At 69.9% G+C, this 57,115-nt stretch carries 55 protein-coding genes (2 of these 55 cut by a window edge); 29 read left to right on the forward strand and 26 right to left on the reverse strand.

The genetic code is table 11. The features are described 5' to 3' along the window. The 7 genes from ABD743_RS02965 to ABD743_RS02995 form a co-directional block, all read left to right on the forward strand. Positions 1-170, forward strand: partial view of an alpha/beta fold hydrolase gene (locus ABD743_RS02965; RefSeq protein WP_344718514.1) — the end only. It extends 664 nt beyond the left edge of the window; 170 of the gene's 834 nt are visible here — the last part of the coding sequence; its start codon lies off the left edge, out of view; its stop codon occupies positions 168-170. A 74-nt stretch (positions 171-244) separates the two neighbouring features. Continuing rightward, entirely contained in the window at positions 245-1,429 is a 1,185-nt protein-coding gene (locus tag ABD743_RS02970) for a saccharopine dehydrogenase family protein (protein WP_344718516.1), read from the forward strand. 67 nt (positions 1,430-1,496) lie between these two features. Beyond that, positions 1,497-2,447 (forward strand): ketopantoate reductase family protein, encoded by a 951-nt coding sequence (locus ABD743_RS02975; RefSeq protein ID WP_344718518.1) that lies wholly within the window; start codon positions 1,497-1,499, stop codon positions 2,445-2,447. A gap of 60 nt (positions 2,448-2,507) precedes the next feature. Continuing rightward, on the forward strand, positions 2,508-3,005 hold the full coding sequence (locus ABD743_RS02980) for a winged helix-turn-helix transcriptional regulator (protein WP_344718520.1): 498 nt from the start codon (positions 2,508-2,510) through the stop codon (positions 3,003-3,005). A 371-nt stretch (positions 3,006-3,376) separates the two neighbouring features. Then, positions 3,377-3,514 carry a hypothetical protein gene (locus tag ABD743_RS02985; RefSeq protein WP_344718522.1) on the forward strand — a complete coding sequence of 46 codons (138 nt, stop codon included), beginning with the start codon at positions 3,377-3,379 and terminating at the stop codon, positions 3,512-3,514. Beyond that, entirely contained in the window at positions 3,514-5,220 is a 1,707-nt protein-coding gene (locus ABD743_RS02990; protein WP_344718524.1) for an MFS transporter, read from the forward strand. Before ABD743_RS02985 ends, ABD743_RS02990 begins: the two co-directional genes overlap by 1 nt. Positions 5,221-5,431: 211 nt before the next feature. After that, positions 5,432-5,935 (forward strand): Dps family protein, encoded by a 504-nt coding sequence (locus tag ABD743_RS02995; RefSeq protein ID WP_344718526.1) that lies wholly within the window; start codon positions 5,432-5,434, stop codon positions 5,933-5,935. 21 nt (positions 5,936-5,956) lie between these two features. Here ABD743_RS02995 and ABD743_RS03000 read toward each other — a convergent pair whose 3' ends face one another. Beyond that, complete coding sequence (locus ABD743_RS03000) at positions 5,957-6,868, reverse strand: LysR family transcriptional regulator (RefSeq protein WP_344718528.1); 912 nt, start codon at positions 6,866-6,868, stop codon at positions 5,957-5,959. Between the two features lie 213 nt (positions 6,869-7,081). On the opposite strand from ABD743_RS03000, the gene ABD743_RS03005 reads away from it, so the two are divergent. The 4 genes from ABD743_RS03005 to ABD743_RS03020 all read left to right on the forward strand — a co-directional run bounded on the left by ABD743_RS03005 (position 7,082) and on the right by ABD743_RS03020 (position 10,410). Further along, entirely contained in the window at positions 7,082-7,930 is an 849-nt protein-coding gene (locus tag ABD743_RS03005; protein ID WP_344718530.1) for an SDR family NAD(P)-dependent oxidoreductase, read from the forward strand. A 373-nt stretch (positions 7,931-8,303) separates the two neighbouring features. Beyond that, positions 8,304-8,876 (forward strand): CHRD domain-containing protein, encoded by a 573-nt coding sequence (locus ABD743_RS03010; protein WP_344718532.1) that lies wholly within the window; start codon positions 8,304-8,306, stop codon positions 8,874-8,876. 204 nt (positions 8,877-9,080) lie between these two features. Beyond that, on the forward strand, positions 9,081-10,010 hold the full coding sequence (locus ABD743_RS03015) for an MBL fold metallo-hydrolase (protein WP_344718534.1): 930 nt from the start codon (positions 9,081-9,083) through the stop codon (positions 10,008-10,010). A 160-nt stretch (positions 10,011-10,170) separates the two neighbouring features. Continuing rightward, a complete protein-coding gene (locus ABD743_RS03020; RefSeq protein ID WP_344718536.1) occupies positions 10,171-10,410 on the forward strand; it encodes a cytochrome P450 in 240 nt (79 codons plus the stop codon). Between the two features lie 15 nt (positions 10,411-10,425). Here ABD743_RS03020 and ABD743_RS03025 read toward each other — a convergent pair whose 3' ends face one another. Together ABD743_RS03025 and ABD743_RS03030 are read right to left on the reverse strand one after the other, a co-directional pair. After that, a complete protein-coding gene (locus ABD743_RS03025; RefSeq protein WP_344718538.1) occupies positions 10,426-11,736 on the reverse strand; it encodes a D-arabinono-1,4-lactone oxidase in 1,311 nt (436 codons plus the stop codon). Continuing rightward, on the reverse strand, positions 11,733-13,214 hold the full coding sequence (locus tag ABD743_RS03030; RefSeq protein WP_344718540.1) for an APC family permease: 1,482 nt from the start codon (positions 13,212-13,214) through the stop codon (positions 11,733-11,735). The genes ABD743_RS03025 and ABD743_RS03030 overlap by 4 nt, the downstream gene beginning before the upstream one ends. 104 nt (positions 13,215-13,318) lie before the next feature. On the opposite strand from ABD743_RS03030, the gene ABD743_RS03035 reads away from it, so the two are divergent. Continuing rightward, positions 13,319-13,915 carry a TetR/AcrR family transcriptional regulator gene (locus tag ABD743_RS03035; protein WP_344718542.1) on the forward strand — a complete coding sequence of 199 codons (597 nt, stop codon included), beginning with the start codon at positions 13,319-13,321 and terminating at the stop codon, positions 13,913-13,915. A gap of 8 nt (positions 13,916-13,923) precedes the next feature. Here the strand turns inward: ABD743_RS03035 and ABD743_RS03040 are convergent, their stop codons facing one another. From ABD743_RS03040 to ABD743_RS03060, 5 genes are all read right to left on the reverse strand, one after another. After that, the gene (locus tag ABD743_RS03040) at positions 13,924-14,304 is read right to left on the reverse strand and encodes a Rieske (2Fe-2S) protein (protein WP_344718544.1); all 381 of its coding nucleotides are present in this window, start codon (positions 14,302-14,304) and stop codon (positions 13,924-13,926) included. A gap of 11 nt (positions 14,305-14,315) precedes the next feature. Further along, positions 14,316-15,545, reverse strand: a complete 1,230-nt coding sequence (locus tag ABD743_RS03045) for an NAD(P)/FAD-dependent oxidoreductase (protein ID WP_344718545.1) — start codon at positions 15,543-15,545, stop codon at positions 14,316-14,318. A 10-nt stretch (positions 15,546-15,555) separates the two neighbouring features. Continuing rightward, on the reverse strand, positions 15,556-15,885 hold the full coding sequence (locus ABD743_RS03050) for a Rieske (2Fe-2S) protein (protein WP_344718547.1): 330 nt from the start codon (positions 15,883-15,885) through the stop codon (positions 15,556-15,558). Between the two features lie 61 nt (positions 15,886-15,946). Continuing rightward, positions 15,947-16,693 carry an iron-containing redox enzyme family protein gene (locus ABD743_RS03055; RefSeq protein ID WP_344718550.1) on the reverse strand — a complete coding sequence of 249 codons (747 nt, stop codon included), beginning with the start codon at positions 16,691-16,693 and terminating at the stop codon, positions 15,947-15,949. Between the two features lie 218 nt (positions 16,694-16,911). Beyond that, on the reverse strand, positions 16,912-18,567 hold the full coding sequence (locus tag ABD743_RS03060) for a hypothetical protein (RefSeq protein WP_344718552.1): 1,656 nt from the start codon (positions 18,565-18,567) through the stop codon (positions 16,912-16,914). Positions 18,568-18,779: 212 nt separating this feature from the next. Between ABD743_RS03060 and ABD743_RS03065 the strand changes: the two genes are divergently transcribed. The 3 genes from ABD743_RS03065 to ABD743_RS03075 are packed head-to-tail and all read left to right on the forward strand — an operon-like array spanning position 18,780 to position 22,217. Continuing rightward, a complete protein-coding gene (locus ABD743_RS03065) occupies positions 18,780-20,396 on the forward strand; it encodes a gamma-glutamyltransferase family protein (protein WP_344718554.1) in 1,617 nt (538 codons plus the stop codon). Beyond that, on the forward strand, positions 20,389-20,826 hold the full coding sequence (locus tag ABD743_RS03070; RefSeq protein WP_344718556.1) for a RidA family protein: 438 nt from the start codon (positions 20,389-20,391) through the stop codon (positions 20,824-20,826). Before ABD743_RS03065 ends, ABD743_RS03070 begins: the two co-directional genes overlap by 8 nt. Next, positions 20,823-22,217 carry an MFS transporter gene (locus ABD743_RS03075; RefSeq protein WP_344718558.1) on the forward strand — a complete coding sequence of 465 codons (1,395 nt, stop codon included), beginning with the start codon at positions 20,823-20,825 and terminating at the stop codon, positions 22,215-22,217. Before ABD743_RS03070 ends, ABD743_RS03075 begins: the two co-directional genes overlap by 4 nt. 50 nt (positions 22,218-22,267) lie before the next feature. Here ABD743_RS03075 and ABD743_RS03080 read toward each other — a convergent pair whose 3' ends face one another. Both ABD743_RS03080 and ABD743_RS03085 read right to left on the reverse strand, forming a co-directional pair. After that, positions 22,268-22,720, reverse strand: a complete 453-nt coding sequence (locus ABD743_RS03080) for a GlcG/HbpS family heme-binding protein (protein WP_344718560.1) — start codon at positions 22,718-22,720, stop codon at positions 22,268-22,270. Further along, positions 22,720-24,183, reverse strand: a complete 1,464-nt coding sequence (locus ABD743_RS03085) for an aldehyde dehydrogenase family protein (protein ID WP_344718562.1) — start codon at positions 24,181-24,183, stop codon at positions 22,720-22,722. The genes ABD743_RS03080 and ABD743_RS03085 overlap by 1 nt, the downstream gene beginning before the upstream one ends. A 111-nt stretch (positions 24,184-24,294) precedes the next feature. Here ABD743_RS03085 and ABD743_RS03090 point away from each other — a divergent pair, with 111 nt between their 5' ends. The 8 genes from ABD743_RS03090 (at position 24,295) to ABD743_RS03125 (ending at position 34,630) form a co-directional block, all read left to right on the forward strand. Continuing rightward, the gene (locus ABD743_RS03090) at positions 24,295-26,046 is read left to right on the forward strand and encodes a helix-turn-helix domain-containing protein (protein ID WP_344718564.1); all 1,752 of its coding nucleotides are present in this window, start codon (positions 24,295-24,297) and stop codon (positions 26,044-26,046) included. Between the two features lie 701 nt (positions 26,047-26,747). Beyond that, positions 26,748-27,050 carry a GlsB/YeaQ/YmgE family stress response membrane protein gene (locus ABD743_RS03095; protein ID WP_344718566.1) on the forward strand — a complete coding sequence of 101 codons (303 nt, stop codon included), beginning with the start codon at positions 26,748-26,750 and terminating at the stop codon, positions 27,048-27,050. Positions 27,051-27,242: 192 nt separating this feature from the next. Next, complete coding sequence (locus tag ABD743_RS03100; RefSeq protein WP_344718568.1) at positions 27,243-28,013, forward strand: IclR family transcriptional regulator; 771 nt, start codon at positions 27,243-27,245, stop codon at positions 28,011-28,013. A 1,244-nt stretch (positions 28,014-29,257) separates the two neighbouring features. Further along, entirely contained in the window at positions 29,258-30,082 is an 825-nt protein-coding gene (locus ABD743_RS03105; RefSeq protein ID WP_344718570.1) for a hydroxypyruvate isomerase family protein, read from the forward strand. A 47-nt stretch (positions 30,083-30,129) separates the two neighbouring features. Beyond that, complete coding sequence (locus tag ABD743_RS03110) at positions 30,130-31,038, forward strand: 2-hydroxy-3-oxopropionate reductase (protein WP_344718572.1); 909 nt, start codon at positions 30,130-30,132, stop codon at positions 31,036-31,038. An 11-nt stretch (positions 31,039-31,049) separates the two neighbouring features. Then, on the forward strand, positions 31,050-32,828 hold the full coding sequence (gene gcl, locus ABD743_RS03115) for a glyoxylate carboligase (protein ID WP_344718575.1): 1,779 nt from the start codon (positions 31,050-31,052) through the stop codon (positions 32,826-32,828). 252 nt (positions 32,829-33,080) lie between these two features. Continuing rightward, positions 33,081-33,677 carry a cysteine hydrolase family protein gene (locus ABD743_RS03120; protein ID WP_344718577.1) on the forward strand — a complete coding sequence of 199 codons (597 nt, stop codon included), beginning with the start codon at positions 33,081-33,083 and terminating at the stop codon, positions 33,675-33,677. Positions 33,678-33,910: 233 nt separating this feature from the next. After that, positions 33,911-34,630, forward strand: coding sequence for a hypothetical protein (locus ABD743_RS03125; protein WP_344718579.1), 720 nt, complete (start codon positions 33,911-33,913; stop codon positions 34,628-34,630). 82 nt (positions 34,631-34,712) lie between these two features. Here the strand turns inward: ABD743_RS03125 and ABD743_RS03130 are convergent, their stop codons facing one another. Next, on the reverse strand, positions 34,713-35,924 hold the full coding sequence (locus tag ABD743_RS03130; RefSeq protein WP_344718581.1) for an FAD-dependent monooxygenase: 1,212 nt from the start codon (positions 35,922-35,924) through the stop codon (positions 34,713-34,715). 188 nt (positions 35,925-36,112) lie between these two features. Between ABD743_RS03130 and ABD743_RS03135 the strand changes: the two genes are divergently transcribed. Further along, entirely contained in the window at positions 36,113-36,250 is a 138-nt protein-coding gene (locus tag ABD743_RS03135) for a hypothetical protein (RefSeq protein WP_344718583.1), read from the forward strand. A 68-nt stretch (positions 36,251-36,318) separates the two neighbouring features. On the opposite strand, the gene ABD743_RS03140 is transcribed toward ABD743_RS03135, so the two are convergent. From ABD743_RS03140 to ABD743_RS03150, 3 genes are all read right to left on the reverse strand, one after another. Next, entirely contained in the window at positions 36,319-36,831 is a 513-nt protein-coding gene (locus ABD743_RS03140; RefSeq protein ID WP_344718585.1) for a MarR family winged helix-turn-helix transcriptional regulator, read from the reverse strand. Positions 36,832-36,880: 49 nt separating this feature from the next. After that, positions 36,881-37,690, reverse strand: a complete 810-nt coding sequence (locus ABD743_RS03145) for a methyltransferase domain-containing protein (protein WP_344718587.1) — start codon at positions 37,688-37,690, stop codon at positions 36,881-36,883. A 67-nt stretch (positions 37,691-37,757) separates the two neighbouring features. After that, positions 37,758-38,465 (reverse strand): isochorismatase family protein, encoded by a 708-nt coding sequence (locus ABD743_RS03150; RefSeq protein WP_344718589.1) that lies wholly within the window; start codon positions 38,463-38,465, stop codon positions 37,758-37,760. Between the two features lie 190 nt (positions 38,466-38,655). On the opposite strand from ABD743_RS03150, the gene ABD743_RS03155 reads away from it, so the two are divergent. After that, complete coding sequence (locus ABD743_RS03155) at positions 38,656-39,888, forward strand: PP2C family protein-serine/threonine phosphatase (RefSeq protein WP_344718591.1); 1,233 nt, start codon at positions 38,656-38,658, stop codon at positions 39,886-39,888. 34 nt (positions 39,889-39,922) lie between these two features. Here ABD743_RS03155 and ABD743_RS03160 read toward each other — a convergent pair whose 3' ends face one another. The 5 genes from ABD743_RS03160 to ABD743_RS03180 form a co-directional block, all read right to left on the reverse strand. Then, positions 39,923-42,160: a xanthine dehydrogenase family protein molybdopterin-binding subunit gene (locus ABD743_RS03160; protein WP_344718593.1), complete on the reverse strand. Its 2,238-nt coding sequence runs from the start codon at positions 42,158-42,160 to the stop codon at positions 39,923-39,925. Positions 42,161-42,265: 105 nt separating this feature from the next. Next, a complete protein-coding gene (locus tag ABD743_RS03165; protein WP_344718595.1) occupies positions 42,266-43,147 on the reverse strand; it encodes an ABC transporter permease in 882 nt (293 codons plus the stop codon). Next, positions 43,144-44,028, reverse strand: a complete 885-nt coding sequence (locus ABD743_RS03170) for an ABC transporter permease (RefSeq protein ID WP_344718597.1) — start codon at positions 44,026-44,028, stop codon at positions 43,144-43,146. The genes ABD743_RS03165 and ABD743_RS03170 overlap by 4 nt, the downstream gene beginning before the upstream one ends. Next, positions 44,015-45,160 (reverse strand): polyamine ABC transporter substrate-binding protein, encoded by a 1,146-nt coding sequence (locus ABD743_RS03175; protein ID WP_344718599.1) that lies wholly within the window; start codon positions 45,158-45,160, stop codon positions 44,015-44,017. Before ABD743_RS03175 ends, ABD743_RS03170 begins: the two co-directional genes overlap by 14 nt. A gap of 25 nt (positions 45,161-45,185) precedes the next feature. Next, positions 45,186-46,238, reverse strand: coding sequence for an ABC transporter ATP-binding protein (locus ABD743_RS03180; protein ID WP_344718601.1), 1,053 nt, complete (start codon positions 46,236-46,238; stop codon positions 45,186-45,188). Between the two features lie 425 nt (positions 46,239-46,663). Here ABD743_RS03180 and ABD743_RS03185 point away from each other — a divergent pair, with 425 nt between their 5' ends. Beyond that, positions 46,664-47,095, forward strand: coding sequence for a type 1 glutamine amidotransferase family protein (locus ABD743_RS03185; RefSeq protein WP_344718604.1), 432 nt, complete (start codon positions 46,664-46,666; stop codon positions 47,093-47,095). Between the two features lie 24 nt (positions 47,096-47,119). On the opposite strand, the gene ABD743_RS03190 is transcribed toward ABD743_RS03185, so the two are convergent. The 4 genes from ABD743_RS03190 to ABD743_RS03205 all read right to left on the reverse strand — a co-directional run bounded on the left by ABD743_RS03190 (position 47,120) and on the right by ABD743_RS03205 (position 49,353). Continuing rightward, positions 47,120-47,488 (reverse strand): DUF3574 domain-containing protein, encoded by a 369-nt coding sequence (locus tag ABD743_RS03190; protein ID WP_344718787.1) that lies wholly within the window; start codon positions 47,486-47,488, stop codon positions 47,120-47,122. 204 nt (positions 47,489-47,692) lie between these two features. Then, positions 47,693-48,238, reverse strand: a complete 546-nt coding sequence (locus tag ABD743_RS03195; RefSeq protein ID WP_344718606.1) for a DsbA family protein — start codon at positions 48,236-48,238, stop codon at positions 47,693-47,695. Positions 48,239-48,543: 305 nt separating this feature from the next. Continuing rightward, positions 48,544-49,020 carry an NUDIX hydrolase gene (locus tag ABD743_RS03200; RefSeq protein ID WP_344718608.1) on the reverse strand — a complete coding sequence of 159 codons (477 nt, stop codon included), beginning with the start codon at positions 49,018-49,020 and terminating at the stop codon, positions 48,544-48,546. A gap of 105 nt (positions 49,021-49,125) precedes the next feature. Beyond that, on the reverse strand, positions 49,126-49,353 hold the full coding sequence (locus ABD743_RS03205; RefSeq protein ID WP_344718610.1) for a hypothetical protein: 228 nt from the start codon (positions 49,351-49,353) through the stop codon (positions 49,126-49,128). A 45-nt stretch (positions 49,354-49,398) separates the two neighbouring features. On the opposite strand from ABD743_RS03205, the gene ABD743_RS03210 reads away from it, so the two are divergent. Then, positions 49,399-50,322, forward strand: a complete 924-nt coding sequence (locus tag ABD743_RS03210; RefSeq protein WP_344718612.1) for a LysR family transcriptional regulator — start codon at positions 49,399-49,401, stop codon at positions 50,320-50,322. 32 nt (positions 50,323-50,354) lie between these two features. Here the strand turns inward: ABD743_RS03210 and ABD743_RS03215 are convergent, their stop codons facing one another. Continuing rightward, on the reverse strand, positions 50,355-50,651 hold the full coding sequence (locus ABD743_RS03215) for an FAD-dependent monooxygenase (RefSeq protein WP_344718614.1): 297 nt from the start codon (positions 50,649-50,651) through the stop codon (positions 50,355-50,357). A gap of 387 nt (positions 50,652-51,038) precedes the next feature. Between ABD743_RS03215 and ABD743_RS03220 the strand changes: the two genes are divergently transcribed. Next, entirely contained in the window at positions 51,039-53,270 is a 2,232-nt protein-coding gene (locus tag ABD743_RS03220; RefSeq protein ID WP_344718616.1) for a phosphotransferase, read from the forward strand. A 13-nt stretch (positions 53,271-53,283) separates the two neighbouring features. On the opposite strand, the gene ABD743_RS03225 is transcribed toward ABD743_RS03220, so the two are convergent. Both ABD743_RS03225 and ABD743_RS03230 read right to left on the reverse strand, forming a co-directional pair. Then, positions 53,284-54,441: an AMP-binding protein gene (locus tag ABD743_RS03225; protein WP_344718789.1), complete on the reverse strand. Its 1,158-nt coding sequence runs from the start codon at positions 54,439-54,441 to the stop codon at positions 53,284-53,286. Between the two features lie 618 nt (positions 54,442-55,059). Further along, positions 55,060-55,383, reverse strand: coding sequence for a hypothetical protein (locus ABD743_RS03230; RefSeq protein WP_344718618.1), 324 nt, complete (start codon positions 55,381-55,383; stop codon positions 55,060-55,062). 24 nt (positions 55,384-55,407) lie between these two features. Here ABD743_RS03230 and ABD743_RS03235 point away from each other — a divergent pair, with 24 nt between their 5' ends. After that, positions 55,408-57,115 carry the 5' portion of an ATP-binding protein gene (locus ABD743_RS03235; RefSeq protein WP_344718791.1) on the forward strand. It continues 968 nt past the right edge of the window, so only the first 1,708 of its 2,676 coding nucleotides appear in the window; it begins with the start codon at positions 55,408-55,410; the stop codon falls past the right edge of the window.

The following is a 57,115-nucleotide window of genomic DNA, read 5'->3' on the forward strand; positions in this document are numbered from 1 at the left end:
TCGCGGGCGGGGCGAGCCTGGTGCCGTTGGCCGCGCAACAGTGGGTCGCCGCCAACGTGCCCGACGCACGTCTGGAGATCGTGGACGGCGCCGACGGCGGCAGCCACATGCTCGTCATCGAAGCCGACAAGCAAGTGGCCGAGCTGCTGGCGACGTTCCTCGCGGACTGACGCGCCGATGGGCAGCGCCCTCGCCCTTCCGACGGAAGTCCCGTCCACCGGGTGCATCTGTAGGGTCCGCTGGCGTGATTTCTGCTGACGGCCGCGCACCCGCCGAGCTCGACCTCGTGGTCTGGGGAGCCACCGGATTCACCGGCAGGTTCGTCGCCGAGCGCCTCGTGAGCCACGGCCACGGCCTGCGGTGGGGATTGGCCGCCCGCGACGAGATGGCGTTGCAGCGGCTGCGCAAGGAGATCGGCGCCCCACCGGACACGCCGTTGATCGTCGCCGATGCCCACGACGCACCGTCGCTGCACGCGCTCGTGACCCGCACCCGGATGGTGCTCAGCACGGTCGGCCCGTTCCAGCACGTCGGATCCTTGCTGGTCGAGCTGTGCGCGACGAACGGCACGGACTACGTCGACATCAACGGCGAGCCCCTCTGGATGCGGAGCATGATCGATCGCTTCGCGGCCGACGCCCGGCGCACGGGCGCCCGGATCGTCTTCTCCTGCGGTTTCGAGTCCGTGCCCTTCGAGCTCGGTGTGCACGTCCTCGAGACGAGAGCATTCGCGCGCTGGGGGGTGCCGCTGCCGCGGGTGAGCAGCCGGATCGCCCTCGCCGACGTCGGTGGCTTCACCGCCGGGAGCATCGCGAGCCTCGTGGCCTCGGCCGAAGCGGCACGAACCGACCCGGCGCTCGGTGCCCTGTCCAACGACCCGTTCCTGCTGGCCGGCGACTTCCGCGGCCCGGAACAGCCCCGGCCCACCCAACCCGAGTTCGACGACCGGCTCGGGATGTGGGCGGCACCGTGGGTGATGGGCCCGATCAACGCAGCGAACCTGCACCGCTCGAACGCCTTGCGGGGGCATGCCTGGGGTGAGGACTTCACCTACGACGAGCTGATGCTCGCCGGCCCCGGGGATCTCGGGCGGGAGATCGCCGCGGAGATGACGGCGGTGATGGCGGCGATCGTGGCACCCCGTGCGGCAGGCGCCGCGCACGGCAATCAGGCCGACCTCGTCGCCGGGGCCGCGCCCACCTACCGGATTCTGCTGGTCGGCACCGACACCGGCGGACGCCGCCTGAAGACCACTGTCGCGGGTGAGGGCAACGCCGGCGACGAGGCCGCCGCGGCAATGGTCACCGAGGTCGCCCGCTGCCTGCTCGACGACGTTCCCGACGCTGCAGGCGGTATGTGGACCCCGGGGGCGCTCGCAGGCGACCTCCTCGTCGCCCGGCTGACCGAACGCGGGGTCATGACCTTCTAGTCTTGCTTGCAGATAAATAGTCAGAGTGGCATCGTCGAACTCACACAGCCTCGACGAAGGGCTCGACATGAGTGCCAGCTCGGACCCAGGCCGCCCCGCCCGAATTCTCGTCGTCGGGGCGGGCGCGGTCGGCGGACTGTTCGGCGCCCGGCTGACCGACGCCGGTCGCGACGTCACCTTCCTGCTGCGTCCGCACCGGGCCGAGCAGATCCGCAAGGACGGGCTGCACATCGTCGAGGGCGGCGAACACCACGTCGTACACCCCCAGGTGACCACCGCGGACGCCATCGAGGACCCGGCGGACGTAATCCTTCTCGGCCTGCGCGCCACCGCCCTCGCCGCAGCCCTCGACGACGTGGCGCCGGCGGTCGGCGGGGACACCGCGATCGTGCCCGTTCTCAACGGTATGGCCCACCTGGACATGCTCGACGCCCGCTTCGACCGCAAGCGCGTTCTGGGCGGGGTCGCGCTGACCGTGACGTCACTCGACGAGGACGGCAATGTCGTCGTCCTGGCCCCGACCGCACAACTCACCATCGGCGAACGAACGGACTGCCACCCCGACCATGCGCAAGCCGTGCAGACGACCCTGGGCGGTGCCGGCATCGACGTGCGGGTCTCCGACGACATCCTCGGAGAGATGTGGGCGAAGTGGTCGTTCATCGCGACCGTCGGGGCGCTCACGTGCCTGATGCGCGCCCCGGTCGGCGAGATCGTCGCCACACCGGGCGGCACCGACCTTGCCGTCGGCCTGCTCGACGAGACCGCCACGGTCGCCGCGGCGGCCGGGCATCCCGTCCCCAACGACGCGTTGGCGAACACCTGCAGCGCGGTGACCAAGCCCGGATCGACGCTGGCCTCGTCGATGTACCGCGACGTCGTCGCGGGGCGGCGGACCGAGGTGGAACACGTGCTGGCCGACCTCGCCGACCGCGGACACGCTCTCGGTGTTGCGACCCCGCTGCTCGACCTGGCCACCCTGCACCTGCGTGTGCGCGAGCGAATGCTGGATCGGTGAGGGCCCCGACCGTCGTAAGCTGTTGAGCAGCAAGCCAGCTGGAGTACAACAGGAGGACGAATGGCAGGACCCCGACGCGGGGACGCCCGCGGTCCCTGCCCGATCGGCCGTGCGATCGACGTGCTCGGTGACCGATGGACGCTGCTTGTGCTACGCAACGCCACCATGGGCATGTCACGGTTCGACGAGTTCAAGGCCGACCTCGGCATCGCCGACAACATCCTCTCCGACCGGCTGAGGAAGCTGGTGGAGCACGGCCTGCTCACGAAGCGGCCGTACCGGGACGACAGTGGCGGCCGCACCCGCAACGAGTACCGACTGACCGACGCCGGAGCAGCGATCCTCCCGGTGCTGCACGCAATGTATGACTGGGGAGCCACACACACGGGCCCGGCGGAATCCACCGCCCCGATGCAGGTGGTGCACCGCACGTGCGGCGAGCCCATCGAACCGGGCGGGGACTGCCCTCGCTGCGGCGTTCACGTCACCCGCGAGGAAGAGGCCTGGGTCCGCCCCTGGCGCTCCCCCGAAGCGATCCCCCTCGCACCGGCGGTCTGAGTCCGCCACCCGGCCAGAAACTCCCGTACGAGCGGCGCGTTCGTCCGTTAAGTCTGGACGGCCGCGCCGCTCATCCACCCTGATGGGCGCCAGGGCGGGCGGTTCGTGGCGGGCGGGTTCCAGGTTGCGTACGAGAGGCGCGTTCGTCCATCAGGTCTGGACGGCCGCGCCGCTCGTCCAGCCTGCTGAGGGCTTTGCGGGCACGGGCTCGCGGCGATCCCGGTCCCTCCCATTGCTACGAGTGGCGCGTTGGTCCGATAGGCCTGGACGGGCAGGCCGTTCGTCCGGGCTGTTGGGGGCTTGGTTGCGTACGAGTGTCCCGCTCGTCACGCCTCGCTCGGGCGCGCGAGCCGCATAGTTAGCATTGGCAAGTGGCTCGGATCCCGGATGTACTCCGTGCGCCCCTGATGAGCATCGGCCCGATCGGGATCGGTGCGCCGGAGCGGTTCGACCGGGCGTCTCCGGTCGGGACGGCGCCGGTCCATCCGTTGCCGGCCGAGGGCTTCTGATGCCGACGGAGCTGGAGGGGCACCAGGCCGACGCGGGCCCGGACGACCGCTACAAGTGGGTGGCGCTCGCGAACACGACCGCCGCCGTGTTCATGTCCCTGCTCGACGGTTCGATCGTCCTCATCTCGCTGCCGGCCATCTTCCGCGGCATCCACCTGGACCCGCTCGCGCCGGCCAACGTCAGCTACCTGCTGTGGATGATCATGGGCTACCGCCTCGTCCAGGCCATCTTCGTCGTCACCCTCGGCCGCCTCGGCGACATGTACGGCCGGGTGCGGATCTACAACGCGGGCTTCGCCGTCTTCACGCTCGCGTCCATCCTGCTGTCCTTCGACCCGTTCGACGGCGGCCACGGCGCGATATGGCTGATCGGCTGGCGGACGCTGCAGGCCATCGGCGGCTCCATGCTCACCGCCAACTCGGCCGCGATCCTCACCGACGCCTTCCCGAGCGACCAACGCGGCTTCGCGCTGGGCATCAACCAGGTCGCCAGCCTGGCGGGTCAGTTCGTCGGCCTGATCGCCGGCGGCGTGCTGGCGATCTTCGACTGGCGGGCGGTGTTCTGGGTGAACGTCCCCGTCGGGATCTTCGGGACGATCTGGGCCTACCGCAAGCTCCGCGAGACCAGCACGCGGCCGGCCGGCACCGTCCGCATCGACTGGTGGGGCAACATCACGTTCGCCGTGGGCCTGGGAGCGATCCTTGTCGCCATCACGGAAGCCATCCGTCCGTACGGCGGTCATTCCATGGGCTGGACCGACCCCTGGGTGCTCGGAACGCTCGTCTGCGGGGTGGTGGCGCTCGCGGCGTTCGTCGTGATCGAACTCAAGGTGGCCGAGCCGATGTTCGAACTGGCTCTGTTCCGCATCCAAGCCTTCACCGCAGGCAACCTGGCGGGCTTCGCCACGAGGCTCGCGCAGGGCGGTTTGCAGTTCATGCTCATCATCTGGCTGCAGGGCATCTGGCTACCCCTGCACGGCTACGACTACAGCGACACGCCGCTGTGGGCCGGGATCTTCCTGCTCCCCCTGACCGCCGCCTTCCTCGTCGCAGGACCCATCTCGGGGTACCTCTCCGACCGGATCGGCGCCCGCGGCCTCGCGACGGGCGGAATGGTCCTGTTCGCGGGCAGCTTCGTCGGGCTGATGCTGCTGCCGATCGACTTCGGCTACTGGGTCTTCGCGGTGCTCATCGCTGCCAACGGGGTCGGCATCGGCATGTTCAGCTCCCCCAACTCCGCCTCGATCATGAGCAGCGTGCCCGCCAGAGCTCGCGGCGAGGCCTCCGGAATGCGCTCGACGTTCCAGAACACCGGCACGTCGCTGTCGATCGGCGTGTTCTTCTCGCTGTTGATCACCGGACTGGCCGCCGGCCTCCCGCACTCGCTGACGGCGAGCCTGCAGCAGCAGGGCGTGCCGCACGGCGTCGCCCAGCAGATCGGCGATCTTCCGCCCGTGTCGTCGCTGTTCGCGACGATCCTGGGTGTGAACCCCATCCAGACGCTGCTCGGACCCAGCGGCGTGCTCACGTCGTTGCCGGCGGCGAACCAGCAGACCCTCACCGGCCGCGAGTTCTTCCCTCATCTGCTCTCGGCGCCGTTCCACGACGGCCTGGTGCTGGTGTTCGCCGTGTCCACGGGGCTGGCAGTGCTGGCTGCCATCGCGTCGGCGCTGCGAGGAGGGCGTCAGGCCGGGCCGAGCGTCTGACCACGGCACGCCGCGTGAACGAGCGACTCCGTGAGCCTGCGGCGTTCCACATGAAGCGCACAGACCAGTTTGCCCACTACAAAGCGGCAAATTCACCGATAAGCAGTATGCCCATTTCCCCGCGTCGGCGATTGATTGCGATGCGCGCCACGCATGCCGTCGGGGTCACAGGCATTTTCCGCGGTCGCTTTCCGAATCTACGATCACCAGCATGACCTCCACCCAGAACTCCAGCAGGCGCCGCAGCGAGGATCTTCGACCGTTCGTTGCACCCTCGGAGCTGGCCGACGATCTACAAGCAGTCCTTGTCGATCTCGTGGAGCTGCACCTGCAGGCCAAGCAGGCGCACTGGAACGTGATCGGCCCCGGTTTCCGCTCGATGCATCTCAGCCTGGACGAGCTGGTCGACACCGCCCGAGAGGCGAGCGACACCATTGCGGAGCGGATGCGCGCCCTCCAGACCGTTCCCGACGGGCGGTCCGACACGGTCACGGCGACGACGAGCCTGCCCGCCTACCCCAGCGGAACACGACAGAAGTCGGAGACGGTCGAGCTCATGACCGCACGGATCACCGCTGCCGTCGACACCATGCGGGGCGTGCACGACAGGGTCGACGCCGCGGATCCGGCCACCTCGGACCTGCTGCACGCGATCATCGACGACCTCGAGAAGCGCGCGTGGATGATCGCGGCGGAGCAGTCCCCCACGCCGTGACCCGGGACCAGCAGGCTGCCGTCATGCGCTCTGGTAGCTACGGCCCGAGGGCATGACCGCCGGAACCGGCTGCTCGTGGGCGGCCCAGACCGCGGCATCGAGGAAGCGCCGCAGCAGCGGATCCGGCTGATGCGGCCGGTACACGAGCTGCACCGGAACAGATGGCGCGCCGACCAATGGGATCAGGGTGACACCAGGGTGCAACCCGGGCCGGGCAACCGGGGTAGGGACGGCACCCACACCGTGGTCGGCACGGACCAGCTCGAGCCACTCGTCGAAGTTCGAGCAGGTCACGACCCGCTGCGGGCGATGCTGAGGATCCCACTGCTCCGGCCGGGTACTCCCGTAGACGGTGTTCACGACCAGCGGCCGGTCGGCCAGCTCGTTCCAGTGCAGCTCATGGCGCGCGGCGAACGGAGAACGCGCGGAGACGGCTGCGACGCGGCCCTCGTCGAACAGGCGAACGGCGGTGAGCCCGGGCAGCGCTCTGGCGCCGCGCAAGACGACCACGTCCACCTCACCGAGGGCCAGATCGCCCACAAGGTCGGCACAGCGTGAGACCGTCACCGTCGCCGCCGTCGCCTGCTCGAACCGGTCGATGGCAAGCTGCGCCCACGGGTGCGGCAGCACCCAGTGGAACCCCAGCCGCAACTCCCGTTCATCGCACGTCGCGGCCATGGCACGGTCGAACTCGGCGAGCACGCGACGGACGCGTTCCAGGAAACGCCGTCCCACGTCGGTCAGCTCCACCGGCCGCGCGTTCCGCGCGATCAACCGGACCTGCAGCGCGGTCTCGAGCTGCTGCACGGTCCGCGTGAGCGCCGGCTGCGTGATCATGAGCTCCCGGGATGCCACCGTGAACGATCGGTGCGTCGCGACGGACGCGAACGCCCGCAGATGCCGCATCTCGACATTCATCGCAGCTGCGAACATATTTCCCCCATACTCGAACGGGTCGCCGACGCCACATCAGAAACTAATCGCGGCCGGGCGCCCTGTCTGCCAACGACGCATCGACCCACAGAACGTCGTACCGCCACCGCCGGGAACCGGTGATCGAATAGGCGACGACACGAGAGCGCGAATCATTTCCGATCATGGGGAACGCCTTCTAACGTGGGGACAGCCAAGCCCAGGAGGAGACCGATGACCGACTCGACATCGCGGCCGAACAGCCGGCGAACCTGGTTGGTCACGGGTGCCACGTCCGGTATCGGCCGCGAGCTCGTCGCGCAGGTCCTGGCCGCCGGCGACCAGGTCACGGCCGTCGCCCGCCGCAGCGCACGCCTCGGCGACCTCACGGAGAAGTACGCGGGCACCGTCCTCGCGATCGACGCCGATGTGCGCAGCGAGTCCGACATGCAGCGGGCCGTCGACGCGACCGTCGAGTCGTTCGGACGCATCGACGTGGTGGCCAACAATGCGGGTTACGGCCTGTTCGGCGCCGTCGAGGAAGCCGGCGACGAGCAGGCGCGGGCCATCTTCGACACCAACGTCTTCGGGGTGCTCAACGTCCTGCGTGCGGTGCTACCCGTGCTGCGCAGGCAACGGTCCGGGCACGTGCTGCAGGGCTCCTCCTTCTACGGCCAGTTCGCGCACCCCGGCGTCGGCCTGCTCGCCGCCACGAAGTACGCGGTGGAAGGGCTGAGCGACGCACTGGTCAGCGAGCTCGAGCCGCTCGGTATCCGGGTGACGATCGTCCAGCCCGCGCCGACGGCCACGAACTTCCTGGACAACCTCGAGATGGCCACGCCGATCAGCGACTACGACCGGACGGTGCGTCAGGTACAAGCCGAGATCGACTCCCTGCCGCCAGGCGCGTTCGTCAGTGCTGAGCAGATCGCGGCCGGCATCATCACCGCGGTCGACAGCGACCGTGCGCCGTTGCGCCTCGCCCTCGGTAGCAGCGGAGCGAACGCGATGCGTACCGCCCTCAACGCCCGGCTGGACGACCTCGACGACTGGGCCGCTGTCACCGACGGCGTACTCGACTGACATGACAATGCCCGGCGACGCGGAGCCAGAAAACAACCCGGCATTCTCGAAAGATCGGGGATAGCGGCCGCCATTCGGCCCACCCATTCATCGCGGCGAATTCTGCCAGGGCCCTGGACGATGACCTGGCCACAGAGCTCCGCGGGCGCGTGGTTGCCGACACACGAATACCAAACCTGGACCATCCCATGGGGATCGCTTTACTAGTGTTATCAGTGGTACGCCTGAGAGAACGCAAGCGGGCCGCTTTCGGTTGGGGCCGGACGGCATGATTTTCACCTCCTGATCATGCTGAACGCGGCGCGCCGGTCGCTGCGTGATCAACCTCGTGAGGCGGTGCACAGGGCATCGGCTCGCAAACAGGAGGATCGACATGAACCGCAGACTGAGCCGCCGCGCCCTTGTCGGAGTCGCAGCCACCGTGGCTGTCGCCGGACTCGCGCTGGGCGCCGGCACGGCCGCCGCGGCGCAGCCCTCGGCCGCCGCGTCGAGCGCCGTCACCGTGGCGGCCGTTCCGGCCGCCTCGATGAGCGCCGACCACGACGCCGCCTACGACAAGACGTGGTCCTTTTCAGGAGTGCTGAAGGGCAAGAACGAGGTGCCGGTGAAGGGTGGCCCGAAGGTCGGCGACAAGGACGGCATCGCGATCGCTCGTATGCGCATCCAGGGCGACAAGGTGTACTACTACTTCAGCTGGACGGGCATCGGCACGCCGATCATGGGCCACATCCACGAGGGTGTGGCGGGCAAGAACGGTGACGTGAAGATCCCGTTCTTCGGCAAGAAGCTCCCGGGCGGGCGCAATTACACGAGCGGCACCGTGACCGTGAAGGACAAGGCGCTCCTGAAGCGGATCGAGGACCACCCGGAGCGGTTCTACTTCAACCTGCACACCGAGGAGTTCCCCGGCGGCGCGGTGCGCGGCCAGGTGCACGAAAGTTACTGAGGACGGCCCTCCCGACGCGGTGAGGCAGGTCGGGTGATCGGGCTGATCAGGGCCCGATCACCCGACCCCGCCGATGCGAGTTCTGTTCCCTCCCACGGTTGCCCTGCGCGGATCCGCCGTTTTACATGGAGCCTGGCGTACCCCGGGGTTCGAACCGAGAGGACTGGCATGGCGGAGCGTGATGACACAATCATTCTCGGCGACGTGAGCATCACACGTGTCGTGGAATGGTCCGGACCGCTCCGCACCGCACGCGAGATATTTCCCGACAGCGCCCCGGAGATCTGGCACGAGCATCGCGAGGAGCTCGTGCCGGACTTCTGGCAACCCGGGGACGATTCCTATCTGCTCGCCCTCCAGTCCTGGGTGATCCGCAGCGACGGCATCACCCTCATCGTCGACACCGGCGCGGGAAACGACCGTAACCGGCCCCAGGTCCCCCGATTCCACCAGCTGAGGACCCCTTTCCTGGACAGCTTGGCCGGCGCGGGCGTCGAGCCGGAGACCGTGGACATCGTCGTCAACACCCACGTCCACTACGACCATGTCGGCTGGAACACCCAGCTGTGGGACGGCGAGTGGCAACCGACGTTCCCGAACGCGACCTACCTGATCCCGCGGATCGACCGCGACTACTTCGACCCGGTGAACGAGCACCGCCGACCGTTCCCCCGCACCGACGCCGACCGGCTCCGCCGCCGCGGCAGCCATCTCGTCTTCGAGGACAGCGTTGCTCCGATCCTGCGCGAGGACAGGGCGCTGCTCTGGCAGGACGACTACCGGATCGATGCCAACCTCAGCCTCGAGTCCGCTCCTGGACACACCCCCGGATCGTCGCTGCTGCACCTGCGCTCCGGCAGTGACCGGGCCGTGTTCGTCGGGGACATGCTGCACAGCCCCGTCCAGCTCCACGATCCCGAAGTCAACAGCTGCTTCTGCGAGGACCCCGAGCAGGCTCGAGCCACCCGCAGGCGGGTGCTCGCGGAGGCTGCCGACACACGGACGCTCGTGGTCCCCGCTCACTTCCCCGGCCGCGGCGCGACCGAGATCAGCCGCGACGGCGACGGCTTCACCGTGCGCGACTGGGCGCCACTGGGCCTCGTCCATCCGGGAGCGCCCAACGTATCGACGTGATCCCAGCGGCCAATCGGCTGGCGCTACGGTCTCCACGTTCCGACTGCCAGGGACATCAATTTTTCGAATCCCGCTTGGTTGCCGGACTCGCCGTACATTCGGCGTAGCTGGATGATCCCCCTTTCGATCACGAGCCGGTGGAAGCTGAAGCGGAATTTTGTTGACCGACCCGGATCGTTTCGACCCCGAGCGCAAGGACAACCAGCACCTCGGCTTCGGTGGCGGCATCTACTTCTGCTTCGGCGCTCCGCTCGCCCGGCAGGAAACGCAGATCGCACTGACCGAGCTGGCGCGACGGCTGGTCAACCCGCGACTCGTCACCGACCCGCCGCCTTATCGCCACACCCCCAACCTGCGGGGACCTCAGCACCTTCTCGTCGACATCGACGGCATCACGTGACCGGCGAGCACGGGGTCAGGCAGACGCGCCTACCGGTGCGCCCAACACCCGGTTGAGGTAGGCGTTGGTGAAGCGGCCTTCCGGGTCCAGGCGGTCGCGCAGCGCCACGAAGTCGTCGAACGCCGGGTAGCGCCCGCGCAGCGTCGCCGCCGTCTGCGTGTGCAGCTTGCCCCAGTGCGGTCGCCCGTCGAGGCCCGCCATCACCGCCTCGACGGCGCCGAAGTAGGCCTCGTGCGGCTGGCCGCGGTACACGTGCACGGCGACGTAGGCGCTCTCGCGGCCCGTGGCGGTCGAGAGCGGCACGTCGTCGGCGGCGGCGAAGCGCACCTCCACCGGGAACGTCACGGCCTGGCCGTGCCGCTCAGCTGCTGCCCGCAGCCCGGCGAGGGCCTCGTGGATCGCGGCCCGCGGGATTCCGTACTCCATCTCCACGAACCGCACCCTCCGCGGGCTGGTGAACACCCGGTGGGAACGGTCGACGTACTCGGCGGCGGCCATCTGCCTCGCCATCAGCCGGTTGACCCGCGGCACGAGCGTGGGCAGGGCCGCGCCGAGCCGGCAGGTGAGCTCGAACGCGCCGTTGCCGAGCAGGTCGTCGCCCACCCATTCCGCGATGCGCCCGCGGGTGGGGCCGGCCGCCTCGGTGCGGTTGTTGCGTTTCGTGGCGGCGATCCCGGTGTGCGGGAACCAGTAGAACTCGAAATGCTCGTTGTCCGCGACAAGCTCGTCGAGGCCGGCGAGCACGGCGTCCAGGGGCATCGCGGTCTCGACGGCGTGCAGCCGGAACGCCGGGACGGCCTGCAGCGTCACGCTCGTGATCACACCCAGTGCGCCCAGCCCGATCCGCGCGGCGCTGAAGATCTCGGGCCGCTCGGTCGCCGAGCACGTCACGAGCGAACCGTCGGCCAGCACGATCTCGATCCCCTGCACCTGCGCGGCGAGCCCCTGGTGGGCCACACCGGTGCCGTGGGTGCCGGTGGAGATCGCCCCGGCGACGGTCTGGGCGTCGATGTCACCGAGGTTGGGCAGCGCGAACCCGCGCTCCCACAGCAGCACGTTGAGCCGACGCAGCGGCATCCCCGCGGGGGCGGTGACCAGTCCCGTCACCGCGTCGACGCGCAGCAGTGTCGGGTCCGACGGCGGGCGCAACGCCACGTCCTCGGGCACGGCGATCCCGGTGAAGGAGTGTCCCGTGCCGAGCGCCTTGACCCGCAGGCCGTCGCGCTGGGCGTTCTTCACCGCCTCGACGACCTCGTCCGCGTCGCGCGCGACGACCGTGCGCCGCGGGTCCGTGCGCTGGTTGCCGGCCCAGTTGCGCCAGGTCATGCGATCTCCACGGGGTCGGGGCGAGCTGATCCGATGCCGGCGGTGCCGTCGCGGAGCCGCCGGCGCAGCGCGGCGACGTACCAGATTCCGGCCAGCGCCAGCGCGCCGATCACAACGTAGTCGGCCGAACGGAAGGCCTCCGGCAGCGTCAGGGCCGCCACCACGGCGACGAGCCAGAGCAGCGCCAGCCCCGCGACGGGCAGCGCGGCGGCGCCGAGCCGGAAGCCGCCCTCACCCGCCTCGACGAGTGCCCGCCGCCGGGCCAGGTACCCGCCGAGGGTGAGCAGGTAGACCAGGTACGGCACGAGCGCCGTGGCCCCCACCAGCACCGCGAACGCGTTGCCGTCCGCCGTCCCGTAGACGAGCAGCACCAGGCAGACCACCAGCGACGCGACCAGCGCGGGCACGGGCGTTCCGGTACGAGGGTGGACGCGACGCAGGGCGGCGGAGAACGGCAGCATCCCGTCGCGGGCCATCGCGAAGATCAGCCGGGAGTTCGATGCCGCCGCGACGACGATCAGGGCGAACATCGAGAACACGACGATCGCCAGGAAGATCCTCGTGACGACGGGCCCGAGCCAGTACTCGGCGATCGCGGCGAGCGGCACCGGCGACGCCTGGATCGCGGGCAGGTCGGGGATCGCCAGCGTGAACCCGATCAGCGCGAACATGCCCAGCACGCCGGACACCACGACGGACAGGATCATCGCCCGCGGCACCGCACGCCGGGCGTCGACGGCCTCCTCGGCCATGTCCGCCGCCGCCTCGAAGCCGACGAGGGTGAAGATCCCGATCAGCGCACCGCCGACGATCGCGTCGGCGAGCGGCGCCCCCGTGGCTGTGGTGAACAGGAAGCCGAAACCGTGACCACCACCCCCGTCGCCGCCGCCGCGCACCCACGCCAGGAACACCACGACGCTGAGCACCACGGTTCCGATGATCTCGGCGAACACCGCCACGTTGTTCACCCGGGCGGCCAGCTGCACCCGCACGACGTTGATGAGGTAGGCCACCACCAGCGCGAGCACAGCGATGAACAGCAGGAGCCGGACGTTCTCGGCGTCGAGCCCGAGCACCGTGGCCGTCAGCGGGGCCAAGCCGATCAACGCGATGCCGGGCAGGCCGACGGCGCCGTAGAGCACACCGAGGGATCCCACGACGTAGCCGAAGCGGGGGCCGACCAGGCGCGCGGTCCACTGGTAGTTGGCACCGGCGAGCGGGAAGTGCCCCGCCAGCTCGGCCAGCACGAGCACCACGAGGAACTGGCCGACCGCGGCCACCGGCCACAGCCAGACCGCCGCCGGGCCGAGCTGCGTGAGCCCGTAGGCGTAGTTGACGAAGATCCCCGTGGTGATCGAGACGATCGAGAACGCGATCGCGAAGAGCGCGAACCGCCGGAGCACCCGCGGGAACTGCGACGCATAACCGAAATCGGTCATCGCATGCCCTCGCTGCGCTCGGCCCGCAAGCTCGCTCATCGACAGCCCCTTCGGTGTCAGGTGGATCACAGAGTGCGGCGGGCGAGCGAGTGTGTCAATCGTCTGGGACGATTGACCTAGAAGTCCGAATCGAGGGGGTTGCCGTGGCGCGGGTACCGGCTCAGGAGCGTCGGCGGCAGCTCGTCAACGCCGCGTTCCGGGTGATCGGGAGCGAGGGCTTCGCCGCGGCCACCACCCGCCGGGTGTGCGCCGAGGCCGGCGCCCCGCTCGCGGCGTTCCACTACTGCTTCGCCTCAAAGCAGGAGCTGCTTGCCGAGCTCACCGCACAGACCATGGCCGGGCTCGTGACCGCACGCGCCGACGTGCACGTCAGCGGCGACGTGACGCAGTCGCTGCGGGCGACGCTGCGGGGCTACTGGGAGACCGTGGAGAAGGACCCCAACCGCGAGTCGGTGCTGATGGCGCTCACCCAGCACGCGCTCCACGAGCCGGAGCTCGCGGACGTCGCCGAGCAGCAGTACGCCGCCTACCACCGCACCGCCCGGGAGACGCTCGAGGAGATCGCCGACGCGTGCGCGGTGCGCTGGACGCTCCCGGCCGCCCAGCTCGCCCGGATGCTCGTCGTGGTCACCGACGGCGTGACGCTCGCCTGGCTGGTCGACCGCGACAGCGACGCCGCCAGATCCGCCCTCGACGCTTTCGCCGACCAGCTCGCGGGGCTGGCCGTCGCTGCGGGCTGACCGCTCCGTCAGGTCCTGCGGGGGGCCGAGAGCCGTCGCGAACCTGCCGCCCGCCGCTTCATGGCCGCCTCGGCGAGCTTCTCGTCGATTCCGACGTAGACGTGCCCGTCCTCCTCACGAACCGGGAACACCGTGATCGGGCGGGTCGCGGGCGGGCAGAGCGGCTCCCCGCTCACCAGGTCGAACACGCTGCCGTGGCAGGAGCAGAGGAGACCTTCGTCGGTCACCTTGCCGCTCGAGAGCAGGCAGTCGAGGTGGCTGCAGTAGTTCGACGTCGCGTGGATCTCACCCTCGGAGCGCGACAGGGCGACCTCGACGTCGCCGACGAAGAACCGCCGGACGACGCCCTCGGGGATCTGGCCGGAGCGGGCGATCTTGTGAAACTCCACCGTCGTTCTCCTCAGGCGCTGATGGTGTCGAGCAGGTCGAACAGGTCGGTGTCGTCGTCGGCGAGGGCAGCCGGTGACACGGGCAGGCCGCTCGCGATCAGCTGCTTGGCAGCCGGGACGTCTCCCCCGCGGTCGACGGCGAACGCGGCGTGCACGCACCCGTCGGCGAGGTAGAAGACCGTGAAGTCGCGGTCGTCGACGCTGCCGCGCACCGCGATCTCGGCGCCCGGCCGCGGCCTGCCGACGAACTGCAGGCCGAGCTCGTACTGGTCGGACCAGAACCACGGCACCTCGTCGGCCGGACCGGCCGGCTTGCCGATGAGCGCCTTCGCGACCGCGGTGCCCTGTGTCGTGGCGTTGTCGACGTGCTCGACGCGGACGAACCCGTCGCCCACGGCGCGGCTCGCCACGTCACCCGCGGCGAACACGCCCGGGACCGCCGTGCGGCAGCCGTCGTCGACGACGATGCCGCCGCGGACCGGGTCGACCGGGATCCCGGAGGCGCGGGCGATCTCGTCGTTCGGCACCGCACCGACCGCGACGACGACGAGGTCGGCCTCGACGTCACCTGCGGCGGTGCGGACGACCACGCCGCCTGCGGTCTCGTCGACCGCGCCGATCTCCTGCCCGCAGCGCAGGTCGACGCCGTACTGCCGGTGCAGGCCTGCATAGAAGCCGGCCATCTCCGGGCCGAGCTGGGAGATCAACGGCAGCGTCCCTGCTTCGAGGACGGTGACGGCGATGCCCGATTCGCGGGCGGCCGAGGCGACCTCGGAGCCGATCAGCCCGCCGCCGACGACGGCGATCCGCTCGGCGGCCGACAGCATGCCGCGCAGCCGGGCAGCGTCGTCGAGGGTGCGCAGGTACACGACCCGGTCGCCCCCGACGCCCGGCAGCCGCCGGGCGCTGACGCCGGTGGCCAGCAGGATCGCGTCGGAGGTGAGCTCGCTGCCGTCGATGAGCCGGACGACTCCGGCGGCCACGGACTCCGCGCGGACGCCCAGGCGCAGCTCGACGTCGTTGTCCGCGCACCAGGCCTCGTCGAGCAGGGTGAGATCCTCCGGCTCGGTCTCGCCGCGGAGGAACTCCTTGGACAACGGCGGGCGCTGGTAGGGAGCGTGCAGCTCGTCGGACAGCACGGTCACGCGCCCGTCGAAACCGCGTCGGCGCAGCAGCCGGACGGCGGCGACGGCGGCCTGACCGGCGCCCACCGTGACGAGGCTGCGCGGTAGGTCGGACATGTCGTCTCCTCTATGGACGGGGGTGGGCGCTGACGTGCACCACGCCGTCGATCACTCGGACCTCGTGGACGGGCTGGCACTCGTCCTGGTCGTCGGCCGCTCCCGTCTCGGGGTCGAACGTCCACTGGTGCGCGGGGCAGACGACCTTGCCCTTCCACAGCACCCCGCGGGACAGCGACCGTCCCTTGTGGATGCAGACGTCGTCGAGTGCGAAGACCCGTTCGCCGACCAGGAACAGGGCGACTGCCCGGTCCCCCACCTCGACGCGGAGCTTCTTGCGGCGCTTCAGGTCCGCGAGCGGGACCGTGGCGATCCACTGCCCGGTGTCGGTGTCGCTCACGAGGTACTCCCGGGCGTCGGGCCGCGGCGGTCGCGATGGTGCGGCCGCCGCGGCGAGGCGGTCAGAGGGTGGGCGCGACGTAGGTGTCGTAGAGCGCACGGGTGTAGGAGAAGCGCATCTCCGCGCCCCAGCGGACGTACTGGAGGCAGCGCTGCTGCAGCTCCGGCGTGTCGGCGTGGTCCAGCACGATCTGGTAGCCGCGCTCGCCGTGCACCTCGTCGGAGGTGATGTGGAGGTCGAAGAACTCGATCTCGTCCTCGGTGAAGCCGTAGGACTCGCGCAGCGGGACGATCTGCTTCTTGTAGATGCTGGGCACCTGCGACTCCAGGCCGACGACCAGAGCGGCCGTGGCCACCACGAAGTGCTCCCGCATCGCCACGGCGTAGCACCAGGACTGGAGGCCGCGGGTCACCGCGTTCATGTTCTCCGGGTCCTCGATGCGTTCCCTCGTGGTGCCACAGGCCTCACCGAAACGAATGAGGAGGTCGGTGTGCCGGATGTCGGCGAGCTCCTCCTCGTACATGTTCTGGAGCGTGAAGTCCTTGGCGTCAGTGAACTTGTCCGGGGTGTTTCCGTAGATGTAGCCGAGATAGTCGGCGAACGGCCCGACGTAGTGGAAGTGGTTCTCGGCCCAGCGGGCGAAGTGCTCGCGGGTCAGCTCACCGTCGGCCCAGGCCTTGCTGAACGACGCGTTCTTGGCCTCGCGGCCCTTGATCGCGTTCTCGAGCGCGGCACGGAAGTCGTCGCGGGACAACAGACCCGGCGTTCCGTCCGCAGTGCCGGCGGCGCTGTCTGCGGTCAGGGTCATGGCGAACCCTCCTCGGGAAGTTCTGGAAGTGGTGAAACGGGGTGATGCCGAGAACGCTAATCGGGTAGGGCTTGCGGATCCTGGTCATTCAGCACAAGGACCGGGGTCATCTTGCAGGGGTGTGCACACGGCTCTCCGGACACGACACCGGCCCCGGTGGGGAGCGCCGGGGCCGGTGACCTGCATTTCTTTTCCGAGCGGGAGTGCGGGGGAATTACTCAGAAGAACAGTGCTGCGACCAATGTGGACAACACCAGACCGGCCACGACCGGCAGGAAACATTTCCGGGCCAGCTCGATCACGGGCACGCGGGTCACACCGGCCACCACGAGCAGCGAGGACCAAGCGACGAGCACGCCGCCGCCCGCCCACACCGAGCCCATCTGACCGACGGCGGCCAGCGTCGCCGGATCCATGCCGGCGTGCGGGCCGAGCGCACCCGCGAGCGAGCCCGTGAGCGGGAGCCCGGAGAAACCGGAGCCCTCCAGCCCGCACATCATTCCGATGATCAGCACACCGAAACACATGACGATCGGGTTGCCCGGGATGAAGTGCTCCGCGCCGGTGACGAGGTCGACGAGCAGGCCGGGCGCCTGCTGGCCGTCCTCGTAACCGAGGATCTTCCCCGCGAAATCGGCGTTGCCCAGGAAGAAGAACCCGGCGATCGGCAGCACCACGCCCATCGCCCGGAACGCGAACACCAAGCCGTCGGTCAGGTGCTCGCCGGTGGACTGCAGGGCTTTCTTCGGCCCGTCCAGTGAGGCGGCCGCGACGACCACCAGGATCGCGGCGAGCCCGCCGACCAGCGCGGCCGCCGACCCGCCCTCGAGTGAGGGGACGAGATCGGTGATCTTGCCGAGCACCATGTAGACGATCATTGCCAGGAACGCGACCGGGACGACGATCGAGAAGATCCTCGACAGCCGCTCGATGCGGGCGCTCGCCATATCGTCGTCGGCCGGCACGGCGTCGTCGGCCGGGCCGCCGTCGGGGCCGGAGCCGCCCGAGGGAGGAGGTCCGTCCGCGGATCCCCCGGACCCGGACGAGGGCCCGCCGACCGTCGCACCGACCGGCACCTTCTCCTCGACCACGGTGATCGGCTCGGCGATCCGCTCGGCGGAGGTCGCGGGGACGAGCTTGCGGGTCGGCGACACCGAGATGCGACGCAGGAGCCGGCGCGGCGGGCGGGGCTCGGCGACGACCCCGGCCTCCCACTCCTCCAGGTTGACCTCAGCAGGCGTGCGCATGTGCTTGCGCAACATGACACCGACGATCACCAGCGCGGTGATTCCCGTGACCAGCGACAGGACGAGCGCGACGTCGGCGACCGCCGAACCCTCCACACCCGCCGCGGTCGCGGACAGTCCGGGCGCGACCTGCATGACGTAGTCGCTGGAGAGGGCCATGCCCTGGCCTGCGACCGCGATCGCCATCGCGGCACCCATGGCCGGGAGGCCTGCGCGGATGGCGGCCGGCACGAGAATCGCGCCGATCAGCGGCACCGCAGGCGTCGGCCAGAAGAACAAACTGATCCCGTAGGTGACGACGGCCAGCACCGCGTAGGCGGACCAGCCGCCCCGCATGACCTTCTGGAACGGCGTCACCATGCGCTGGTCTGCCTTCATCGCCCGGAGCGCGCCGAGCAAGGCGGTGACCATGGCGATGATCAAGAAGATGTTGAACAGTTCGGATGCTGCGATCAGGCTGGCGTTGAAGATCGCCTGGATCCCTGTGACCGGGCTTCCCGTCATGACCCACGCCGTGACGGCGGTGGCCAGCAGGGCGGGGACCACGACGTTCTTACGCGCGACGGTGACTCCGATGATCAGGAGCACACCCGCCAGGTAGACCCAGTGCGCGGGGGTCAGTCCCACCGCGGCCTCCTTCCCGCCGACGTCGGCGGTCAATGTGGTGTGTGGCGGGACACAGTCCTCTTACCAGCGTGATCGCATCTACGACAACAGTGCACAGCGTGCGGGTTTCGGATTGTGCACGTTGTCGTTAAGGCACAGTGCACGGTGGCGCAGCCCGGTTCTGTGCACATTTCACCTACTGGTCCCCTGCGAGGGCCGTCCATCGTGCAGGTATGACCGTCACGGCACCCCCTGCCTCGTTCCCGGACGCGCTCCGGCCCGCCGCCCTCGGCGCCGACGGGATGGTCGCCGCGAGCCATCCCGCGATCAGCCGGGCCGGCGCGGACGTGCTCGCGACCGGCGGCAACGCGATCGATGCCGCACTCGCGATGGCCGCCGTGGCATGGCTCGCGCTCCCCGGCCAGTGCGGCATCGGCGGTGATGCGTTCGCGCTGGTCCGGGAGCCCGACGGCTCGGTCCACGCCTTCTGCGGCAGCGGCTTCGGCCCCGACGGCGGAACGCCGGAGCACTACTCCGGACTGACCCGGCTCCCGCGCTACGGCCCGTTGTCCGTCGCGGTGCCGGGTGCGGTCGCCGCTCTGGCCGCCCTGCACGCCGCAGGCGCGACCCGCTCGTTGCCCGAGCTGTGGGCGCCCGCCGTGACGATCGCGCGAGCCGGCTTGCCCTGCACCGCCCGGACCAGCGGGGACCTCGGCCGGCACGCTGCACGGCTCGCCGCCGACCCCGATACCGCGGCGACGTTGCTGCGTGATCGGCAGGCGCCGGCCGTGGGGACCCGACTCGCGCAACCGTTGCTCGCCGCGTCGATCGAGAAGCTGGCGGCCGATCCCGCCGCGTTCTACACCGGTGAGCCGGCCGAACGGGCGGTCGCCTTCCTCGCGGGGATCGGTGCGCCATTCTCGGGCGAGGAGTGGGCGGCGAGCGGCGAGGTCCGTCCCGAGCCCGCCCTGCGTGGCCGCTACCGCGGGCACTGGGTGCACCAGACCCCGGTGCCGACGCCCGGCTGGATGGTTCTCGACCAGCTCGCGGTCTGCGAGGGCGAGCTCGATGGCCCGCCGCTCGCGGCCGACGCCGTGCACTGGCTCGCCGGGGCCGCCCGGACCGCTTTCGCCGACCGCTACGCCCATGCGGGCAGCGACACCGAAGGCTGGCGCCGCGGCGGCGAACCCGCCGCGATCGCGCGGGCGCGGGACCGGATCCGGGCCGATGATCTGCCCGCACCGGCGGGGGCGGATGCGGCGGGCGACACGACCTCGATGGTCGCGGTCGACGGCGACGGCCGCGCGGTGAGCCTGATCCACTCGCTGGCGTTCACGTTCGGGGCCGGGATCACCATCCCCGGCACCGGCATCATGCTGAACAACCGGCTGGGCCGCGGCGCCTACCTCGTGCCGGGGCATCCCAACGAGATCCGGCCGCGGCGGCGCCCGCTGCACACCCTGAACGCCTGGCTCGTGACCGACGACGACGGCCCGCTCCGGCACGTCGGCAACACCCCCGGCGGCGACGGCCAGGTGCAGTGGAACACCCAGCTGATCTCCCACCTGCTCGACCACGACGCCGGTCCGCAGGCCGCTGTCGACGCGCCGCGCTTCTCTGTCTTCCCCGGCAGTGACGCCGAGGATCTCGGTTCTGCCGCCGAGCTCCGCTGCGAGGACCGGCTCGGGAACACGACGCTCGACGGCCTGCGGGCGCGCGGGCACGTGGTGGTTCCGGTCGGTGACTGGGGCGCGGGCGGCAGCGCCCAGGTGATATCTGTTGATCATGAACGGGGCTGCCTGGCGGGCGGCTCCGACTCTCGCCAGGAGGGGGTGGCGCTCGGTGTCTGATCTTCCCGTGTCTCCGATTCCGCAGGGTCGTTACGCCGCGGCCGTCCTGGTCGGGGGGCTCGCCTACAGCGCGGGGATGACCCCGCGCCGCGACGGCGTGCTGACCGTCGTGGGGCTCGTGGGCGAGGACGTCGACGTGCCGGCCGCCGCGGCTGCGGCCGGGGTCGCCGCGACCAACGCCTTGGTGGCCGTGGCGGAGGCGGCGGGCGGGCTGCACCGGATCGAGCGCTGCGTCCGCATGACGGTCTACGTGGCCTGTGCCGAGGGGTTCACCGCGCTCTCCGCCGTCGCCGATGGGGCGTCGGACGTGCTGGCCGAGCGACTCGGCGAGCACGCGCTGCCCGTTCGGGCCGCGGTCGGGGTGCGAGCACTGCCGGGCGGCGCGCCCGTCGAGGTGGAACTGACGGCTGCCGTGAAGGCCGGCGCGTGACCGGAGCGGTACGGGAACAGCGACCCGCGAGCTCGGCCACCGGAGGGCCGCTCGGGCTCGTGGCCGCCGCACTGGTCGTCGGCACCTTCGCGAGCACCATTGCGAACACGCTGGTCAACGTGCCGCTGGCGGTGATGACCGCCGACCTCGGGGCGCCGCTCACCAGCGGCACGCTGATCGTCGTCGCGTTCAACCTGACCTGCGCGGTCGTGCTGCCCTTCGCCGGCTGGCTCGGCGACCGGCTCGGCAGGCGCCGGGTGTTCCTGCTGTCGATGATCGGGGTGACGATCGGCGCGCTCGGCGCGGCGATGGTCCCGACGCTGCCGCTGCTCGTCGGGTTCCGCGCGGTGCAGGGCCTGTCCGGGGCGCTCGTGCTGCCCACCGTCCTCGCGCTGCTCACCGCGGTCGCCGGGCCGCAGCGGCGCGGCCGCGCGGTGTCCTGGTGGGCGGCGGCGAACGGAGCCGGGCAGGCCGCAGGCCCGACGGTCGGCGGACTGCTCACCGACGCCTTCGGCTGGCGGTCGGTGTTCATCGCGATCGTGCCCTTCGCCGTCGCCGCGTTCGCCGGGGCGTGGCTGTGGGTGGCGCACACCCCGCCGCGTGCCGTCCGGCTCGACCTCGCCGGCGCGCTGTCGCTCGCCGCGGGGGTCGCGCTCGTTCTGGTCGGCGCTTCCGCGGTGGCACCGGCCGGGCTCGCCTCGCCCGTGGTGTGGCTGGGATTCGGGCTCGGCGCGGTGGCACTTATGGCTTTCGTGCTGGTCGAACGCAGGCGCTCGGCTCCGTTCGTGCCGCCTGCCCTGCTCGTCGAGCCGCGGTTCGCACGCTCGGCTGTCGCGGCGCTCTGCCAGATGTTCTGCCTCACCGCCACGCTGCTGACGGTCCCGCTCTACCTGACCTCCCACCTCGGAGTCGCCACGCGCACCGCGGGGCTCCTGATCGTCGCGCTGCCGCTGGCGATGACCCTGCTCGCCCCGGTGTCCGGGGTACTGACCGAGCGGTGGAGCCCTCGATGGGCGCTGCGGTGCGGCCTGCTCGGGCTAGGGGCGGCCGAACTGGCGCTCGCGGCCGTCGTCGGGATGGGCGGTGCCGGGGTGGGCTCCGGGATCACGCTCGTCGGTGCGGCGGCGGTGATCGGCGCGGGGATGGCCTTCACACAGACACCGGCCGCCGCGGGCGCCACCCGCTCGGCACAGGAAGCCGACTCCGGCGCCGGCCTCGGGGTGTTCAACATGCTGCGCTTCGTCGGCGCCGCACTCGGCGGGGCGGTGGTCGCGGTCGTCGTCGGCGACTCCCCGACCGGCACCGCCCCCTTCGCGCTGATGTTGCTGGTCTGCGCGGGCGCGGCCCTGTTCGCCATGGTCTTCACGTTCGCGGGCCGCTCACCCCGCTGACACGCGAAAACGGCGCCCTCCCCGGCGAGGGCGCCGTTCCGCGGCCGGTCCTACGCGGGGACGGAGCCCGCGATGTGCTCCTCGAAGGCAGCGAGCGCCGCGGCCCCGACGGCCTTGTCCTGCTCACCGTTGCCACCGCTCACCCCGACCGCGCCGATGACCTGGCCCCGGTAGACGATCGGGAAGCCACCGACGAACACCGTGAACTTGCCGGTGTGCATGTGCTGGATGCCGAACGCCTCGTTGCCCGGCAGCGCCGGGCCGTTCGGCGGCTCGTTGAACAGGTGGGTGGCGCGCTGGTGGCCTGCGGCCGTGAACGCCTTGGCGATCGCGATGTCCACCCCGGTGAGCCGCGCCCCGGTCATCCGGTGCAGAGCGATCGGGTGCGCCCCCTCGTCGGCGATGCAGATCGTCTCCTTCACGCCGATCCGCTCGGCCTCGGCCTCCGCGGCCTTGAGGAGCACCAGCGCGTCTTCGAGGGTCAGGCGGTGGATGGTCTGCATCAGCTCTCTCCGTGGGTTCCGTGGGTGAGGTAGACGGTCTTGGTGTCGGTGACGAAGTCCAGCGCCTGCCGGCCGCCCTCCGGGAAGGCTCCACCGGAGGAGGCCTTCCAGCCGCCGAACGGCGGCGCGACCCCGTTGCCGGTGGTGGGGGCGTTGATCTTCACGATGCCGCAGGCTGCCTGGGCCGCGAACCGGTGCGCCACGGCCAGATCGCGGGTGTGCACGGCGGTGACCAGCCCGTGCGTCGAGGAGTTGACGATCCGCAGCGCCTCGTCGGCGTCGTCGACCGCGACCACGGAGCAATACGGCCCGAACACCTCCCCGTCGATCAGCGGATGGGCGTCGGGCACGTCGGCGAAGAGAGTCGGGACGACCCAGAAGCCGTCCGGGTCACGGTCGTCGAGCAGCTGGGCCTCGGCCACCACCCGCGCACCAGCCGTGATCGCCGAGTCCTTCAGCGCGCGGAGCCGTTCGAACTGTGCAGCCGTCGCGACCGGCCCCGTCGTGACGCCGGTCCGGTCCCCCGGGCCGACCGTCAGGGCGCGCACCTTCGCGGCGAGCAGTGCCGTGAACTCGGCGGCGACGACACGCGCGACCAGCACCCGGTCCGTCGACGTGCACGCCTGCCCGGTGAGCCCGAACGCGCCCGCGGCGACGTCCGCGGCCGCCTTGCTCAGATCGGCATCAGCGCAGACGACGGCGGCGTTGCGGCCGCCGAGTTCGAGCTGCAACCGGGCGTGCCCGTGGGCTTGCGCGCGCACCAGAGCGCCGACGGCGTCCGAGCCGGTGAAGCTGATCCCGCGCACCCGCACGTCACCGAGGAGCGCACCCATCGCCCCGGTGTCGTGGCCCTGGAGCACGGGGAGAGCGGCCGGGGGTAAGCCCGCCTCGACGGCGATCTCGGCGAGCAGCGCACCCACCCCCGCCGTGACCGGCGACGGCTTGAACACCACCGCGTTGCCCGCGGCAAGCGCGGGCGCGATCTTGCGGGCGGCGAGCGAGAGAGGGAAGTTCCACGGCGTGATCGCCGCGACGACGCCGAGGGGCCCGCGCAGGGTGTAGGCGAACGTGCCGGGTGTCTCGGTCGCGTACGTGCTGCCCTCGACGAGGTACGCGAGCTGTGCCGCGAGCCGGAACTGCTCGGCCGACTTGCCGACTTCGCCGCGGGCGGCGCCGAGGGGCTTGCCCTCCTCGCGGGTGATCAGTGCGGCCACCTCGTCGGCGCGGCGCTCGAGGACGTCGGCGATGCCGGTCAGGACGGTGGCCCGGCGCAGCGGCGGGGTCTGCGCCCACTCCCGGGCGGCCTGCTCGGCTGCGGCCACCGCGGCGCGGACGTCGTCGGCGGTGGAGGTGCGGTACTCGTGGACGACCCGGCCGGGAGAGGCGGGATCGACGGACCGGTCCGACGGCGGACCGGGGTGGACCGAGAGCCCGGCCGGCGCAACGGATGGTGCGGAGTGCACGAAGAACCTCCGACGGATTGTGGAGTGTGACGGCTTCCGGCGATTGTGCGGGCGGGTCACCATGGCTGGCACTGGACGAAGTGCACCCGAACACGGACGGGATCTAGGCACATGGCACAGGCCGAGTACGTGGGATCACCACACGAGTCGCCGCACCGGCACGCTCCCGCGCCGGACCCCGTCACCGTCTCCGATCTGCTCGCCGAGCCGCTTCTGCGCAACACCCTGGTGGCCGGAGCGACCGGTGCAGGCCGTGCGGTGCGCTGGTGCCTGCCCCTCTCGGAGATCACCGGCGACCCCGACGCCGCCGAGGAGGGCGTGGCGGTGCACGCCCACGCCGACAACCTCCGCGACGGAGCGGGCCCCGCCACCGTCGAGCGTGTCGTGGCGTCCGGTGCCGTGGCGTTGCTGGTTCGGCTCGGTCGCGCGGACGTCGCCTCCCCCGCCGAGCTGCGCGCCTCGTTCCCCGAGGCCAGGGCGGCCGCCGACGCAGCGGGCCTACCCCTTGCGCTGCTCCCGCCCACCGCGGACTACCGGGCCGTCAGCCAGCTCGTCGCGACGAAGGTGCTCGCCCAGGCGACGCACGTGCTGCAGTACAGCGACCGCGTGCACCGCTCCCTCGGCGAGATCCACGCCCGCGGCGCCGGCATCCCCTCGCTCGCGTACGGGATGGCGCGGATGGGCGAGTCGCCCGTGATGGTCGTGGATCTCGACGGCACCGTGCTCGCTTACGAGACCACGGCCGCAGGCACCAAGCCCGCTCCGGAACCCGTGGCCGCGGTGCTGGCCCGGCACGTGGAGGGCCTCGTCCGCGGAGAGCTGCCGATCGGCGCGACCGTGCTCGATCCGGTCGCAGGGTCGGCAGTGGTTCCGATCGCGGCGGCGGTGATGTTCGGAGGTGAGATCAGCGGGCTCGTCGCCGTCCTCGAACCCCCGCACGGCGACCCGCACGACCGGGCGCAGCGGCGGATCATCGCCGAGGAAGGAGCGGTCCTCGTCGGCTCCGAGATGTTGCGGATCCGGTCGATGACCGAGGCCGAGGAGCGCACGCGTGGAGACTTCGTCGTCGAGCTCGTGCACGGCCGGTTCGCCGACGGCGGGCAGCTGCAGGCCAGGGCGCGCCACCACGGGTTCTCGGTGGACGGCACGTACGCCGTCTACGTGGCCGAGCTCGATCCCCCGGCGTCCGACGACGTGCGCGCCGTCCGCCGCTTCAACGCCGCCGCCCGAGCCGTGGAGCGGCTGTACCCCGAAGCGGCGCTGCCGACCCTCGCCACCCAGATCGGCGGCAACCTCGTCGTCGTCCACCCGGTCGCGAACGGCGTCGACGCCGCGGCGGTGCGGGACGTCGCGGGTGCCGTCCGGCGGGTGCTGCGCGAGCGGCTCGACGCCGAGGCGCGCGTGGCGTTCGGCCGTGTGGGTACCGGGGCGGGCGGTGTGGCGACCAGTTACCGCGAGGCCCGCACGGCCCTCGCGCTCGGCCGCCGGATCGACGTCCCTCCCGTCGCCGGATACGACGACCTGCGCATCTTCGTCGCCCTGCGGGACCTCGCCGACTCGGAGAACGGGCGCTCCTTCGCCGCCGAGATGCTCGCCCCACTACGCCGCGCCGACGGCAACGCCCGCAGCCTGGAGAGCGTGGTGTTCGCCTACATCGCCGAGTCCGGCAACCTCAACGCCGCCGCCCGGCGGCTCGGCCTGCACCGCAACACCACGCTCTACAAGCTCGACCGCGTCTCCCGCGTGCTCGGCATGGACATCCGCTCCGCCGACACCCAGTTCATGGTGTGGCTCGCCCACCACATCGACACACTCACGCAGGTGAACGACAGCCTCGACGAAGAGCTGGCCCCACCGCCCTGACCCCGACCCCCTCCGGTACGAGCGGCACGGTCGTCCAATAGGTCTGGACTGACGTGCCGCTCGTGCGGGTGGGGCACCGTCAGGGGCTGGGCCAAGATCGCCGCGAGATCCGGTTCTGCGCCTTTGCAAGGGCGGAAACCCAGATCTCGGAACGCGGGCGCACCCGCCCCGCTACCGGCGGACGCGCCCGCGGCCGGCCGCGCGAGCTGAGCGAACGGCACTCTCGTGCGTTAGGACTGGGCGGACGGGCCGCTCGTGCGGGTGGGGGCACCCTCACACCGGCGCCAAGATCGCCACGAGATCTGGCTACGCGCCCTCGCGAGGGCGGAAACCCAGATCTCGGAACGTGGGCGCTCCCACCCGGACTCGCCCGGCTACCGGCGGACGCGTCCGCGGGCGACCGCGGGAGCTGAGCGAACGGCACTCTCGTTCGTTAGGCCTGGGCGGACGGGCCGCTCGTGCGGGTGGGACGTCGGGCCGGCCGCCGCCCGTATCGAGCGAGCGGCACTCTCGTCCAATAGGTGTGGGCGGGCGGGACGCTCGTAGTGGTTTCGCCCGCAGCAGGCACCGGGCTGATGGCCACGGTGCGACCGGACGCGCCGAACCCGGGCCGACGCCGGGCCGTGTAGGGGGTGGATCTCTTTGCCCACCATCAGCAGCGGGCCTTCACGCTCGGGCCCCTGGGCACACCGGGAGGAATTGTGTCCACCACATCCACCATCAACCCGGCCGTCATCCCCGCCATCCAGATCTACTTCCCCATTCTCACCGCGATCATCATCGGGCTCGTCATCGGCGGAATCGGGCAGAAGTTCTCATCGCGCAGGCGGGGGATCCCGGCCTGGCGCTCGATCCTCGACGCGATCGTCGGCGCCTTCGGCGGCACGGCCATCGCCCATCTCGCCGGACTGCCCACCTGGGCGCTGCTCTTCCAGATCGTGATGGCGACGCTCGCGGTCCTCGTCGTGACCCCGGCCTACCGCCGCCGGTTCGCCCGCCGCTGATCGCGAGGTCCGCGCTCGACTTCCGAATCACGGAAGTAAGAGTCCGATCCGATTCAGGCGGGGCCGCCCATGGGGCACGTGAGGCTCTCGTGGTGCAGGCTGGGCGAATCGGCTGACCAGTCCCCAATCGCGCTGGCCTATACTTCCACATGTCGGAAGTTGCCGGCAGTCAGCTGGCGAACAGGGGGACATGTGGCCGGGCAGATCGAATCGACCGAGCGCGGCGCGGGCCGCATTCAGTCGGTCGAGAGGACGTTCGAGCTGCTCGAGGCGATGAGTGACCTCGGTGGTACGGCAGGGGTCATGCAGCTCGCGGCCAGGCTGGAGACGCCCCCGCCGACGATCCATCGACTGATCCGCACGCTTGTGGAACTCGGGTACGTGCGCCAGCAGCCCTCGCGGGAGTACACGCTCGGACCCCGCCTCATACGACTGGGAGAACACGCCGGCACCCTGCTCGGGAGTTGGGCGCTGCCGTACCTCCGACAGCTCGTCGACAAGATCGGTGAGAGCGCCAACCTGGCGACGCTGGACGGTGACCACATCGTCTACACCGCACAAATGCCCGGCACCCATGCCATGCGCATGTTCACGGAGGTGGGCAGGCGCGCGCAGGTCCACTGCACCGCGGTGGGCAAGGCGATGCTCGCCCAGATGCCGGTCGAGCAGGTCCGCACGATCGTCGAAGGGTCCGCGATGCAAGCGCAGACCATTCACACCATCACCGCGGTCGACCTCTTCCAGGAAGAGCTCGACCTGGTCCGGGCCGTGGGTTACGCGGTCGACAACGAGGAGCAGGAGATCGGCGTGCGGTGCGTGGCCGTGGCCGTGCCGGGCCGGATGCCACGCGCGGCATTCTCGATCTCCGGGCCCTCGCCGAGGATGACCGACGCCCTGATCCATCGGGCAGTGCCGCTGCTGCGGCAGGTGTCCGAGCAGCTTGCGGGCGAGTTCGAGAAGTAACCGCACCTCTCGCCGCCGAGTCCCGCTGCGACCGCGAGGTGTGGCCGCCGGGCGGGCTCGCGATCAATACGCGACTGACGCCGGGGCCGGTGCTACGAGCCGGTTGCTGAGTTCCTGCCGATCCCGGACGGTGGACATCTGCCGCGGCGCTCGTTCCATCCCGGACAGGCCCGCAACGCCCCGGCACGCAGCCCAGACCCGACTCCGACGCCGTCGATCACGCCCGGCCCCGGACGTTGGACCAGCCGTCGCGGCCTGCACCGGCGCCGGGGCACGCAGCCACATCAGTCGAGGCCATGCCCATGATCATCGGTTCGGGGTCGAGAACCGGGCCATGTGCTACTGCGGGGCCCGAAGAGTTGATCATGACTTCCCGGCCACGCGACCGAGCCGGCGGAGTGCGCCGGTTCCGACGGACGGCGATGGTCGGCTCGGTATCGCCCCAGGCAGGGCCGCCAGGTCGGCGTCAAGGTTGCCAGTTTCGACAAGATCACCAGTTCTGGCCGGGCGGCCGGACCACGTGCTGCCGCCCAGCCCGACGGGTTGATCAAGAGGCGCGCGGCCGCGCCTGCACCTCCCGGGCGCGCCTCTCCTCAGTTCGGAGCCTTCACGCTGCCAGCAGTCACGTCCCGACAGCACTACGGCTCCACAACGTGCGCGGTCGGAGGGTGGACACCACGCCGATCACCTCGCCCGTGCCGATGGGGTCGGTGGTCACGGAGTCGCCCGAGTTGGCGAGCACGCCGGGTGGCGTGCCCAGGCGCGGGCCCGGCGGATTCGTCGGGTGCTCGCCCGCGCGGGTACGGGCCGCCGGGCGGTGGGGCGCTGCCGATTTCGGAGAGTGGACCGTCGGGCCGGGATCGGGTCGCGGGGTGCCGGTTCTGCATGATCACCGGTTCGGGGTCGAGAACCGGGTCATGTGCCGCTACGGGGCCCGAAGTGTTGATCAACGCACCCTGCCCCGTCGGCGGAGCCTGGGGCCGGCCGGTCGCCGTGTCCATCGTCCGCACCCGCTCCCTGTAGTCATCGCGCGGGGCGGTTCGCGTGACCTGCGTATCTCCGAACACGGGTGTCGGCTCTGCGACTTCCATGAAGCGGAATGGGAGTGGATCACGCGGTCCCCCACATCACCGCAGCTCACGGCACGTTCCCATGGGCTCACGGTTGACACGCCCACCAGGCCGGCTCTACCTTGCATACAGAATTCAGGAAGTTCTATTCCGCTGTACGGAAGTTGGTGGATCGTGGGTGCGCCGCAGCTCAGCTACCTGCCCAACTGCTCGCTCCTGTTCCAGGAGCTGCCGCCGCTGGAACGCCCCGCGGCCGCGAAGGCGGCGGGCTTCGATGCGATCGAGTTCTGGTGGCCGTTTCCCGAGGCCGTGCCCGCGGACGGCGAGGTCGACGCCTTCGTCACCGCGATCGAGGACGCCGGGGTCGCGCTGGTGGGCCTGAACTTCTTCGCGGGCGACCTCGCGGGTCCCGATGCGGGCGTGCTGTCGATCCCGAAGCGCTCCACCGAGTTCCGCGACAACGTCGCGGTGGCGGCGGCCATCGGCGCGCGGCTCGGCGTTCGGGGCCTGAACGCCCTCTACGGCAACCGCGTCACAGACGCGACCCCGGCCGAGCAGGACGATCTCGCCGTCGAGAACCTGGTGTTCGCAGCGGACGCCGTGGCCGAGTTCGGCGCGACGGTGCTCGTCGAGCCGGTGAGTGGCCCGAAGCCCTACCCGCTCCGGACCGCGTCGGACGTGCGCACGGTGCTCGAACGGGTCCACGCCGCCGGCGCGGACAACGTCGGGTTCCTCTGCGACCTGTTCCACCTGGCGAGCAACGGCGACGACCTCGACGAGGCCATCACCGCACACTTCGCCGACATCGCCCACGTACAGATCGCCGACAACCCCGGCCGCGGTGAGCCCGGCTCCGGCGAGCTCGACCTCTTCTCCCGGCTCGAGAACCTGCGTGCCAGGGGTTACGACGGCTGGGTCTCGCTGGAGTACAAGCCCACCGGCGGCAACACGGTGGAAAGCCTCGGCTGGCTGCCGAGGGAACAGCGCGGAGCGCACTGACACCCGGCACCGGTCGACGCCACGACAACTCTTGGGAGAAGGACACCGTGAGCAGCACGAAGCAGACGATCGCGTTCATCGGTCTGGGCATCATGGGCCGCCCGATGGCCATCAACCTCGTCAAGGCCGGCTTCGACGTCGTCGGCTTCAACCTCGAGCCTGCGGCGATCGAGGCCGTCGCCGCCGCGGGCGGCCGCGGTGCCGGCAACATCGCCGAGGCCGTCAAGGGCGCTGACGTCATCGCCGTGATGGTCCCCGACTCGCCCGACGTGGAGCTCGTGCTCACCGGCGAGGACGGCGTCTTCGACAACGCCCGTGAGGGCGCCCTCGTGATCGACTTCTCCACGATCCTGCCGGACGTCTCGCGCCGGATGGCCGAGGTCGGTGCCGCACGCGGCCTGCGCGTGCTCGACGCACCCGTCTCCGGTGGTGAGGCCGGCGCGATCGAGGGCAGCTTGTCGATCATGGTGGGTGGCACGGCGGAGGACTTCGCGCTCGGCGCGCCGGTCTTCGACGCGGTCGGAGCCACCATCGTGCACGTCGGGCCGTCCGGCTCGGGCCAGACCGTCAAAGCCGCCAACCAGCTCATCGTCGCCGGCAACATCGAGCTCCTCGCCGAGGCGATCGTCTTCCTCGAAGCGCACCACGTCGACACCGAAGCGGCGGTCAAGGTGCTGGGCGGCGGACTCGCAGGCAGCACGGTGTTGCAGCGCAAGGCCGGCAACATGCTCTCGCGGAACTTCGCCCCCGGCTTCCGGATCGCGCTGCACCACAAGGACATGGGCATCGTCACCAACGCGGCGCGCGAGGCCGGCGTGGTCATCCCGCTCGGTGCCGCGGTCGCGCAGCTCATCGCCTCGCTGAACGCGCAAGGCCACGGCGGGCTCGACCACTCGGCCCTGTTCAAGTCCGTCGAAGAGCTCTCCGGCCGCGCCGGCGAGTCCCACACCTCCTGAGAGGAAGCCCCATGCCCCGCATGAGGACAGTCGACGCCGCCGTCGCGATCCTGCGCAAGGAGGGCGTGACCGACCTGTTCGGCCTGCCCGGTGCCGCGATCAACCCGTTCTACTCGGCGGTCCGCGCTGACGGCACGCTCAGCCACACGCTCGCCCGGCACGTCGAGGGTGCGGCACACATGGCCGAGGGCTACACCCGCGCGAAGGCCGGCAACATCGGCGTCTGCGTCGGGACCTCCGGCCCCGCCGGCACCGACATGATCACCGGCCTGTACTCCGCCTCCGCCGACTCGATCCCGATCCTGTGCATCACCGGCCAGGCCCCGGTCGCGAAGCTCCACAAGGAGGACTTCCAGGCCGTCGACATCGCAACGGTCGCGGGCTCACTGACCAAGATGGCGATGACCGTGCTTGAGCCCGCGCAGGTTCCCGGCGCGTTCCAGCAGGCGTTCCACCTGATGCGTTCGGGCCGACCGGGTCCGGTCCTGATCGACCTGCCCCTCGACGTCCAGCTGGCCGAGATCGAGTTCGACATCGAGACCTACGAGCCGCTCCCGGTCTACAAGCCGGCCGCCAGCCGCGCCCAGATCGAGAAGGCGCTCACCATGCTGGTGGCGGCGGAGCGCCCGATCATCGTGGCCGGTGGCGGCATCATCAACGCCGACGCCTCTGATCTGCTCGTCGAGTTCGCGGAGCTGACGGGCACCCCTGTCGTCCCGACGCTCATGGGCTGGGGCACGATCCCCGACGACCACCACCTGATGGCGGGGATGGCGGGCATCCAGACCTCACAGCGCTACGGCAACGCCAACTTCCTGGCCTCGGACTTCGTTCTGGGCATCGGCAACCGCTGGGCCAATCGGCACACCGGCGGCCTCGACACCTACACGGCGGGCCGCAAGTTCGTCCACGTCGACATCGAGCCGACCCAGATCGGGCGCGTTTTCGCCCCGGACTACGGCATCGTCTCCGACGCGAAGGCCGCGCTGGAACTGTTCGTCACGGTGGCCCGCGAGCGTGCCGCGGCCGGGACCCTGCCCGATCGCGGCCAGTGGGTCGGCGAGTGCGAGGAGCGCAAGAGGACGCTGCTGCGCAAGACGCACTTCGAGACCGTGCCGATCAAGCCGCACCGCGTGTACGAGGAGATGAACCGCAGCTTCGGTCCGGAGACCGTCTACGTCTCCACGATCGGACTCTCGCAGATCGCCGCGGCCCAGTTCCTGCACGTCTACAAGCCGCGACACTGGATCAACGCAGGCCAGGCCGGTCCGCTGGGCTGGACCGTGCCCGCCGCGCTCGGCGTCGCGAAGGCCGACCCGGACGCCCAGGTCGTCGCGATCACCGGCGACTACGACTTCCAGTTCATGATCGAGGAGCTGGCCGTCGGGGCGCAGTTCAACCTGCCCTTCATCCACGTGCTGGTGAACAACGCCTACCTCGGGCTCATCCGCCAGGCGCAGCGCGGGTTCGACATGGACTACGCCGTCCAGCTCTCCTTCGAGAACATCAACTCGCCGGAGGTCAACGGCTACGGCGTCGACCACGTCAAGGTCGCCGAGGGACTGGGTTGCAAGGCGTTGCGGGTGCTGCAGCCGGAGGAGATCCTGCCCGCGCTCGAAGAGGCCAAGAAGCTGGCCGAGGAGTTCCGGGTGCCGGTTGTCGTCGAGATCGTGCTCGAGCGCGTCACGAACATCGCGATGGGCACCAACCTCGACAACATGACCGAGTTCGAGGACGTCACCACGACCACGGCGGACGCACCCACGACGGTCGTTCCGATCACCGTCTGACGCACGATGCCGTCGCCCCCGACAGGTTCACGGGGGCGACGGCACCGTGGACGTCGTGGTGGCAGCCGGCCCCGGCCGGCCGCGCGCAGCGGTGCGCAGCATCGCCCGATCCGAGTGGTACCTGACCACATTGGCGGCGCGCCCGCGTCCTGAACGTCGCAGAATGGGCCTCGTCCGAGGTGTGCGCAGCCGCGAAGCACAGCTCCACCGTCCGGCGCGCCGCCCCCGCGCTTCCGCCACGAGGTTGCCCTGATGCCCGACGTCACGACCCTGCGTGCCCTCAGCGGCCTGCCGAGCGCACCTGCGCAGCTCGCCGATTCCACGCTGATCATGATCGACTTCCAGAACACGTACACCCGCGGCCCGCTCGAGCTCGACGGCGTCACGCGTGCCATCGAGGAGGGCGCCACGCTGCTGGACCGTGCCCGTTCGGCCGGGATCCCGGTCATACACGTCCAGCATGACGGCGGCGAAGGCTCGCCCTACGACATCCGCGCCGAGATCGGTGCCATCGCCGGCCCGGTCGCGCCGCGCGGAGACGAGACCGTGATCGTCAAGAATCACCCGAACTCCTTCATCGGCACCGATCTCGATGAGCGCCTCAAGGCAGGCGGCGCGAAGAACCTGGTGCTCGCCGGCTTCATGACGCATATGTGCATCAACTCCACCGCCCGCGGCGCGTTCAACCTCGGGTACACCCCGGCCGTGGTCGCCGCTGCCACCGCGACCCGACCGCTCCCGGTGACGGGCGAGGTGGTCAGCGCCGCGGCCCTGCAGATCGCGAGCCTCGCCGCGTTGGCCGACATGTTCGCGATCGTGGTGCCCGACAGCACTGCTCTGCCGGACTGATCCGCCGGCCGGGATCTACTCGCCTCGCTTCGGCAGCAATATCTGATTCGCCCGAGGAGCCTGCTTCAGCAGCATTTCCGGGCATTTCCGGGCCGGCCCGCACCTGGGCAGGATTTCATTTCCTCTCCCCTGGCCTCGCCGAGGCCGACCTGATACGCCTGGTGCTGCCCACTCGACGAATTGGCGCGCAACGTTCGCGTGGGATGCGATGGAGTCACTGAGAGGGGATCGGGATGAGCGAGTTGTTGGACGCCGTGCTGGACGCGCACGGTGGGCTCGAACGGTGGCGGGGGTTCTCCCGGGTGGAGACCACGATCGTCACCGGTGGTGAGTTCTGGGGGATGAAGGGCCTGGTGCAGGACGCCGATCCGCGGCGGATGACGGTGACGCTGCACGAGGAGTGGGCGTCCGTGCAGCCCTTCGGGGCGCCGGACCAGAAAACCGACTTCACCCGGGATCGCATCGCGATCGAGAAGCTGGACGGGCAGGTCGTGGCCGAGCGGGCGGATCCGCGGGAGATGTTCGCCGGGCACGAGATCGACACCCCGTGGGGTCCGCTGCATCGGGCGTATTTCAACGGGTACGCGCTGTGGACGTACCTGACCACGCCGTTTCTGCTGGCGATGCCGGGGTTCTCGGTCACCGAGATCGACCCGGTCGAGGAGGACGGCGAGCGGTGGGCGGTGCTGCAGGCGCGGTTCCCGGCGCGGATCGCCAGCCACAGCACTGTGCAGGAGTTCTACTTCGGTCCGGACCATCTGCTGCGCCGCCATGACTACCGGGTCGATGTGGCGGGCGGCTTCGCCGGGGTGCAGTACGTCCACGACATCGTGGAGGCCGACGGCGTGCGGCTCCCGTCGAGACGGCGCGCCTACCGGGCCGACGCGGACGGCACGGTGAACCTGGACCAACTGATGGTCGGGATCGACCTGAGCGACATCCGTTTCCGCTGAGCTATGTGCGTCTGTATGTGCGGGCAGCCTGGCCGAAAGCGAATGCCCCGAGGCCTGCCGGAATAGCCGTCGATTCAGCGGGTCATCGCGTGAGCTGTTGCTCCCGGGCGAGGCTGGTCGGGTCGTACCCGTAGAGCCAGTCGACGATGTCGAAGTCGTCTCCTGCGCGCGGGGACAGGAGCGCCGACCGCATCATCGCGCTGACGCCGTCGACATGAAGGATGTCGCCCCACGTCCGGGCGGTGGTCTGGACGCGGGACGTGCGCGGGAAGCGGAGAGCCTCGTAGGCCGCGAACGCGGCGTGGACGTCCCCGGGGTGCGCTGTGACGCTGTCCGCGAGCACGACCGAGTCCTCGATCGCCTGGCAGGCACCCTGTGCCAGGTACTGGAGCATCGGATGCGCCGCGTCACCGATCAGCGTGATGCTTCCGCTGGTCCACCCGGCGGCGGGTGCCCTGTCGACCATCGGCCAGCGCCGGGAGTGGTCCATGAGCCCGACGCCGTGGGCGACCGCGGCGCACGTGCGCTCGAAGACACGCTCGATCTGGCAGCCGATGTCCTCCTCCGACGGGTAGCGGCGCGTGTCGAAGGTGGCGACCTGGTTGACCAGCTCGCCGCGGCGCACCGGGTACTGCACCAGGTGCAGGCTCGGACCGGCCCAGATCACCATGCCGTCGGGCTCGCGCAGCCCGCCGTGCTCAGCCAGGGCCTCGACCGGCACCGTGCCGCGATAGGCGACGTAGCCGGAGTCGACCGGCCCGCCGTCGTCGATCAGCATGTCGCCGGTGGTCGAGTGCAGGCCGTCCGCTGCCACCAGCGCTGCGGTCTCGTACTCGGTGCCGTCGGCGCAGACGGCCAGCGCTCCGCCCTCGCGGGGCTCGACGCGCACCACGTGCTTCGACGGCAGCAACTCGACGAGTCCGCTGTCCTCGCAGGCCGTCTGGATGGCGCGGTGGAGGTCGGCCCGGTGGGTCACGAAATAGCGATAACCGAACCGTTCGAGGAACGCGTCGCCCGTCTCCAACACCGTGATCGGCTCGCCGGTCATGGCGTCACCCAGGACGAGCCTGCGGGGGAAGAACGCGTCGCGCGTGACGTCGGGCAGGACGCCGAGGCGGTCGAGCACCCGGGAGGCGTTCGGCGCCACCTGCAGGCCCGCGCCGATCTCACCGAAGCGGGCCGCCCGTTCCAGCACTCGGACCGGGCGGCCCGCACGGGCGAGCGCGAGCGCCGCCGTGAGGCCTCCGATACCCCCACCGATCACGAGGAACTCACTGCGCTCCGGGCGGGTCATCGGACGCCGGCCGAGCTCGCCAAGTCCATCAGCATACGGATGAAATTAGGATCGACGCTGGTTGCCGTCAAGGCATGCAGAGCGGCCCGGAAGCGAGGCGCGCGAGACCACATCACGAAAAGCTGTGGAGAGTCCAGGCCGGCGCACGCGATCTAGCTGGAAGTTCGCAGGAATCCGCGAATTCATTAATGATCGTTCAACGAAGCCAGAAATGTGCGGCGGAGCACATCCAGTTGGCGCTCTCGAACGGCGCCGGGTTCGTCCGCATGCTGACAAATACTGAAAGCTCGCCCCGGTTCGCCGTCCGCGAGCACGCCGCCGCCTGACATGGCGCCAGTCGCAGCCGACATGGCACGGAGACGCACAGCCGGTCTCGGCCGGGGAGAGCCGCAGCTCAGTCGTCGTTGCGGTAGCCGAGGAGCCCGCGGTGGTTGTCGAGCAGCGCGTTCAGGAGCGAGATCAGCTGCGTGCGCCGCGCGTCGTCGAGCCCGTCGAGCATCGTCTCGTTGACCTGCAGCGCACGCTCGACGGCCTCGGCATGCACCGCCCGCCCGGCGTTGGTCAGGCGCACGAGACGGCGCCGGGCGTCGCTGGGATCCTTCACGTGGCTGATCAGTCGCCGCGCCGCCAGCCGCCGGATCACGTCGGCCGCGGTGGAACGGTCCAGACGAGCACGTGACCGGAGCGTCGTCTGGTTGAGCTCGCCCTCCACGGCCAGCGCGTGGACCACGGCGAACTGCGGGGACGTGAGACCCGCGGGGAAGGCCTCGGACCAGATGGCGACATGGAGCTGCTGGCAGGCGCGGAGCAGGTGGCCGATCATGGCCGACAATTCGAGCTCCACGGCCTGCGTGCCGGCCGCTCGGGACGCCATCACAGCCTCGCATTTCGCAGCTTGTTCACTCATCGGACGCGCCGGATCGTACAAGCGACCGGTGGCGGAACCCGCCATGCCGTCACGGGCGGCAGAGCACCTCGCCGTTCACGATGGCGAACCAGCCGTCCGGATGCGCGGCCCATTCCCGCCATGCGGCAGAGATGTCGGCTATCTCCTCGGCGCCGGCATACCCGCCGTCGAGAGCCTGCTGTCCGATCGAGGAACTGAGGATCCGATCCGCCCACAGCCCACCCCACCACGCCCGCTGCTCGGGGGTGGCGTAGCACCAGACGGAAGCGCTGGGGACCACAGTGCCGGCGCCGGCAGCATGTGCCCACGCCAGCAGGTGGCGGGCGGCGTCCGGCTCTGCGCCGTTGCTCTTCGCGACAGCACGGTAGATCTCCAGCCAGCGGTCGAGCCTGGGGTCGGCCGGATACCAGGTCATCGCCGCGTAGTCCGCGTCGCGCGCGGCGACGACGCCGCCCGGGCGGCACACCCGCAACATCTCGCGAAGAGCGGCGACGGGGTCGCCGAGGTGTTGCAGCACCTGGTGGGCGTGCACGACATCGAACGAGTCGTCCGCAGCGTCGAGCGCGTAGACGTCCCCCAGCTCGAACGTCACGTTGCCGGCGCCGGCCTGCGCGGCTAGCGCGCGGGCCCCGTCGAGGACGCCTGCCGAGCTGTCGATCCCGAGGACATGTCCCGGAGCCACCCGGGAGGCGATGTCGAGGGTGATGCTCCCCGGCCCACAACCGACGTCGAGAACCTCGGCGCCGGGTTGCAGGTGGCCGGCGAGATACGCGGCAGAGTTGTCGACGGTCCGCGTGAGATGCGAGCGCAGAACGCTCTCCGCATGGCCGTGGGTATAGGTCTCCTGAGCAGCACGCACACCCGGATCCTCAACCCGAGTGTCCACATCCTGCAACGATTCTCCCATTATCTGGGATGAAATCGGCTCATGTGGACGGTACGCCTGCGAGGCGTTCTGCGGTCAGACGGGCGATGACATGGTCAACGGTCATCACGTCCCCGAACATGTGCCAGAAGGCCGCGAGCGAGGCGTTGTGCTCCGCGTCCGACATCGCCGCATTGGCGTCGGCCACCATCACGGTGCGGAAATTCATCATCATCGCGTCGCGCGCGCTGCTCTCACAGCAGACGTTGGTGACCGTGCCGCCGATCAGCACCGTGTCGAAGCCCTCCGCCCGGAGCCGCTCCACGATGTCCGACGAGCCCTGGATGAAGGCGCTGAAGCGACGCTTGGCCACGCGCCGGTCCTCGGGCCGCACGTCCATCGCCGGCCACAGCGCATGTCCGGCGCTGCCCTCGGTCATCGCGGACCCGCGGCGGGCCCGCGCTTCCGGAGTGGCCATGCCCCGCATGACGCTCCACTCCGTGTCGCAGCTTGCGTCATACGTGTTCTGCACCCAGAAGACGCCGCCACCGGCGTCCCGGACCGCGGCGGCCAGGCGGTTCACCGCGGGCACGATGCGTTCCGCCATCGGGCAGGCCGCGTGGCCGATCTCGGGGTCGATGAAGCCGACCTGCATGTCGATCACGACGAACGCGGTGCGGGCGGGGTCCAGGTCCTCGTAAGGGTGCTCGGTGCCGCACCGCTTGACCACACGCGCCACGATCTCCGGCGGGATGGCGATTTCGTGCATGGCGATCTCCTGCCCGTCTGTTCCGTCCGGCCGATCCGCGTTCTTTCCTCCCGGGGACCCTAGATCGTCACCGCGATGCGGTCAGCCCCTCTCCGGGTCGATCACATCGCGCTTGTGCAGGAAGTCCCGTCCGAGCGACGACCTCCATCGATGCCGATGGCATCTGTGGCCCGGTCGATAGCATCGACGGATGTCGTTGGAGGATGCGCCGGTGGAGTCACCGGAGCAGCGGTTGCGCCGCATCGAGGTCGTCACCGACGCCGACCTCGCGCACCTCGACGTCGAGGAGCTCCTCACCGCTCTTCTCGAGCGCGTACGCGGGCTCCTCGGCGCCGACACAGCGGCCGTGCTCCTGCTCGACCCCTCCGGCAGCCAGCTCGTCGCGACAGCTGCTCAGGGCATCGAGGAGGAGGTGCAGCAGGGTGTGCGCATTCCCCTCGGCAAGGGCTTTGCGGGCCGCATCGCCGCGGAGAAGCAACCGGTCATCCTCGACGACGTCAATGCGTCCAACGTGCAGAACCCGCTCCTGATCCGCCGTGGCATCCGCTCACTGCTCGGAGTGCCGCTGCTGAACGGGGGCAAGGTTCTGGGTGTCCTGCACGTCGGCACCCTGCACCCGCGGCGCTTCACCGAGGAGGACTGCCACCTGCTGCAGCTCGTCGGCGACCGCGTCGCTCTGGCCACCCAGGCTCGCCTCTCGCACACCGATCGCACCGCTGCGGCCGCGATGCAGCGCAGTCTGCTGCCCGCCGCCCTGCCGTCCATGGCCGGTCTGGAGTTCGCGGCCCGCTACGTGCCCGGCGACGGCTCGGTGGGTGGCGACTGGTACGACGTCTTCGCGCTCCCGTCCGGCCGGTTGTGCATCGTGATGGGCGACGTCGCGGGAAGCGGTCTCGCCGCGGCGGTGACGATGGGCCGGCTGCGCACGGTGGTGCGTGCCTGCGCGCTGGATCTCGACGATCCCGCGCTCATGCTCGCCAAGGTCGACGAGCACATCCGGCACTTCGAACCGAAGACGATGGCCACCGTCCTCTGCGCGACGCTCGCACCCGACCGCGAGACGCTGGTGATCTCGACCGCCGGTCACCCTCCACCGGCACTGGCCCGGCCCGACAGCGACACCGAACTCATCGAGGTCCACCACGACCTACCGCTCGGCGTCGACCCGAGTTGGCCGCGGCACACCACCACCGCCCGCCTCACGCCCGGCAGCTCGATCTGTTTCTACACCGATGGGCTCGTGGAACGGCGGGGTGAATCGCTGGACGACGGATTCGACCGGCTCTGCGAGGCCATGACCACCGACCGCGCGGAACGGCTCTGCGCCGTGATCATGGCCCAGCTGGTCGGTCGCGACCAGGTCCACGACGACATCGCCATTCTCACTGTCTCCCGGGAAGCGGCAGACCGATCCATCGGGTGACACGATCGCATGTCGATCGTGGCGCCGCGTCGAATCAGACGTCCGTCTGTGGCAGGCCGGGAAGCACCTTCTCGATCGTGATGGGGAAATCGCGCACGCGCACCCCCGTGGCGTTGAACACCGCGTTGGCCACAGCCGCGCCGGCGCCGCAGATTCCCAGCTCCCCGATGCCCTTGGCACCCATCGCATTGGCCTTGTCGTCGAACCCGTCGAGCATCACGGCGTCCACCTCGGGAACGTCGGCGTGGACGGGCACGAGGTACTGCGCGAAATCCCCGTTGACGAACGCGCCGCTGCGTGTGTCGACAACGCCCTCCTCGTGAAGGGCCGCGCTCACGCCCCAGATCATGCCGCCGACCAGCTGCGAACGCGCTGTCTTGGCGTTGAGGATGCGACCCGCCGAGAACACGCCCAGCATCCGCCGCAGACGGATCTCCCCGGTGTCGGCGTCGACTCCCACTTCGGCGAACTGCGCCCCGTAGGTATGGATCCCGTACTTCTGGTAGTTGGGCTCCTCGCTCATGAAGCGGACCGATCCCTCTGCCTCGATACCGTCGGGGTAGAGGCGTTCGACGATCTCGCGGAGCTCCTCGGAGGCACCGTCGATGCTCACCCTGCCGCCGGAGAACACCGCGTCCGCTGCGTGCCGGCCGTGCAACGAGGAACGCGCGTCGCCACACGCCGTGGCCAGCAACTTCTCGCGCAGAGCCGCACAGGCACGGTGGACAGCGGTGCTCGAGTTGCCGGCCCCCCACGAGCCACCCGATCCCATGCTGACCGGGAACTCGGACGAGCCGAGCTCGACCCGCACCTGCTCGGGCGCCAATCCGAGCCCGTCGGCCGCCACCTGGGTCAGGATCGTGTAGGTACCGGTACCGATATCGGTCATGTCCGACTCGACGACGGCGGTTCCGTCCGCTTCGAGCCGGACCCGCGCAGTCGCCGTCGTCTGAGAGTGCCGGCGAATGGCGGTGGCCATGCCGTAGCCGACCAGCCACTGTCCGTCCCGCACGCTCGCGGGCTCTGCGATGCGGTGCTCCCAGCCGAACCGGCGGGCGCCCTCACGCAAGCATTCCACCAGCTTCCGCTCGCTGAAGGGCACACCGTGCTCGGGATCGACGGAGGGCTCGTTGAGGATCCGCAGCTCCACCGGATCCATCCCGAGCTCATGGGCCAACTCGTCCATCGCCGACTCCACCGCCAGCAGGCCCGGCGCCTCACCCGGCGCCCGGACCGACTCACCCCGCACCAGATCCAGCGGCACCATCCGGTGGCTGGTCAGCCGGTCCGGTGCGGCGTAGAGGCTGCGCGTCGTTATGGCGGTCGCCTCGACGAACTCCACCTCGGGGCTGGTGTGCATCCTGACCTCGTGGGCGATCGCGACCAGCCGCCCGTCCCGTCCCGCGCCCAGGCGCACCCGCTGGCTCGATGTCGGACGCAGGCTGACCAGGTGGAACGTCTGTTGCCTGGTCAGCGCGATCTTGACCGGGCGGCGCAACGCGCGGGCGGCCAACGCCGCCAGGATCGTCTCGTGATGGATCCGCAGCTTGGACCCGAATCCCCCACCGACGTACGGGGTGACGATGCGAATCCGCTCCGCGTCCATCTGCAGGGTGGCCGCGATCGACGTACGCGCCGCATCGACGATCTGGGTGCTGACGTAGACGATCAGATCCTCGCCTCGCGGCACCACCAGACACGCGTGCGGCTCCAACGGCAGAGAGAACGCGTACGGCGTCGTGTATCGCTGGTCGAGCGTGACCTCGGCGGCCTCGAACCCGGCAGCGAAATCACCGGCCGCGGTGTCGACGGGGATCCCGAAAACCATCTTCTCCGGGGCGTACGCCTGGTCCTGAAACGCGGCGAAGTCGTACCTGCCCGGCTCACCGGAGTACTCGACATCCACCAGATGTGACGCCGCGCGCGCCTGCTCGAACGTCGCGGCGACAACCAGCGCAACGGGCTCCCCGTAATGATGAACATCGGGACTGCTCAGCGCCGGAAACGCACGGTAGAGCTCGATCGCCACGGAATCGTCCGGGACGCCTTCCAGTGGTGTGTCGTGATGGGTCATCACCATCTGCACGCCGGGCGCGGCCTCGGCACGAGCAGTGTCGATCCGGGTGACGCGCCCCTTCCCGATCGTCGCGCCGACGATGAAACCGTAGAGGGGAGAAACGCCGTCCTCGTCCCACTGCTCGTAGGCGTAGGTGGCCTTTCCGGTGACCTTCAACGGGCCCTCGACGCGGCTGAGTGCGTGCCCGATCATCATGATCGCCGTCTCAGCTCGACAACGGAATTCCGAGCATCAGCCGCTCGCTCGTAGGTGAAAGTCGTCATCTCTCCTCCTCTGGCGGCGTCACGGATGGCCGAGACGTTATTCGGACAGGCGGCGCACCGGCAGGGGTTGCCGCTCATCCGTTCCCGGATCTCTTTCCGGAGCCGGCGGCTCGGGCGGCCGTCGCCGGGCCGATCGCCGGTGGAGGAGGCCCGCGATGCCGAGCGCAACGATCGTGACCGCGAGCACGGCAGTGGTCGCTGCGTAGACCGCGGGCGTCGTTCCGTAGTTGAGGCTGCTGTAGAGGTACACCGGCAGGGTGTTCACGGATGGCGTCGTCAGGAAGGCCGAGATGACGAGGTCGTCGAAGGAGAAGGTGAAGGCCAGCACGGTGCCGGTCAGCACCGCCGGTAGCAGGGCGGGAGCGACGATGTCACCGAGGATCCGCAGCTCGGACGCCCCCAGATCGCGCCCTGCGTCCTCGAGCCGGCGATCGAGCGTGAGCACCCGTGCCCGGACGATGAGCGCGACGACCACCATCGTCACCGGGGTGTGCGCGGCAGCGAGCGTCAGGAAGCCGAGCGGGATGCCGACCCTGCCGGCGAACTGCAGCAGCGAAACGGCGAGCACGACCTCCGGCATGATGACCAGCAGGTACGCCAGGCCGGCCAGCACGCGGCGCACCTGTGCCGACGGATGGCGCACCATCGAATAGCCCCACACGGAGCCCAGCAGGCCGGAGACGGCCGCCACCACGAGGGCGACCTGGAACCCGGTGAGTGCCGCAGTGCGGAGCGAGTCGTCCTGCCACGCGTCGGCGTAGGCCCCGAGCGACCAGCCCGTGAGGCGAGCGGTCTGCTTGCCGTCGACGCCCTCGTTGAACGAGTAGAGGACGGAGACGAGCAGCGGCAGGTACAGCAGGGCGAGCCCGAGGGCACAGACGACACCCAGGGCCGTGCGGGTGGACCGGACGGTCGTCATCGCGGCACGTCGTCGAAGCCGCGGGTCAGGCGCAGCAGGAGGACGACCAGCACACCGACCGCGATAAGGATGAGCACGGCGATCGCCGAACCCAGCGCGTAGTTCTGGGACTGGACGTACTGCGTCTGCACGAGCTGCCCGAGCAGCAGCCCGCGGCCGCCGCCGAGCAGCTGTGGCACCACGAGTTCGCCCAGCATCGGCACGGCCGTCAGGAGCGCAGCGGTGGCCACCCCCGGTCGCGCGAGCGGCAGCACCACCGAGGTGAACCGGCGCCACGACCCCGCCCCGAGATCGGCCGCCGCGTCCGTGGTCGACAGCGGGATGCGGGAGAAGACGACGTACTGCGGGAGGACGGCGATCGGGAGGTAGCCGTAGACGATGCCGATGACCACCGCTGCGCGGGTGCCCAGGAGGTCCAGCGGCGCGTGCAGCAGGCCGACCGAGTGGAGAACCACGTCGACCGGGCCCCCGCTTGCGAGGATGACCTGCCACGACAGCACCCTGATGAGGAAGCTCGAGAAGTACGGCAGCAGGATCGCCGCCAGCAGCGGGCCCGCCAACCGTCCCGCGTGCCGGGCGATGAAGTAGGCGATCGGCATTCCCAGCAGCACGCTGAGGGCGCTGCAACCCACGGCGAGCACGACCGTCTGGACGAAGGTCTGCGCGTACAGACCGCGCAGCGCCATCCGGTAGTTGTCGAGTGTGAAGCCCAAGGTCACTTCGCCGAAGCCGGCGTGGGCGAAGGACAGCACGACGGTCACCAGCAGCGGTGCCACGAAGACGGCCGTGAGCCACAGCCCGGGCGCGGCGGCCAGAAGATGGGGCAGGACGGCGCCACCACTCCCTCGCGTGCGGCGGCGCGCCGGATCAGGACAGCGCATGTAGCTCGGTCTGGATGTCCTGGTAGATCGGCACGGTGTCCGGATTCACGACAAAAGTGGAGAGCTTCGACAGGTCCACCCCGGGACCGCCGAAGATGAGATCGACGTTGTCGGTGCCGGCGGGCAGCTTGTCGCGCAGGCCGGCGAGCGCGGTGGGGTAACCGATGAACCGGGTGTCGGTGACCTGTGCCTTCTCCGTCAGCTCGTAGTCGAGGAACTTGTAGATCGCGTCGACGTGCGGGGCGCCCTTCGGGATCGTGTAGCAGTCGACCCACAGCTCGCTCGTCGGAGCGGGAACCACCCAGCGCAGGCCGGGGTTCTGCTCGATGGCGCGCCGCGCCCCCGACTGGTCGTGCACCGCCAGCACGATCGACCCGTTGACGATCGGATCCACATTGGCGCTCGTGAACTGTGGCTTGGTCATGGTGACCCAGTCCTTCATGCGTTCGCCGCCGGCCCGGATCACCGACTGATCAGTGGTGTTCCAGTCCTCACCGCTCGCCCACAGAGCGATCGCCACGTTCTCCCATCCCGAGGTGGCCAACCGGATCTTGCCCTGGACACCGGGGCGTTCACCGGCGTCGAGGAAGTCCTGCCACGTCGTGATGTCCCCGCCCACCGCCCGCGGGTCGTAGATGACGCCGTACACGCCCCAGTCCTTCGGGATCGAGTACTGGTTGTGTGGGTCGTACTCCCGGTTCAGCAGTGCGGGATCGAGCGCGGACAGGTCGAGCCGACCCTGATCGATCTTCTGGATCAGGCCGCGGGAGGCGTACTCGGAGATCCATCCGGACGTCGGGATGACGAGGTCGAACCCCGTGCCCGCCGGGCTGTTGAGCTTGGCCGAGAGCGTGTCGTTGGAGTCGTAGGTGCTGATCTTCGGCGTGATACCGGTCGCCGCCGTGAAGCCGGTGAGATTGTCCTGGGCGAAGTAGTTGGCCCAGCTGTAGATGTCGAGCTCCGAGGCCTGGGCAGTGCCGCCAGCCGAGCCGCCACCCGAGCCGCCACAGGCGGCGAGGAGCGCGGTGGCCGACAGAGCTCCGGCGGCACCGAGGAAGCTGCGGCGGGTGAGCCGAAGCGAGGAGGCGGAACGGGCGGTCGGCCCGTCGCCTCTCCGGTCGTGCAAGGTCATCGAGGACTACCGTTCATCAGGACGTTCATGAGGGATAGACGTGCGCCGACGCGGCGGGCCATTGAGCCACCACGTCATCACCGACGCCGGGGCTCGGATTGCTGCCCCACCTCGGGGCTGCACTGACAAAGGTCGTGCCACCGGCCGTCGACGCCGAGATGCGCAGCTCAGGACCCACTTCGACGACCTCGCTCACCCGCACGGGAACGGCGTTGTCCACCTCGGGACGCGCGCTCGGCTCGATCCCCACCCGCTCCTGGCGCACCGCGACGACGACAGGCTCGCCCACCGCGAGGGCTCCGTGTGCGTGCTCGGCGTGCAGGAGCCCCACGTCCGTGGCGATGCTCCACCGCGAGCCGTGGACCGCGTCGACCCGTCCGGTCACGAAGTTCTGCGCGCCGATGAAGCGCGCCGCCCACAGCGTCGCCGGGCCGTCGTAGATCTCGGCGGGGGTGCCCTGCTGCTCCACACGGCCCGCGTGCACGACCACGACGCGGTCGGCGAGCCCGAAGGCTTCGTCCTGGTCGTGGGTGACGTAGACGAAGCTCGTGCCCAGCTCCCGGTGGATCCTGCGCAGCTCGATCTGCAGATCCCCGCGCAGCCGGGAGTCCAGCGCACCCAGCGGCTCGTCGAGGAGGAGCACCGCCGGCTCGTTCGCGAGTGCCCGTGCGATGGCGACCCGTTGCTGCTGGCCGCCCGACAGCTCGGCAGGCCGCCGCTCCTGCACACCCTCGAGCTGCACGAGCTGCAGGAGCTCGGCAACCAGGACGCGCCTGTCCTTGGCCTTCACCCCGCGCAGCCTCGGGCCGTATCCGATGTTCTCGGCAACGGAGAGATGAGGAAACAGCGCGTAGTTCTGGAAGACTGTGTTGACCTCACGCTTCTGCGGGGGCAACCACGTGACGTCACGACCGCCGATCCAGACGCTTCCGGAATCCGGCCGTTCGAAGCCGCCGAGTAAACGCATCGCGGTCGTCTTGCCACTCCCACTCGGCCCGACGATCGCCACGAACTCTCCCTCGGCAACCCTCAGATCGAAATCGACGAGCGCCTCGACGCCCGGATATCTCTTCGACACACGGCACAGCTCCGCGGAACCGCCAGTGCTGGTCCGCCCTACCGAACCGGCTCGGTGCGGCGAGGCCACGGACCGCCGAGAAAGCAACACAGATCGTGAGTCTATTACTGCTACCACCATACGTCGAACGGGGCGACAATTCATCGATACTTCCACCACACCATATACAGATATTCGTCCAGATCGTGCCGAAGGCCCTCTATCGGGCATTTTCAATTAACATGCCTACCCCGGGGATACCCGGGGTTGAGCCCCGGGTGCGACAGGTAGGGCAACCAGTGGCTCTCCGGGTCCGATCTCCCCTATCGCCCGGTCAGGCTCGAACGAGCGAAACGGCACGTCGGTGGTTTGTACGGACGGAGATCCGGGACCACCGGACAGCCACCACGTGATCCGACCTCCGGACCACTGACACAAGGACACCCATGACGACCTCACAAAGACCCCACCGGGCCCTACTCGTCCTCACCGCGGCCCCGGCCGACGACGACCACGGCAACGATCCCTGGTCCGTCTTCACGACGGAGGGCTGGACGGTGGACATCACTCGCATCGGAGACCGGTCCCCGGGACCGCAGATCCCGGGGACACCACAACGCGGATCCCGACTGGAGCCGCTCGGCATCCCGGGCCGATCCGGTCCCGGCGACGCAGACCCCGACTGGGCCGATCGCGACTGCGCCGACTACGACGTCGTCTGCTTCGTCGACGGCAACACCACCACGTGGGCCTCCCCCCGGAATCCCGACGTGTCCCGGCTCATGAGCCGGATCTCCGAGTACGGCGAGGTCATCGCCGCTGTCCGGCCCGCCGCATTCAGCTGGCTCGAAGAATTCAGCCTGCGGGACCGCCGATAGGGGCGCCCGGACGTGACCAGGCGCTTAGAACGAGACACGATCCGTGCTGTCCGCGCGGAGCACGGACTCCTGCCCGAACTGGCTCTTGTAGTCGGACCGGATCTCCTCGATGTCCTGGTCGGCCCGCCGGTTGCTGTCCGGGTACAGCAGGATCAGCAGGTACGAGTCCTGCTTGCCACCCATCCACTGGCCGTGGACGGGCAGCCAGGTCAGGCCCTCGGGGAAGGCGGGCGTCACGTCCTTGTCGAGGAACATCTCGAACTCCGCGGGCGTGATCGCACTGTCGTCCCGTCTGGTACCGCCGAAGAACAGCTCGGTGCGCTTGTCGGTCTCCCATGATGTTGTGGCCGATGTAGGTGTTGTGGCGGCAGCAGCCGCGGTAATCCACAGCATCACGGCCACCACCATGCACACAACAGCGGCATGTCGAATCGTGACAAGCTCTTTCCATGGGTCGAGAAGGCGCTGGGAAGCCATCACGAGAATGTGCCGAGGCATGATCGACAGCGTATGGCGCGTGATCCACCGGACACAACCAGTGATCCCGGACAGTACTTCTTCTCGAATCGTGCGGTTCGGTTTTCCGGCGTAGCTCCGCTACTTTTCGGCGTGCCCGGCGGACTTCTCGAGCGCCGCCAGCAGGTCGCCGACGGACACGGTCCCGTGGTACCGCTTGCCGTTGAGGAACAGCGTGGGTGTGCCCCGCACCCCACTGCGGACACCCGAGTTGAAATCGGCCTCCACCCGGTCCTCCACGAACTGGGTGGCGGGCCACACCACGTGCTCGGGCGGGACGCCGACCTCCTCCGCGTAGCGGCGCAGATCCTCCTGCTGCAGCCGCGGCTCGTCACCCGAGATGAGCAGGTCGTACATCGCCCAGAACCGGCCCTTGATGCCCGCGGCCTCCGCCGCGAGGGCGGCCGGCAGGGCGAAGGGGTGCAACCCGGCCAACGGGAAGTGGCGGAACACGAAGACCAGGCGATCGCCGAGACGCTCCCTCACCTCTCGGATCACGGGGGCCGCCTTGCGGCAGTACGGGCACTCGAAATCGCCGTACTCCAGGAGTGAGAACTCCGCGCTGAGTACGCCATGCCAGTGGTCGTACATCCCCAACGGGGGGTCGAGAACGATCGCGACCTCCAATGATGCTCCGGAAGCGCGGGTTGCCGTGCCCCACGCCGACTCAACCCCGGGCCCGCGCGACACGGGGCCATCCCCGGGGCGCCGCCCGGGGCATCGCACCGCGACTTTCGCGGGTGCGACCGCCACTGCGGGAAAGAAACGCTGCCACAGATGCACGATCCCGGCAAATGATCACGAGCCCGTGGAGAAGCAGCCACCGCCGGGCTCCTTGATCAACGCTTCGGGCCCGGCAGCAGGACATGACCCGGTTCTCGACCCCGAACCGATGATCATGCAGAACCGGTGACGCCGTCACCTGAACGCGGTCAGTCGGCGTGCGGAGTGTGCGGCCGGGTGATCGCATGCACGATCCGCTTCCGCATGCTGGGGTGGATCGGCAGGCGCGAGAGTTCGGCGGGGTCGACCCACGCGGCGTCACAGGTCTCGTCGTGGTCGGGCTGCGGCTCACCACACCGCGGTACCGCATGGAAGCACACCGCGAACTGTTGACGCGCCTCACCGGTGGCCGGGTAGACCATGACGTGCCCGGGGTCGGTGAACACCCCGACGAGCCGAGTCACGCGGATGCTCACGCCGCTCTCCTCGGCGACCTCGCGCTCCACGGCCGCAATGGCCGACTCGCCGAACTCGACGCGCCCGCCCGGCAACTCCCAGTTGCCCGAGTCGATCCGGCGCACCAGCAGCATGCGACCTCGTCGGTCCCGCACCGCGGCGAAGGCGGTGGGCGCGATCGAGTTCGCCTGCGGCGCAGACCGGTCGTGAAAGAACTCCTCGCGAGCCACTGGCCTACGGTCCACCCGCGGCGACCGGCCGCATCGAGAGGTCAATATCTGGACATCAAGAGTTCATCATTCAGCAACCTCGACATCGCGGGAGCGCGACACTCGTCACGGAGCCGGCCCGGTGCCGCCGATGGAGACGAGCGCCGTTCGCGATCTCGATTCGGACGCCGCGGTCGGCGTAACCCGCCGCCATCCCCACCGCTTCGGCGCAACCGGCCTGCGAAGCATGAAGGCGTCAGAAGTTTCGAGAGCGGCCGCGAACTGATCGTCGAATGGCACCACTGCGGCGGGATCCGGATGATCGGGCGCAAAGCCGCCGACAATGCCGTGCATCTGATCAATCCCGGAGCGCAGGGACGGCTGGCATGCTTTGCGCTCATGGAGGCCTCGACTGTGCTGCGTCGCGCCGACCTCAATCTGATTCCTGCCCTCGCCGCCCTGCTGGATCAGCGACACGTGACCAGGGCGGCCGAGTCGATCGGGATCGGCCAACCGGCGATGAGCTCGGCATTGGCGCGGCTACGGCGGCTGTTCGACGACCCGTTGCTCGTCCGGCACGGCCGGGTACTGGAACTGACGCCGATGGGGCAAGCGCTCCTCGAACCGGTGCACGACATACTCGCAGGCCTCGAGCACCTGCTGACGATCACACCGGCGTTCGACCCGGATAACGACACTCGATCATTCACGATCGCGGCGAGCGATTACGTCACACTCGTGCTGCTACGGCCGCTTCTCGAGGAGCTCTACCGGAAGGCCCCGGGCATCAGGGTGAACGTGGTGCCCGTCAACCTGGCCACCCCCGTCGCGATCGAGCGCGCGCAGATCGATCTCGCTGTGGTTCCCCGGCAGACCATGACCTCGCGTATGCCGCACATCCAGCACCGCGAGTTGTTCACCGAGGAGTACGTGCCGGTGGTGTGGAAAGAGAACCGCGAGATCGGTGACGTTCTGGACCGGGAAGCAATCGAACGGCTCTCGTATGTCCGATACCACGACGACAACAGTGCTCCTGCCCTCATCGACGCACAGTTGGCCGCCCTGGGCATCGAACCGCGGGTCGCGCTGACCACGCTGAGTTTCGCCCTCGTCCCCTTGCTGCTGCCGGGCACCCAGTTCCTCGGCTTCGTGCAGAGACGACTGCTGCGACAGACGCACCTGAGGCGTGACCTACGAATACTGACCACGCCCATCCCCATCGATCCGATCGTCGAGCACATGTACTGGCACCCCGTCATGCACAGCGACCCCGCGCACCACTGGCTCCGTGAGCGGATCGCCGCTCTCGCCTCCAACATCTGATCCCGCGTGCCGGATGGATGCGCACACCCGAGTCACGCCCCCATGACCGCCCCCTCCGCGTCGTAGCCGTACAGCCATTCGTTGTGACGCAAGGGGTCCTGGCCCGCGAACCGGGCGTCTCTCGCCCGCTGTTGCGGCCCGTCGGGCAGATGGTTGATGTCCGCCCGCTCCCGGCTGCCCAGTTGCACCGCCGTCGCCCGCTCGATCCGCATGTCCCGGTAGACGCGCAACGCCTTCTGGACGTCCGTGCCGCCATCGACGAGGCAGCGCGCGAGCACCGCGGCGTCCTCGATCGCCTGGGCAGCACCTTGTCCGAGAAACGGGACCATGGGGTGCTGGGGACAAAGCAATCCTCCTGGAACGTTCCCGTGGTGTGGAATGTGCGTCTTCGCCAGGCTCCAGGATCGGCGCACGCTATCGCGCCCGTCGGCACATTGTGATCATTTCCGGGAACACCACCGTTGATGATGATACCTTCTTGATCACATCGGGTGAGGATCGACGACAAGCGGTCGTGGTGGCACCCCCGAAAGGGGGTGTGTCACTCGAACCGGTTACAAAGCCAGGCACCGGAGGGTCCCCTACTCGGGCATGTCCTACATTCTCACTGATTTTGCTCATTGTTCATCTCCTGGTGGTGCTACGGTCCCGGCCGTGTATTTGTCGACGGGGCATCGCACTGATCTGTGTCCGGTTCGATACGGGCTGCCGATCACATGACGGGGACATGGTTGCGCCACAGGACGGCGACCGACCACGCGGACGGCGCCGCGCCGGTCGTCGGCGTCGCGTCGACCGCCGTGGCCGGTTTTGCGTTCTGGCTCGTGGCCGCCCGGCTCTACCCGGCAGCCATGGTCGGTGTCATCGTCGTCGCCCTGTCCACGATGCAGTTGCTCACCGGCATCGCACAGCTCAACCTGAACAAGGCGCTGCACCGTTGCGCGGCCGGAGAGCACGGCCACCGGCGGATCGGACGGGCCTACCTCGTCAGCGCCGTGCTCGTGGCGGCCGGGGCAGTTGCCGTCGTCGTCGCCGCGAGCTTCTGGGCGCCCGAACTCCTCGGCTACGCCGGGCGGGTGCCGCTGCTGGAGTTCTTCATACCGGCGACGATCATCTGGTCCTTCTTCGCGCTGCAGGACTCCGTGGTGGCGGCCGCCGCCCGGGGCGGATCCCTCCCGGTGGGGAACGTCGTCCTCGCACTCCTCAAGATCATGCTGCTGGCCATCGCCGTCGTCTGGGCGCTGCAGGACGGATCGACGTTCACGTGGGCGCTGGCCGTGGCAGCGGTCGTGGCCTGCGCCGTCGGCTACCTCTTCCTCCGGGCACTGCCCGACCGTGAGGCCGCGCCCGTGCAGCAGTCCGGACTCGACCACGCCGGACGGCTGCTCTGGTCGGCCGCGGTGCACGGGCTGCCCCTGCTCGTCCTGCTCGTCATCGGTCCGGTGCACGCGGCCGTGTACGGCATCGTCTGGACGATCGGGTTCGCGCTGCACCTCGTCTCGTCGACGATCGGCCACGCCCTCACCCCCCAGGCCGTCGCGGCGCCGGAAGGAGCACCCACGGCTCGGCGCGACATGGAGCGCCGGGCGCTGACGCTCCTGCTGCCGGCAGTCGTCCTGATCGAGGTGACGGCCCCGCTCGTCCTCCGGATCTTCGGACCCGAGTACGCGGAGCTGGGCAGCACCGCCTTGCGTATCGCCGCGTGGGCCGCGATCCCCGGCATCGTCACCACCTCGGCCATCAGCATGGCCAGGGCCCGGAAACGAGGCGCCGTGCTGTTCGTCGTGCCGGCATCGGTCGCGACGATCACGATCGGGCTCTCACTCATCCTCGTGCCCCGCTGGGGACTCATCGGAATCGCGACGGCGTGGCTGGTGGGTCAGAGCCTGGTGGCAACCGTGGTGCTCGTCCTGCGGGCCACCTGGCTACCCCCGCAGCTCGATGCGCCGCTGAGCGCGGTTCGGCATGCGCGGCTGCTCGCGCGTCTCCGCTATGCGGCCGGCGGGCAGGTCCTGTCCGGTGGCGACTGGGGCACATCCAGGGTGCTGTCCGGTGGATCGCAGGGCCTGGTCGTTGCGGTCGGGCACCCGGACGGCACGGACTCCGTGCTCAAGGTTGCCGCCACCCCCCTCAGCCGCGAGGCGCTCACCCGGGAATGCACCACGCTGCTCGCCCTGCACGCGAACCCACGCATCGGCAGCTGGCGCAGGCTGGTGCCCGAGCTCGTCTCCGACGGTGACGCAGGCGGGATCAGCTACGCACGCCACACCCGAATCCCTGGCCGACCCGCCACCGACGTCACGGCCGATGCAACCGTCCAGGACCGGCTCGCGGCGGATGCCGTCGCGACGATCAGCGAGCTGCACCGGCGCACGGCATACACGACCGAGGCCACCGACGAACATCTCGCCCGGTGGATCAGCCGGCGCGCCGCCGTGGTGCGGCAGCACGTGCCCCGCGCCGACCACGGCCGCCTCGACCAGATCGAGCAGCTCTTGATCGAGGAGCTCCGGGACCGCCGGGTCGCGCTCGGGTGGACGCATGGCGACTACACCGCGCCCAACGTGATCGTCGCCGACAACGGTGAGATCTGCGGCGTGGTGGACTGGGAGCAGGGCGACCCGGCCGGGCCGACCATGCTCGACCCGGTGGCGTTCCGCCTGATCGCTGCCGTGCAGTCCGGCCGAGAAGAGCTCGGAGCCGTCGTCGTTCGCTGGTCGGCCGACGGCGGCCCGTACGCAGGCGAGCTCGCCGACCTGCAACGTCGGCTCGGCGCGGACCCACTGCACCCCCGAGCGCTCGTCCTGTTCGGATGGCTGCACGTCGTGGCGCTCAGCATCGAGAAGTCGGCCAGGTTCGCGGCGAACCCGGTGTGGATGCGGCGCAACGTGCGGATGGTGCTGCGCGACGCCGTGCTCGACCCGGTTGACAGAGCCCACCACCGGTAGGGCCCGACCACCGTCACCCCGGTTCCGCACGTCCCCTCGGAACGACCGGATCGCCGATCCCCACCCCGGTCATCGACCACGCAGGTCCTAGCGGGATCCCGAACACACACCGCACCTCACGAACAAGCCGACTCGGAACGGCTGTGGCGCCGCACAGGACCGTGCGCAGCGCCCGCAACTGCTGGGGTCTTCCCCGCGCGGCCGTGATCATGTCGTCGACGAAAGGGGGTGCGGCAAGGAACACCGTCGCTCCGGTCTCGGCGAGCAGAGCCAGACCGTTCTCCCCCGACCAGGCGTCGAGGAGCACCACACAACCGCCGGTCAGCAAGGAGGAGAGGAGAGCGAGATTCCCGGTCACGTTCATGAGGTCGTGCGGCGTGAACACCACGTCCGGCCCGCCGGGCCGGCCGGCACCGGCCCATCCGGACGAACGGGCGTGGAGGGTGTTCCAGGTGTGGAGCGCGCCTACCGGCTCGCCGGATGCGCCAGGGGTGAAGGAGACCACCGCGACCCGGTCCGGATCCTCGTGGGCGTCGTCCAGAGCCACCGGATGGCACTGTTCCCAGCGCGTGTCCTCGAAGAACGAGCCGAACTCGATCTCCTCCTCGCTGGCGAGCCCTCCCAGGACCACCCGGTGCCGCAGCCACGGCAACCGCGGAGCCATCTCCCGCAACGCCCCGGCGTGGCCGAACCCCGACCATCGGTCGACCGTGACACAGACGCTCGCCCCCACCCGGTCCAGCACTTGTTCGAGCTCACGCGACACGATCCCGGTGGTGATCGACACCAGCATCGCGCCCAGCCGCGCCACCGCCAGCATCAGCGCACTTGTCTGCCACAAGTTCGGCAACTGCAGCGCAACCACGTCTCCGGGCCGGACCTCCAACTCGTACAAGGCACCGGCGAACCGCTCCACCCGGCCGGCGAACTCGGCAAAACTGACCTGTTCCGGCTGCACGCCCGACCGGTACGCCCTGACCGCCACCCCCTCCGGCGTTTCGTCACGCCATCGGCGGAGGTCGCTCAGCGGCCCGGAATCCCGCCATACTCCCGCGGAACGGTACTTCGCCGCGAGCGCATCCGGTGGACGAATGCCGAAATCGAACACTGAAGATCTCCCCGAGCTATATGGACGGCTGCGCCTTTCGTCAGCCGTACACTTCCGCCGCATTTTTCCTGAACCGGCGGCTGCAGCCGTGCGCAAACAATGGACGGAATTGATTGCGCACAACGAGCCGGGACCAGATCGGGTCCGAAGCACCCGGATCCGGCCGCCACCGACCTCCCATCGGACCGGAAAGGATTTATCGCAGTAAGGCCGACCGGCAGATCTGTCCGACCGTTCCGTGTTGCCGGACAGCACCGACCGCGCAGGTCGGCACGCGTGGCGAGAACCGCGGCCCAGAAAACGGACTGCCGGGATCAGCGGGCCGGTGGCGTCGCCGGTCTACGCCGCATCGAGTGGTGCAGCGATGGCGAGCCATTTTCGGATCGGCATCCCAACTCAGCGCGGATGCATCCGAATCGCGATCTCCGACGACCCCCACCCTAGGTGGAGCGAGCTGGCCCTACCCATTGCTTTCCCCTTTACCGGTTCACGGGACGAGATAGTGGACACCGTGACCCTTCCTTCACCCTCCGCACGATTGACTCACCATCAATCTCGCCCCTGCCAGGTCATTCTGCCACACACTTTCGGCCATGCCCCCGCGGATTTCGGCACACCGTCCTTTGTGACATGTCATCATTGAAATGAAGTTGGACATGTCGGAAATGCGCCGCCGCCGAATCACCACAGTGCCGACGAAGGGGATGATCGCGCGCCGAGGACTTCGTCGCAGTCGTGCGAACGCCGGCCGAGCCGCACCGCACGGCCGGTGCGGCTGACGCGGGCCTCGAGAACGCTCACGTACGCCCCCTCGCTGGGCCGCACACCGATGCCCGGCGGCGTGTTCTCGACCGGAACACGAGCGAACGTCTCGCGATCGCAGTTCGCGTAGCTTGTTCCGGAGCATGTTGAACTGCCGTTTTCACGCGGCTTCGGACACTCCCGGGGGTGGGGCGCGGCGAAGATCTGAGAAGGCGGTGTTGCCAGATGTTGCGTGGCCGTCACGGCGAGCGTATGGCGCTCGATCAGATGCTCGAGGCTCTTCGGGCAGGCGGGAGCCGGGCGCTGGTGATGCGCGGCGAGCCCGGTGTGGGCAAGACGGCACTGCTGGACGATCTGGCCGAGCGGGCGACCGGGTGCCAGGTCGTGCACGCTGCGGGAGTCCAGTCGGAGATGGAATTGGCTTTCGCCGGCCTGCACCAGCTGTGCGCGCCGATGCTCGAACGAGTCGATCAGATCCCCTCCCCTCAACGTGAAGCGCTCCATACCGCGTTCGGGCTGAGCCGCGGCCCCGCGCCGGATCGCTTCCTGATCGGGCTGGCCGTACTGGGGCTGCTGGCCGAAGCGGCACGTAGCCGCCCGCTCGTGTGCGTGGTCGACGATGCGCAGTGGCTCGACCGGGCCTCGGCACAGGTGTTGGCATTCGTCGCGCGCCGCCTGGGCGCGGAGTCGGTGGCGCTGGTCTTCGCGGTGCGGATGCCCGACGGGGTGGCGGAGCTGGCCCGCCTGCCGGAGCTGGTGGTCGGCGGGCTGACCGACGCTGACGCGCGGGCGCTGCTGGGTTCGGTGGTTCGTGGTCCGTTGGACGAGCGGGTGCTCGGCCGGATGGTCGCCGAGACCAGGGGCAACCCGCTTGCGTTGCTGGAGCTGCCACGGGGATTGCTGCCCGCGGAGCTTGCCGGCGGATTCGGTATGCCCGGCGCGGCCGCGCTCCCCCAGCAGATCGAGGACAGCTTCCGTCGGCAGCTGGCTCCCCTCCCGGACGACACGCGGCAGTTGTTGCTGCTCGCAGCCGCCGAACCGGTGGGCGACCCCGTGCTGGTGTGGCGCGCGGCCCAGCGGCTCGGCATCACGTCCGGCGCGGCGGCGCCCGCGGTCGGGGCGGAGATGCTCGAGATCGGCACCCACGTGCGGTTCCGGCATCCGCTGCTGCGGTCTGCGATCTACCGGGCGGCGACCCCCGAGGAGCGGCGCAGCGTGCATCGGGCGCTGGCACAGGTCACCGACCCCGAGGCCGACCCCGATCGCCGCGCCTGGCACCGCGCCGAGGCCGCCCCCACCCCGGACGAGGACGTCGCCTCGGAGCTCGAACGCTCGGCCGAGCGGGCACGGGCGCGGGGCGGGCCGGCGGCGGCAGGCGCGTTCCTCGAACGGGCGGCCGCGCTGACGCGTGACCCGGCGCGCCGGACGGAGCGCACGCTGGCCGCGGCACAGGCCATGCATCAGGCCGGTGCTCCCGACTCAGCCCTGCGCCTGCTGTCCCTTGCGGAGGCGACGCCGCTGGGCGAGGTCCCGCATGCCCACGTCGATCTGCTGCGCGCCGAGATCGCCTTCGCCGTGAACCGCGGCGGCGACGCCGCCCCACTGCTGCTCAAAGCGGCCGAACAACTGGAAGGGATCGACGTCCGACTGGCTCGTGAGACCTACCTGGACGCACTCTCCGCGGCCATGTTCGTCGGCCCGTTTGCTGCCGGCAGCGGTGTACGGAAGGCCGCCGAAGCCGCACGGGACGCACCGCAGGCGCCGCACCCCCCACGGGCGGCCGACCTTCTCCTCGACGGCCTGGCCACCCGTTATGCCGACGGGTTCGCCGAGGGGATACCGGTGCTGCGGCAGGCGTTGCAAGGCTTCCGCGGCACGGACCTCCCCGAGGAAGAGGGGCTGCGCTGGCTCTGGCTCGCCCATGTCAGCGCCGTGGACATATGGGACGGGACCTGGGACGAGCACTCCGCCCGCC

It is taken from the genome of Pseudonocardia yunnanensis (assembly GCF_039534065.1).
Taxonomy (GTDB): domain Bacteria; phylum Actinomycetota; class Actinomycetes; order Mycobacteriales; family Pseudonocardiaceae; genus Pseudonocardia; species Pseudonocardia yunnanensis.

What these genes read in the sequence shown, in the direction of transcription:
- ABD743_RS02975 (WP_344718518.1), top strand. Translation starts at nt 1,497, where the DNA reads ATGAGTGCCAGCTCGGACCCAGGCCGCCCCGCCCGAATTCTCGTCGTC.
- ABD743_RS02980 (WP_344718520.1), top strand. Translation starts at nt 2,508, where the DNA reads ATGGCAGGACCCCGACGCGGGGACGCCCGCGGTCCCTGCCCGATCGGC.
- ABD743_RS02990 (WP_344718524.1), top strand. Translation starts at nt 3,514, where the DNA reads ATGCCGACGGAGCTGGAGGGGCACCAGGCCGACGCGGGCCCGGACGAC.
- ABD743_RS02995 (WP_344718526.1), top strand. Translation starts at nt 5,432, where the DNA reads ATGACCTCCACCCAGAACTCCAGCAGGCGCCGCAGCGAGGATCTTCGA.
- ABD743_RS03000 (WP_344718528.1), bottom strand. Translation starts at nt 6,868, where the DNA reads ATGTTCGCAGCTGCGATGAATGTCGAGATGCGGCATCTGCGGGCGTTC.
- ABD743_RS03005 (WP_344718530.1), top strand. Translation starts at nt 7,082, where the DNA reads ATGACCGACTCGACATCGCGGCCGAACAGCCGGCGAACCTGGTTGGTC.
- ABD743_RS03010 (WP_344718532.1), top strand. Translation starts at nt 8,304, where the DNA reads ATGAACCGCAGACTGAGCCGCCGCGCCCTTGTCGGAGTCGCAGCCACC.
- ABD743_RS03025 (WP_344718538.1), bottom strand. Translation starts at nt 11,736, where the DNA reads ATGACCTGGCGCAACTGGGCCGGCAACCAGCGCACGGACCCGCGGCGC.
- ABD743_RS03030 (WP_344718540.1), bottom strand. Translation starts at nt 13,214, where the DNA reads ATGAGCGAGCTTGCGGGCCGAGCGCAGCGAGGGCATGCGATGACCGAT.
- ABD743_RS03045 (WP_344718545.1), bottom strand. Translation starts at nt 15,545, where the DNA reads ATGTCCGACCTACCGCGCAGCCTCGTCACGGTGGGCGCCGGTCAGGCC.
- ABD743_RS03055 (WP_344718550.1), bottom strand. Translation starts at nt 16,693, where the DNA reads ATGACCCTGACCGCAGACAGCGCCGCCGGCACTGCGGACGGAACGCCG.
- ABD743_RS03065 (WP_344718554.1), top strand. Translation starts at nt 18,780, where the DNA reads ATGACCGTCACGGCACCCCCTGCCTCGTTCCCGGACGCGCTCCGGCCC.
- ABD743_RS03080 (WP_344718560.1), bottom strand. Translation starts at nt 22,720, where the DNA reads ATGCAGACCATCCACCGCCTGACCCTCGAAGACGCGCTGGTGCTCCTC.
- ABD743_RS03090 (WP_344718564.1), top strand. Translation starts at nt 24,295, where the DNA reads ATGGCACAGGCCGAGTACGTGGGATCACCACACGAGTCGCCGCACCGG.
- gcl (WP_344718575.1), top strand. Translation starts at nt 31,050, where the DNA reads ATGCCCCGCATGAGGACAGTCGACGCCGCCGTCGCGATCCTGCGCAAG.
- ABD743_RS03120 (WP_344718577.1), top strand. Translation starts at nt 33,081, where the DNA reads ATGCCCGACGTCACGACCCTGCGTGCCCTCAGCGGCCTGCCGAGCGCA.
- ABD743_RS03125 (WP_344718579.1), top strand. Translation starts at nt 33,911, where the DNA reads ATGAGCGAGTTGTTGGACGCCGTGCTGGACGCGCACGGTGGGCTCGAA.
- ABD743_RS03130 (WP_344718581.1), bottom strand. Translation starts at nt 35,924, where the DNA reads ATGACCCGCCCGGAGCGCAGTGAGTTCCTCGTGATCGGTGGGGGTATC.
- ABD743_RS03135 (WP_344718583.1), top strand. Translation starts at nt 36,113, where the DNA reads ATGATCGTTCAACGAAGCCAGAAATGTGCGGCGGAGCACATCCAGTTG.
- ABD743_RS03140 (WP_344718585.1), bottom strand. Translation starts at nt 36,831, where the DNA reads ATGAGTGAACAAGCTGCGAAATGCGAGGCTGTGATGGCGTCCCGAGCG.
- ABD743_RS03150 (WP_344718589.1), bottom strand. Translation starts at nt 38,465, where the DNA reads ATGCACGAAATCGCCATCCCGCCGGAGATCGTGGCGCGTGTGGTCAAG.
- ABD743_RS03155 (WP_344718591.1), top strand. Translation starts at nt 38,656, where the DNA reads ATGTCGTTGGAGGATGCGCCGGTGGAGTCACCGGAGCAGCGGTTGCGC.
- ABD743_RS03160 (WP_344718593.1), bottom strand. Translation starts at nt 42,160, where the DNA reads ATGATGATCGGGCACGCACTCAGCCGCGTCGAGGGCCCGTTGAAGGTC.
- ABD743_RS03165 (WP_344718595.1), bottom strand. Translation starts at nt 43,147, where the DNA reads ATGACGACCGTCCGGTCCACCCGCACGGCCCTGGGTGTCGTCTGTGCC.
- ABD743_RS03170 (WP_344718597.1), bottom strand. Translation starts at nt 44,028, where the DNA reads ATGCGCTGTCCTGATCCGGCGCGCCGCCGCACGCGAGGGAGTGGTGGC.
- ABD743_RS03175 (WP_344718599.1), bottom strand. Translation starts at nt 45,160, where the DNA reads ATGACCTTGCACGACCGGAGAGGCGACGGGCCGACCGCCCGTTCCGCC.
- ABD743_RS03185 (WP_344718604.1), top strand. Translation starts at nt 46,664, where the DNA reads ATGACGACCTCACAAAGACCCCACCGGGCCCTACTCGTCCTCACCGCG.
- ABD743_RS03190 (WP_344718787.1), bottom strand. Translation starts at nt 47,488, where the DNA reads ATGCTGTGGATTACCGCGGCTGCTGCCGCCACAACACCTACATCGGCC.
- ABD743_RS03205 (WP_344718610.1), bottom strand. Translation starts at nt 49,353, where the DNA reads ATGCACGGCATTGTCGGCGGCTTTGCGCCCGATCATCCGGATCCCGCC.
- ABD743_RS03210 (WP_344718612.1), top strand. Translation starts at nt 49,399, where the DNA reads ATGGAGGCCTCGACTGTGCTGCGTCGCGCCGACCTCAATCTGATTCCT.
- ABD743_RS03215 (WP_344718614.1), bottom strand. Translation starts at nt 50,651, where the DNA reads ATGGTCCCGTTTCTCGGACAAGGTGCTGCCCAGGCGATCGAGGACGCC.
- ABD743_RS03220 (WP_344718616.1), top strand. Translation starts at nt 51,039, where the DNA reads ATGACGGGGACATGGTTGCGCCACAGGACGGCGACCGACCACGCGGAC.
- ABD743_RS03225 (WP_344718789.1), bottom strand. Translation starts at nt 54,441, where the DNA reads ATGCGGCGGAAGTGTACGGCTGACGAAAGGCGCAGCCGTCCATATAGC.